This window comes from Dietzia sp. NPDC055343, from assembly GCF_053645265.1.
Genome location: NZ_JBSHMJ010000020.1, coordinates 1 through 56,018 on the forward strand (window position 1 = coordinate 1; position 56,018 = coordinate 56,018).

Consider the following 56,018-nt stretch of genomic DNA (forward strand, 5'->3'; position numbering starts at 1 on the left):
CCGCTCCCCTATCTCGGGAGCGGGCCGGGGCCGTGCATAGTGCTACGAGACGGCTAGCGCCTCAGGGCAGCGAGGATCACTCGCCGCCGGCCAGCTTCGCGCGCAGGGCGGCGAGCTGCTCGTCCGACGCCAGCGAACCGCTGGTCGACTCGGCCTGGCTGGCCTCGGCGGCCGGACGCGAGGCCGGAGCGGACTCCGACGAGTAGTTGGTCGGCGCGGCCTCGGCGGCCTCCGCGGCGGCGGCGCGTCCCTTCTCGATCTGGGCGGTGTGCATCTTGTGACGACGCTCGGCCTCGGCGTAGCGGGCCTCCCACTCCTCACGCTGCTTCTCGAAGCCCTCGAGCCACTCGTTGGTCTCGGGATCGAAGCCCTCGGGGAAGATGTAGTTGCCGGCCTCGTCGTAGCTGTCGGCCATGCCGTACTTCGACGGGTCGAACTCCTCGGTGTAGTCCTCGTCCGCCTGCTTCAGCGAGAGCGAGATACGACGACGATCGAGGTCGATGTCGATGACCTTGACCATGGCGTCGTCGCCCACGGTCACAACCTGGTCCGGGACCTCCACGTGGCGCTCGGCCAGCTCGGAGATGTGCACCAGGCCCTCGATGCCCTCCTCGACGCGCACGAACGCGCCGAAGGGAACGAGCTTGGTGACCTTGCCCGGGACGATCTGGCCGATCGCGTGGGTCCGAGCGAAGTGCCGCCACGGATCCTCCTGCGTCGCCTTGAGCGACAGGGAGACGCGCTCGCGATCCAGGTCGACGTCGAGAACCTCGACGGTGACCTCCTGACCGACCTCGACGACCTCGGACGGGTGATCGATGTGCTTCCAGGACAGCTCGGAGACGTGGACGAGGCCGTCGACGCCGCCGAGGTCCACGAACGCACCGAAGTTGACGATCGAGGACACGACGCCCTTGCGGACCTGGCCCTTCTGCAGCTGGTGCAGGAACTCGGAGCGGACCTCGGACTGGGTCTGCTCGAGCCATGCCCGGCGCGAGAGCACGACGTTGTTGCGGTTCTTGTCCAGCTCGATGATCTTCGCCTCGAGCTCCTTGCCCACATACGGCAGGAGGTCGCGGACGCGGCGCATCTCCACCAGCGAGGCGGGGAGGAAGCCACGGAGGCCGATATCGAGGATGAGGCCGCCCTTGACGACCTCGATGACGGTGCCCTTGACGGCCTCGTCCTTCTCCTTGAGCTCCTCGATGGTGCCCCAGGCACGCTCGTACTGGGCGCGCTTCTTGGACAGGATCAGACGTCCGTCCTTGTCCTCCTTGGTGAGGACCAGAGCCTCGACCTCATCGCCCACCTCGACGACCTCACCCGGGTCGACATCGTGCTTGATGGACAGCTCACGCGAGGGGATGACGCCCTCGGTCTTGTAGCCGATGTCGAGCAGAACCTCGTCGCGGTCAACCTTGACGATCGTGCCCTCGACGATGTCACCATCGTTGAAGTACTTGATCGTGGCGTCGATGGCGGCGAGGAAGTCCTCGGCGGAGCCGATGTCGTTGACGGCTACCTGCGGGGACGTGGTGTTGGTGGTCATATGGTGGGGTGCTCCGAGGTGGATAGGAATCGTAGGTGGGCGGGAAAAACGCGAGCGTGTACGCACGCGACCGTCAACTGTACGCTTCCAGCGTGACGTCCACAAACCCCCCTGGACATGGAGAGTCTGTCCGCGCCTCCCGCACGTGGTGGGATTCCGAGGCCACCGAATATCACGCCACCCACGGGGACTTTCTCGGCGCCCACTCCCCCGACGGCGAGTTCGTCTGGTGCCCGGAAGGCCTGCACGAGGGCGACTGGCGGTTGCTGGGCGAGGTCGAGGGCCGCGATGTCCTCGAGATCGGTAGCGGCTCGGCGCCCTGCGCTCGCTGGATCGCCGGCCGCGGCGCCCGGGCCGTGGCGGTCGACCTCTCCGCGGGCATGCTCCGCGTGGGCGCGGAGGCCGCGAGCAGGTCCACCGGCCCGGCTGCATCGGTTCCTCTGATCCAGGCCGACGCCGGGCGGCTGCCCTTCGCCGACGACAGCTTCGATGTGGCGTTCTCCGCCTTCGGCGCGATCCCGTTCGTCGCGGATTCGGCGGGTGTGATGGCCGAGGCCGCCAGGGTGCTCCGTCCGGGAGGGCGCTTCGTGTTCTCCGTCAACCATCCGATGCGGTGGATCTTCCGCGACGACCCGGGGGTCGACGGGCTCGTCGCCGTCTTCCCGTACTTCGACCGGTCGCCCTACACGGAGTACGACGACGGTGAGCTCACCTACGTCGAACACCATCGGACCGTGGGCGACCGGATCCGGGAGCTGGTCGCGGCCGGCTTCGTCGTCCGGGATCTCATCGAGCCGGAGTGGCCCGAGTGGCTGGACCGGGAGTGGGGCCAGTGGAGTCCTCTGCGCGGGGGGATCTTCCCCGGCACCGCGATCTTCGTGGCCACGCTGCCCTGACATCGCGAGGCCGCCCGTTCGGTGGCCACCCGCGGTCCTGATACACGCGTCCCCTCGCGGGTGACAGCACACGAGGGGACGCGATCCGGCGGCATCGGCGGTCACAGGATCTTCGACAGGAAGTCCTTCGTCCGCTGCTGTGTGGGCGCTCCGAGCACGTCCGCGGGCTTGCCGGACTCGACCACGACCCCGTTGTCCATGAACGCGACGGTGTCGGCGACCTCCCTGGCGAAGCCCATCTCGTGGGTCACCACGACCATGGTCATCCCGGCCTCGGCGAGATCCCGCATCACGGCGAGCACCTCGCCGACCAACTCCGGGTCGAGTGCCGAGGTGGGCTCGTCGAACAGCATGAGCTTCGGCTCCATCGCCAGCGCTCGGGCGATGGCCACCCGCTGCTGTTGCCCGCCCGAGAGCTGAGCGGGGTAGGCGTCGGCCTTGGCCGCGAGGCCGACCGTCTCCAGAAGTCTCCCGGCCCGCTCGGTGGCCGTCGCGCGGGATTCGCCCTTCACCAGCATCGGCGCCTCGATGATGTTCTCGAGTGCGGTGCGATGCGGGAAGAGGTTGAAGTGCTGGAACACCATCCCGATCTCGCGGCGCTGCCTGGCGGCTTCCTTGGGTGAGATCTCGTAGAGCTTGTCGCCCTTCTGCCGGTATCCCACCAGCGCGCCGTCGACGTACAGGCGTCCCGCATCGACCTTCTCCAGGTGGTTGATGCACCGCAGGAACGTCGACTTGCCCGATCCGGACGGACCGACGAGACACAGCACCTCACCGGCGCCCACCTCGAGGTCGATGCCCTTGAGGACCTCCAGCGACCCGAAGTTCTTCACTACCTGGTCGGCCTTGACCATCGGCGTCATCGGTTCCCCCCGGGCTGGTCGGTGACGGTCGGACCCGCGGCCCCGCTGGCGGCCAGTGACGACGGGGTCAGCCCCTCGGCATCGGCCAACGCCCGCAGCTGCTTGCCGGTCAGCTTCCGGGTCGCGCCGCGGGAGAACCGCTTCTCGAGGTAGTGCTGGCCCACCATGAGGACGCTGGTGATCACCAGGTACCAGGTGGCCGCCACGAGCAGCAACGGGATGGGCTGGAAGTTGACCCCGGAGATGTCGCGGGCCTGCCCGTACAACTCCCCGGAGAACGGGATCGCCACCACCAGCGAGGTCGTCTTGAGCATCGAGATGAACTCGTTGCCCGTCGGCGGGATGATCACCCGCATCGCCTGCGGGAGGATCGTCCGACGCATCGTCTGACCCCAGGACATACCCAGCGCCGTGGACGCCTCGGCCTGCCCTTCCGGAACCGACGAGATGCCGGCGCGGACGATCTCCGCCATGTAGGCGGCCTCGTTCATCGCCAGACCGATCACGGCGAGCCAGAAGGCCGAGTAGAGGACCATCGTGTCGTCGAACCGGATGAACTGGATCTCGGTGAACGGGATCCCGAACTGGACCTGCCGGTAGATCGTGAAGACCAGACCCCAGAACAGCAGCTGGACGTAGACCGGTGTCCCACGGAAGATCCACAGGTAGACCCAGGCGACCGACTTGAGCACCGGATTGCTGCTCATCCGCATCACCGACAGGATGATGCCGAGGACCACCGCGAGGATCATCGACAGCAGCGTCAGCGCGATCGTGTAGAACGCCGCGGTACCGAACCGGGTGTCGAACAGGTACCGGCCGTAGGTGTCCCACCCGTAGGCGGGATTGGTGGCGGCGCCCCAGATGAACAGGAACACCAGGACCAGGACGACGACCGCGGAGACCCATCGCCAGGGATGCCGCAGCGGCACCGCCTTGATCGGTGTGGGCGCCGACCCCGAGGGTGTCCCGGTACCCATTTCCGTGCTGCTCACGGAGCGGTCACTCCCGGATCTCGGACTGGGAGATCAGCCCGTTCTCGACGCCCCAGTTGGTGGCGATGGTCTCGAAGTCACCGGATTCGATGAGCTCGTTCGCGGCCGCCTGAAGGGCCACGGCCAGCTCGTTGCCCTTACGCACGGGCCAGCCGTACGGCGCGGAGTCGAACACCTCGCCGACGAGCTGCATTTTTCCGCCGGACTGCTTGACCGCGTACGCCGAGATCGGGGAGTCCGCCGACATGGCGTCGACCTTGCCCAGCGCGACGGCGGTGGAGGCCTCGTCCTGGGTATCGAACTGGACCTTCGTGATCGCGGGCTTGCCCGCGGCGACACAGGCTTCGCTGCGTGCGGGCACATCCTCCTGATCGGAGACGGTGGTGCGCTGGACGGCGACCCGCAGCCCGCACGCGTCATCCGGATTCACGTCGCTGCCCGCGGCGGCGGCCCACTGGATCCCGGCCTCGAAGTAGGTCACGAAGTCGACGGTCTCGAGCCGCTCGGCGTTGACCGTGAACGAGGAGGCGCCCATGTCCATGGTGCCGCCCTCGATGGCGGGGATGATCTTCTCGAAATCCGACTCGCGGAAATCCGCCTCCAGGCCCATGACCGCGGCGACGGCATCCATCACGTCGATGTCGAACCCGACGATCTCGCCGTTCTCGTCCTTGAACTCGTTGGGCGCGTACGGGGTGTTGGTGCCGATCACGATGACCCCCCGCTCGCGTAGTTCCGCCGGGACGAGCGCGGCGATCTCGTCGTTCACCTCGACGGCCACCTCCTCACGCGGTTCACCGGAGTCTTCCGGCCCCTCGGTGTTGGTGGTGCAACCGGTGAGCACGAGGGCCGCGGTGGCGGACATGGCCAGGGCGGCACGCAGTCCGCGCCGTGAAGTGAAGGTCATGACAGGCCTTTCAGGCGTTGTTTAGCCGAATCTGCAATGAACCTAGGGCATCCGGGGACCGGCACAAAATGAATCGGCCGTATCGGATCAGGGTCAGTACGGGATCTGAACGTGGACGGATCGGGGACCCGTCCGGGGTTCAGTGCGCGGCCTCGTCCCAGTCGGGCCCTGTGCCGGTGGACACGTCGAGCGGCACGTCCAGCTCGATGGCCGAGTACATACGATCCACCACCAGGTCTCGCACCTCGTCGAGCTCCCCCTCGGCGACCTCCACCACGAGCTCGTCGTGTACCTGCAGCAGGAGCCGGCTCTTCAGCCCGCGCTCGGAGAGGTCGGCATCGACCCGGAGCATGGCAGCCTTGATGATGTCGGCGGCGGTGCCCTGGATCGGCGCATTGAGTGCGGCCCGCTCGGCGTTCTCCCGCTTGAGCCTGTTGTCCGAGTTGAGCTCGGGCAGGTACCGGCGGCGACCGAACAGGGTCTCGGTGTAGCCGTCCCGCCGCGCCTGTTCGACAACGGCCTTCAGGTAGTCGCGGACCCCGCCGAACCGTGCGAAGTAGGCGTCCATCTGCTCGCGCGCGTCCCCCTGGCTGATCCCGAGCTGCGCGGCCAGACCGAACGCGCTGAGGCCGTAGGCCAGTCCGTAGCTCATGGCCTTGACCCGGCGCCGGAGCTCCGGCGTCACCTCGTCGATCGGCACGCCGAACGCGCGCGATCCGACGAACGAGTGGAGGTCCTCGCCGGTCCGGAACGCCTCGATCAACCCCTCGTCACCGGACAGGTGTGCCATCACGCGCATCTCGATCTGGCTGTAATCCGCGGTGAGCAGGCAGTCGTATCCCTCTCCCACGACGAACGACTGTCGGATGCGGCGCCCGTCCTCGGTACGGACGGGGATGTTCTGCAGGTTGGGGTCCGTCGAGGACAGCCGCCCGGTGGCGGCGACGGTCTGGTTGAAGGTGGTGTGGATGCGCCGGTCGTCGCCGATGGTCTTGATGAGCCCCTCGACGGTGGTGCGCATCTTGGTGGTCTCGCGGTAGAGCAGCAGCGCCTCGAGGAACGCCCGGCCGGGGGTCTCGCCGGTCTCCTTCGCCAGCAACTCCTCAAGCGCCTTGGCGTCGGTGGTGTAGCCGGTCTTGGTCTTCTTGGTCTTGGGCATGCCGAGTGTCTCGAACAGCACGACCTGCAGCTGCTTGGGCGAGCCGAGGTTGATCTGCTCACCGCCGATGGCCGCGTACGCCGCCTCCTGCGCCTGCCGGCCACGGTCGGCGAACCCGTCGCGGAGCTCGTCCAGTGCGGCACCGTCCACCGCGATCCCGAGCGACTCCATCCGCGCCAGCACCGGTACCAGCGGAAGTTCCATCTCGGCGAGCAGCCGGGCGCCGTGCACCTGCTCGAGTTCCACGTCGAGACGGTCCGCCAGATCGACCACCGCGCGGGCGCGGGTCGCGGCCGCGTCGGCGTTCTTCTGCTCGACCTCGGCGTCGTCCTCCTCGTCGAGCAGCGACAGTTGCTTCTCCCCCGCCTCGACCTCGGGGAGCTCCCGCTGAAGGTGGCGCTGGTACAACTCGGCCAGCCCGTAGCTCCGTTGGCCGGGGCGCACCAGGTAGGCGGCGAGTGCCACGTCCATCGTGACCCCGCCCAGGGCGAGACCGCGCCCGACGAGGGCGTGGGTGGCGGCCTTGGCGTCGTGGAGGGCCTTGGCCACCGCCTCGTCCGAGAGCCACGCCTGTAGAGCCTGCTCGTCGGCGGGGCCGATCGCCGCGAGGTCGAGGTGGCCGGAGGCGCCTCCCGCGGCGGCGATGGTGATGGTCTGCGCGTCGCCCGCGCCGGGCTTGGACGGTCCGACGACGACGACGCCATGCCGCTGCCCGGCCGGCGCGTGCGCGGCCAGCCAGTCGGAGACCTCACCGGCGTGCAGGACCGAGGCCTGCTCGAGTGCGACCTCGGCGACCGGCTCGGGTGCCCCCTCCGGCAGGAACGCCTTGAGGAAGCGGTCGCGGGCCTGCGGCCCGAACTCCAGGCGGTCGAACAGCGCGTTGACGTCCGCTCGCTCCGGGGCGTGGCGGACCAGATCCGGGAGCCCGACGCCGAGGTCCAGGTCGCGGGTCAGTTCGGTGATCCGGCGATTGAGCTGCACCTGCGGCAGATGCTCGCGGAAGCTCTCGCCGACCTTGCCCTTGACCTCGTCGGCGTGGGCGATGAGCTCGGACAGTGATCCGTACTGGGTGATCCACTTTGCCGCCGTCTTGTCCCCGACCTTGGGCACGCCCGGCAGGTTGTCGGAGGTGTCGCCACGCAGCGCGGCGACGTCCGGGTACTGGGCGGGGGTCACGCCGTACTTCGCCTCGACGGACTCCGGTGTGTACCGGGCGAGCTCCGAGACCCCCTTGACCGGATACAGGACCGTCACCGCGTCCGTGACGAGCTGGAGAGCGTCCCGATCGCCGGTGCAGATGAACGTGCTCGAGCCCGGGGCCGCCGCGACGGTCTGGGTGGCGAGGGTGGCGATGATGTCGTCCGCCTCGTGGCCCTCGAGCGACAGAGTCCGCACCCCGAGCGCGGCGAGCGCCTCCTGGATGAGCTCGACCTGCCCCTTGAACTCCTCGGGGGCGGCGGACCGGGTCGACTTGTACTCCGGGTACTCGGCCGTGCGGTGCAGCGTCGCGCGGGAGACGTCGAACGCCACCGCGAGGTGCGTCGGCTCCTCCTCCGTCACGAGATTCGCCACCATGGACAAGAAGCCGTAGACGGCGTTGGTGTGCTGCCCCGATGCGGTGGAGAAATTCTCCGCCGGCAGCGCGTAGAACGCCCGGAACGCCAGTGAGTGCCCGTCCAGGAGGAGCAGACGCGCGGGCCCGTCCTCGACGACGGCGGTGGACGGGGTACTGGCTTCGACGGTCTGACTCGTGGTGCTCACACCGCCACTCTAGGGCGGGCGTCGGACAGACGCTCGACGGTCGTCGGTTAGACTTTCCGACCAGCGGCTCGCCGCGCCCGCCCCCGTAGCCCAATTGGCAGAGGCAACGGATTCAAAACCCGTCCAGTGTCGGTTCGAGTCCGACCGGGGGCACGAGGAAGACGCAGGTCATACCGTGTTACGTAGCGGTATGACCTTCTTCTTTTCCTCCTCGGTACGCAGAGAGTACGCACGAGATTCCCCGAGGTTCGCCGCAAGGTGATCGAGATCGTCGTCAAACAGGTGGCCGTACCGGTCCAAGGTGAGGGTCGCTGTGGCGTGTCCAAGCATCCGCTGAACAGCCTTGATGTTGGCCCCGGACTGAATCGCCAGCGACGCCGCAGTGTGGCGCAAGTCGTGCGGTGTCATCCCCGCGATCGGCCGCGCAGCGTCGAACTTCACCCGGTACGTCCACGACGTCAGGAACCCGCCGATCGGTGCCTCAAACACAAGATCATCGTCATCGAGCCCCACAATCACCGGGCGCAACTCCTCGACGAGGAACGCAGGCACCGGTACCGAGCGGTGGGCGTGAGACTTCGGTGGCCCCTCCAACAACTCCTTGCCGACCCGCGTCACCGATTGAGTCACCTGGATCCGGCCCCGCTTTAAGTCGACGTTCCTGGCCCGCAGCGCCACAGCCTCGCCCCACCGCAGCCCCGTGTAGGCCAGCACGAGGGTCAGGACGCGCCACTCCCCCATTCCCGCGGCGAGATCCTCCACCTGGCGGTGAGTCAGGTATCGGCGCTCAAGCGTGACCTTCCGCGGGAGATCCACCCCGACGGCCGGATTCAGCGGGATATGTCGCCGCTTCACCGCGTAGTCGAGCACCCCTCGCAGCACTTGATATGCCTGGATCGTGCGAGATGCTGAGAGTCCCTTCTCGGTGTCTCGGACACCCTTGGACCGCATATCCGAGATCCACGCCTGGACCGCCTCGTGAGTGACGTCCCCGACCGGCACGTCCTCCCAGCGGGGCAGAACCAGCGTGTCCAGTAGTCCGCGGTAGCCCTCCAATGTCTTGGGCTTGAGCTCGCCCTTGGTGGCGTACCAGCCCTCGGCCAGCTCCTTGACGAGAACCTTCTTCTTGGCCGGCTGGACGTAGGTTCCAGTGACGAGATCCGCGGTGACCTCGTCGAGCCAATCTTCCGCGTCACGCTTCCGTTGGAACCGCTTGGTCTGCTCCCGGCCGTCGTCGTCGACGTATCTGGCACGCCAACGCATCCCCTGACCGTGGAGCCGAGTCGGTTCCTTGGTGCCCTTCTTGGTCCACAGATCCTCGACGCCAGAACGACGGTTACGAGTCGGATTCATCTAACTCTCGCCCCTGATCGAACTCGAGAGCTGACCGGTTGATCGCCTCGGCCCAATGCGCTCGATCTGTCTGGTAGTACAGCACGTTCTTCATCGCCTGTTCTGCCTGTGCTTGCGCATCCTCAAGCGACTTTTCGGCGGCCTCCATCAATTCACGCGCCCTTTTTCGATCTAGCTGTTCCTCTTCTGGCCCAGGCCCGTAGAACACCGAGAGAGGCGACATTCCCATTACTTCGGATATCGCCACCGCCTCCGCCACCCGTAGTGGGCGCGAACCGTTCTCAATCTTGGCGACGGTTGTCTGGTGCATCTCGAAGCCTCTTGATGCGAGTTCTTCAGCTATCCGCGCCTGCGACCATCCTCGGACCTTTCTCCAATCCCGAAGCTTGGCACCCAGAGCTTTCTCGTAGAGCTCAGCTCTCTCCCGCGAAAGTTTCGCGACCGCAGCTTCGCCCTCTCCAAGGTGCTTCTCAAGGGCCATTCGGAGTTCTCGGGTCGCTGCGAGATCACGCTTCCGGATCTCCATTGACTTCTTGATGGATTCGGGATCGCTGTAGTCCACGTCGTAGAGAGCGTCGTCGGATCGCTCAACTCTTGGGAGATCATCGTCAGGCATGACCGGAAGTGTATGCCCCAGTTGCTTAACTTCCAAGCATGGCGCTTGCGGGGTGCCGTAGCTGCTGCTACATTCGTGCTGGGCTTGAAAGTCAAGCCGTAGGAGGTTCAAGTGGCACCCACACTGCTCAACGTCGAGGAGGTCGCCGCGATGCTTCGCAAGACCCCCGCTTCGTTCCGATGGATGATCCAGAACGGCACCGCCCCCAAGGGCGCGAAGATCGGCGGACGCCTGTACTGGCGCGAATCCGACGTCCTGGACTGGATCAACGCACAGTTCGAGAAGGCGTCGTGACCCGCATGACCCCGGCCCAATACGTCGCCGGAACCAAGAACGCCACCGGCGGAGGAGCTGCAACTCCTACGTCCACCAGTGGCGTCCAGATGCCCACCCCTGAGAAGGAGGACATGATGTCCAATACTACCCCCGCCCGCCCGTGGCTCGATGAAGCCACCGCCCTCCACCTCACCGACGCGGACCTCGCCAAGCTCGACGACCAGTTCGCACAGTGGCCCGAGGACCACGCTGCCTCCCTCGGAATCGACCTCGTGGAGTACCTGCGCGACTGCGCCGCCTACGCCGCCAAGGTCCGGATGATCATCGGCACCGACGAGATCCCCCTGCCCAACTTCTCCACCGTCGACCGACACAGCCAGTGGGAACTCGACGAGCACGAAACCGACGTCTTCCGCACCGTCACTGCCCAGTACGTCGATGTCGACTCACTCAACGCCACCCTCGAGGCCGACCAGTACGCCGTCTCCGGCCGCCTGGACCTCCGTGTCTACATCGAGGAGGGCGGCACCAACGACCCGGAGCGGCTGAGGCAGTGGGCAACGGATCTCCTCGCCGTGGCCGATCGGTGGACCGAGATCAAGGAGGCCCAGGCATGACCAACTTCTTCTCCATTCACAACGGGGAAGTGATGCTCTCCCTCGAAGGTATGGCCGTCCTGTTCGGTCTCCCCGTCGCCGAGATCGAGGAAGCCGCCCGCCGAGCCAACACCAACGAGGGATGGCTGATCCCCGAGGACTGGATGCGCCGCGGCCGACTCCGCGCCAAGGAAGCGCAGGCCGCCACCGGGCAGGAAGACATGGAATCCGCACTGAGCTACTGGGTCGGCAAGGAGGGCATCCGATGAACGATCACCTGGAGCAGATCCACGAGGACGGCCCCGACGAGTGGAGAGAGCACGCCCGTGGCGTCATGGACTGGCTGGCGTCCGAGGGACAGCCGTTCGACTCCATGCACCTGACCGAGCTCGGAGTCCCGGACCCGCACCACCCCGGCGCATGGGGAGCCCTGTTCCGCGTCTACTCGAACCGCGGTCTGATCGAGCCGCTCGGATTCGAGTACTCCCGCCGGCCGACCCGCTCCGGTGGGATCTGCCGGACCTGGCGCGGCACCGACAAGGCGAGGAGGAACAGCGCGGCATGACCTGGACCAAGCTTGGCACCGAGTTCTTCGACGAGCTTGTCGACCGCGAGTTCAAGCCGGACCTCGATGATGCGTGCCAACTGACGCACGCCCAAGCTGTCCACTTTGTGTACTCGATCGAGGCGATGGACGGCACGTTCCCCAAGCGTGCCGTCCGTCGGTTCGCCACCAGTGACCGAGCGACCGAGGCAGCGCGAGAGCTGGTGCGCACTGGCGTATGGGAGGACACCGGAGAGCGGTACCGGATCCGACACCACCTCGAGGTAGTCCGACAGTCCCTGTTCGCGCAAACCAGCAAGCGCGAGAAGGACCGCGAGCGGCAGCAGAAGCACCGGAACACCAAGGCGGCAAAGGCCACAGGTGTCACGACCGATGTCACGCGTGACGTCGCCGCGACACAGACAGACAGACAGACAACCAAACAACCAGACAGTGACAAGAAGCACCACGAGATCCGCACTCAAGAAGTCGATGACTGGGACGAGAGGTTCGGTCCGTCGTCTGTGCCGTGGGATCCGCAGCCCGTGAGGAGATCAGCATGATCAGGTTGGAGTCCGTATCCGGGTTCTCGGTGTCTCGTCGTGTCCGATGGGTGGTCCTGACTGTCGGGTCGGACCGATACCTTATCGACCCTTCAGAGGCCGTCGAGCTATCGAACGCCTTGGTCGATGCCTCGGAGCAGGAGGTGACCGAGTGACCCTCAAGCGGCCGTGTCTCAAGTGTGGGGAACCGACCCACGGTTCGTGGTGCCCGGAGCACAAGCCGCAACCGTCGAAGTCGCGCCGGGATCGCGGGTACGAAGGCCAGTGGCGCAAAGTCTCGGCCCGCGCCCGCAGGATCCAGCCCTGGTGCTCAGACTGCGATGCGACCACCGACCTGACCGCCGACCACACACCCGAAGCCTGGCGACGCCACGAGCAAGGTCTGCCCATCCGACTCGAGGACGTCGACGTCGTCTGCCGCCCCTGCAACTCCCGGCGCGGACACATCCGGGGGGACAACCCCGGGTGGAGCGACGGAGCACCCGTCGGCAAGGCATCGGGACGAACTCAAACCCCTGGGGGTATTCGGTGAAGGGCGGTCCGAAGGGGCCGAGGGTGATGGATCCGCTTCCGTGGAGGCCGCGGATGCGGGGGTCGGATCAGTTCGTGGAGTTCTGCCGGCGGTTTCTGGTGACGCCGAAGGGTGCGGGGGCGAAGAAGCCGATCCGGGTTCGTGATTGGCAGAAGGATCTGGTGGGGACTCTTCTGGATGATGATCGGCCGCTGGTGGTGTGGTGTCTGCCTCGTGGTCAGGGGAAGTCGACGATCACCGCAGCCCTCGCCCTCCATCACGTTTTCATGTCTGGGATCGAGGGTGCCCGCGCTGTGATCGTGGCCCAGGACGAGCGGTCCGCGACTCGGATGCTGACGACCGCGGCGCGGATGGTGGCGCTGAACGAGGAGCTGGACTCGAGGGCGTGGGTCTACAAGGACCGCATCACGATTCCTGGCACGGATTCGCACATTGTGGCGCTGCCGGGTGAGGCTGCCCGGATCGAGGGTGAGGATGCGTCGTTGGCGATTGTGGACGAGGTCGGCATCGTCCGCCGGGATGCGTTCGAGTCTGCGCTTCATTCGACGGGTAAGCGGGCCGGGTCGAAGCTTCTGGCGATTGGTACGCCGTCGCCGCCGTCGTGGCGCGAAATGTCGCCGCTTCTGGATCTGGTGCTTGATGGTCGCGCTAACCCGGACGGTGCGGATCTTCGGGTGGTGGAGTATTCGGCCCCGATCGGATGCGCTGTGGATGACGAGGAGGCGTGGGCGGCCGCTAATCCTGGTCTGGATGATCTGGTCCAGCGGTCCGCGCTCCGAGCGGCTCTGCCTCCTCGCTCGCGTGAGTCGGAGTTTCGGCGTGCTCGGCTCGGTCAGTGGGTGGAGCAGGATGATGCCGCTTTTCTTCCGCCGGGGACGTGGCCGAAGTTGTCGACCGGCCGCGGTGTCCCGGACGGGGAACGGGTGGTCCTGGCTCTGGACGGTTCGTTCAACGGGGATGCGACCGCTCTGGTCGTGGCGACGGTCGACAAGCAGCCGCACATGGACGTGGCCGGCTTGTGGGAGCCGCCGGACGGGGACGAGTCGTGGCGGGTGCCGATCCTCGAGGTGGAGCAGACGATCCGGCAGGCGTGCCGCCGCTGGAACGTGCTCGAGTTGACCGCCGACCCGTTCCGGTGGGCTCGCACCTTGCAGCTCCTGGACTCCGAGGGCATCCCGGTGACCGAGTTCAACCAGACCTCCGCTCGCCTAACCCCGGCGACGACGGACGCGTATCAGGCGGCGATCAACGGCGAGATCTCGCACAGCGGGAACACCGATCTGGCCCGCCATGTCGGTAACGCGACGGTGACCGAGGACGCCCGAGGGGTGCGGCTGGCGAAAGAGAAACGCGGCTCTCATCGCCGTATCGACCTCGCGGTGTGCGTGGTCATGGCCCATTCACGAGCGACGTGGAGGGCATCAACGAAGAGACGAAAGAAAGCGAAAGGGTTTCGATCATGAACGACCTTCTCACCGGCCTGTTGCAGCAACTCGACGCGCCTGCGGCTCGCCTGGACATGCTGGACCGCTACTACCACGGGGAGCAGCCGCTCGCGTTCCTCGCCCCGGAGGCCCGAGACGCCCTCGGTAACCGGCTCACCACTCTGGCGACGAACATTCCGCGCCTACTGGTGGACTCGATCGCTGAACGTCTCCGCGTCGTGGGATTCGACCGGGACGACATCTGGCCGGCGTGGATCGGCTCTGATCTCGATCAGCTCGCCCCGCTGGCACACCGGGAGGCTCTGACCCTCGGAACGTCGTACGCGATCGTGTGGGCGCATCCTGACGGGTCTCCGAACGTGTCTATCGAGTCCCCCCGTCAGGTTGCGGTGCTCAGGGATCCGTCGACCCGCCGGATCGTCGCCGCGGTCAAACGTTGGCGCACCGCCACCACCACCGAGGCGGTTCTGTACGAGCCGCACCGCATCACCCGACACTCGGCGAACTCGGCCGGCGCCACCACGGTCGGATACCGCACCGTTGACGTGATCGACAATCCGCTCGGTGTCGTCCCGGTCGTCGAGTTCCGCAACGCCACCCGACTGTTGCAAGAGGGACGCTCGGAAATGGCGGACGTGCTGTCACTGTCCGATGCTCTGTCGAAGCTCACCGTGGACATGCTGGTCGGGTCGGAGTACACCGCCCGCCCCCGCCGGTGGGCGACCGGCCTGGAGCTCGAGGAGGACGACGACGGTAACGAGGTCTCGCCGATCTCCGAGGGCGACCGGATGATGATCAATCAGGAGCCGGACGGGAAGTTCGGTCAGCTTCCCGGTTCGGATCTGTCGGGGTACGAGACCGCGATCGGGACAATCATGCGCCAGATCTCCGCGGTGTCCGGTCTGCCGGAGCACATGCTCGGCATCGGTGGCGACAACCCCACGAGCGCCGATTCGATCCGCGCTTCCGAGGCCGCGCTCACGGCCAAAGCGGAGGCCCGTCAGCAAGCATTCGGCAGGTCGTGGGAGCAGGTGGCCCGCCTCATGGTCGGTGTGCGTGACGGTGTCGATCCGGAGCGTGTCGAGGTGCGTGTCCGGTGGGCGGACGCGGCGACCCGCTCGATCGCGCAGGAGGCCGACGCGGTGACGAAGCTGTACGCGGCCGGCCTGTTGCCCGCCACAACCGCGCTGGCACGCCTGGGGTACTCCCCGGACGAGATCGAGCAGATCCGCGCTCTGCGTCGCGCTGAGGCTCTCGACAATGCCGGGGTGGACGTCCTGCGAGGTCTGGCCTCATGAGTTTCCGCGCCGAGCTGATCGGTCTCGGGTCGACCGCCGAGAAGTCGGTGATCGAGGTGTATCGCCGGTTCCTCGACGGGACGATCACCCGCGACATGGCCGTCGAGCTGATCTCGGTCCTGGTGCAGAAGTTCAACCTCCAGGCCGCCGCGCTGGCTGACCTGTCGCTCGCCGCGACGCTCATGGTGGAGACCGCCGCGCCGGTCCCGGTCACCGCGACGTCGACCGCCGTGGAAGTGGACAGGCTGTCCAAGGCCGCGTCGACCGCGCTGACCGTAGCCGAAGCATCCGAGGTTCCGGAGGCGATCATCGCCCGCCTGGCCCGCGCTGAGACGTTCAACGCCGGCCAGGACGCCTACAGCACCGGGATCTCCTCCTCGCCCCACACAGCGGGCTGGATCCGCGGCATCTCGCCGAACTGTTGCCAACTCTGCGAGTGGTGGTGGCGAGAAGGCCGCGTCTGGCCAAAAGCTCACCCGATGCCCAGGCACAAGGGCTGTACCTGTTCACCGATCCCCGTGGTCCGTTCCGACATCAAGTCGACCGGCCACACTCGTCGCCTCGCCGCCGAGGCCGCTATCGAAGGAGTACCCGCATGACCGACCAGCCCACCGACGACGTCACCGAGGATCGCGTTTCAGACGCGACCCCCGAGGATCAGATCTCAGATCCGACCCCCGAGGGTGACAGCCCAGATGCGACCCCCGACGAGCCCGAGACGTTCCCCCGCAAGTACGTGGAGGAGCTCCGAGACGAGAACGCCCGATACCGCCAGCGAGCCGGGCAGGCTGACGAGCTGGCAAACCGGTTGCACCGCCTCATGGTCGAGCGAACCGGCCGCCTGGCAGACGCGGACGATCTACCGTTCGATCAGGCGCACCTCGACGACGAGGATGCCCTCAACACGGCGATCGAGGATCTCCTCGCCCGTAAGCCGCACCTCGCCTCACGTCGGATTGTCGGAGACGTAGGGCAGGGTGTCACCGACAACGCCCCCACTGACCTCGCCGCGATCCTGCGACGAGCAGCCAACTGAAAGGAACCGTATGGCGAACGAGAAGAAGGCAGCAGCCCAGGAAGCGATCCTGGACGCAATCATCGGATATGCCCCGCGAGCCGGCAACGCCGAAGCTATTCGCAATCTCGCCGAGGCATACAGCCTCGTAAGGACCGGAGAGCCGGGCAAGGAACGACGCGCAGCCGCGATCTAGCGTCACTGTGACATAATGGCGGGGACGGTCCTGGTGGCCGTCCCCGTCAGTGTCCTGGTGGCACGGGTAGAGACCACTCCCCGACGCCTTGAAAGGGCACCGCCATGACACAGACCACCGCCGACTACCCGATCCACATTCGGGAACACGTCGCCTCCCTCCTCGTACAGCCGCTCGAGACCACCTCTTTCGTGCTCTCCTCCGGCGTTCGGATCTTCGACTCCGCAAACCCGCTCCGCATCCCCCGCCTGGTCTCCTCCGGCGAGGTCGGCTACGTCGGTGAGGGCGAGGAGATCCCCGACGAGTACGAGGCCCAGTTCGCTGAGATCACCCTCATGCCGACTGACCGCAAGTCCATCAAGCGGATCACCCGCTACACCAACGAGCTCCTGCGCATGTCGACCGCCGGCCTGGACTCGATCCTCAAGACCCGCCTCGTCGGAGACGTCGCTTCCAAGCTCGACGACGAGCTCCTCGCCGGCACCGGAGCCTCCGGCGGCATCACCGGCATCCTCAACCAGGCCGGCACTCAGGCCGCCGAGCTGGACCTGACCACTGCGGACACGTTCCTCGACGCGCTCGCGCTGACCACCGCGGCCGAGGTCACCCCGAACCGTTGGTTCATGAACGGCTCGGACTTCATCACCGTCCGCAAGATCAAGGACACCGCCGGGAAGTACCTCCTCGAGTCGGACCTGACCCGCGACACCACCTACCGGCTGTTTGGCATCCCGGTGACCGTCACGAACAAGGTGCCGGCCGGTAAGGCGATCCTCGCGGACACTTCCCAGATCGCCGTCGTGCGCGACGTCAACCCGTCGATCACCGTCCTGACCGAGCGGTACGCCGAGTTCGACGAGGTCGGCATCCGCGTCGTCTGCCGTTACGACCTCGGCCTCCTCCACCCGGAGGGTGTCGTGGTCCTGAGCACCGCGACGCCGTGACCGACGGTCAGCGGGTAGCTGACTTCCTCGGCCGGGGCGACGACGACACACTTGTCGCCCTGGCCGGTCAGCACGTCGAGATCATCACCGCCATGGCTCAGGCGTACACCCGCGGCCGAGGCTTCGTCCAAGGTGTCCCGGCCGCCGACCTGGACGCGGTAATCACCACCGCCACGGCCCGCATGGTGGCGAACCCGGAGCAGCTCCCGAAGGACCAGACCGCCGGCCCGTTCTCGCAACGCACCTACGCCGGGTTCAAGGGCTGGTCACTGGCCGAGACGTTCGTCCTCGACAGGTACCGCAAGAAGGCCCTGTAGGGCTCATGGGGCAGGTGTTCGACCGTGAACACCTGCCCTCGGTACGCAGAGAGTACGCAGGAGATCCACTCCGCAACTTCACCCGCCAATAAGCGACACCGCGTTACCGCAGGTAGAAGCATTATCGTCAATATCGGCCACAACTCCCCCACCTGGGACAACAGGTCTAGATCGGATTCAAAACCCGTCCAGTGTCGGTTCGAGTCCGACCGGGGGCACCACGTACGGCCGACCCTCTCCCGCCCTGTCCGTCAGACGTGTCCCCCGGACCGTCATTCGACGTCGGACGGCATGGACCCCACATATATTCGCGTGGCATCCGGCTGCTCCCCGCCGTTCTCTGCGGGGCGCCGCTTCCCGGATCCCTGATCCGTAAGAGGAGACTCGTTGACGACCCCGAAATCCGTGGCACCCGACACAGGCGACGACCGCGGTGGTACCGACCAGAGTGGTTCCGACGGCAGTGAACTGAGCCGCAGACAGATACTCGTCATCCTCGCCGGCCTCATGGCCGCGATGTTCCTGTCCAGCCTCGACCAGACCGTGGTCTCGACGGCGATCCGGACCATCGCCGACGACCTGGACGGGCTCAGCGCCCAGGCATGGGTCACCACGGCGTACCTGCTGACGTCGACCATCTCGACACCCCTGTACGGGAAGTTGTCCGACATCTACGGACGCAAGCCGTTCTTCATCGTGGGCATCATCATCTTCGTGGCCGGTTCGATACTGAGCTCGTCCTCCACGTCGATGTACGAACTCGCCGCGTTCCGCGGTTTCCAGGGCCTCGGCGCGGGCGCCCTGATGTCGCTGTCGCTGGCCATTCTCGGTGACATCCTCCCGCCCCGCGAGCGCGCCAAGTACCAGGGCTACATGCTGGCGGTCTTCGCCACGTCGTCGGTGCTCGGCCCGCTCATCGGCGGGTTCTTCGCCGGTACGAGTTCCATCCTGGGCATCGCCGGGTGGCGGTGGGTCTTCCTGGTCAACGTCCCGATCGGGGCGATCGCACTGACCATGGTCATCCTCACCCTCAACGTGAAGAACGTGCGGGTGCAGCAGCGGGTGGACTGGGCGGGCGCGGCCGCCATCATCGTGGCGCTCGTCCCGCTGCTGGTCGTCGCCGAGCAGGGCAGCACGTGGGGTTGGGGCTCGCCCATCGCGCTGGTGTGCTACATCGTCGGTGTTCTGGGCATCGGCGTGTTCGTCATCGTCGAGGCCCGCGCCGGCGACCACGCCCTGATCCCCTTGAGGCTGTTCCGCGATCGCACGTTCACGATCATCACCATCGGCAGCGTCATCGTGGGCATGGCCATGTTCGGGGGGCTGATGACCCTGCCGCTGTACATGCAGATCGTGCACGGCGCCGACCCTATGAAGTCCGGTCTCATGATGCTGCCGCTCGTGGTGGGCATGATGGGCGCCTCGATCGTCTCGGGCCAGCTCATCTCCAAGACCGGCTACATCCGCGGGTACCCGATCGCCGGTACCGCCATCGCCGCGGTGGGGCTGTTCCTGCTATCGACAATCGATGCCCACACCTCGCTGTGGCTGGTGATGGCCTACATGTTCATCATGGGGATCGGCCTGGGTAACTGCATGCAGCCGCTGACCCTGATCATCCAGAGCACGGCGAGGCCCCAGGAGATCGGCGTGGCCACCGCCGCTGCCACGTTCTTCCGTCAGCTCGGCGGCACCGCCGGCGTCGCGGTCTTCCTGTCCATCCTGTTCAGCCGCGTCGGAGGGGCGATCCGCGACCAGCTCGAGATCGCGGAGAAGAACGGCAGCCTCGCACGCGGGATCCGGGAAGGTCTGGCCGACCCGTCACTGCGGCAGGACAAGGAGGCCTACTCGATCCTGGAGGCCCTCGCGGATCCCGGCGGCGGGGCGGCGGGGGGCGCTCGAGGCCGCGACCAAGGATTCCGCCGTGATCAACCGTCTCCCGGCTGCCGTCGCGTACCCGTTCGAGCAGGGCTACGCGCTGAGCATGTCCAGCATCTACCTGGTGGCCGGGATCCTGGCCGTCATCGCCACGGTGGTCCTGTTCTTCCTGCCCCGCATCGTGCTGCGGACGACCTCACCGCAGGCGGACGCCGCCCGGGCCGCTGCAGCGGCCGCGGCCTCCGGCACACATCCGGAGGCCGCGGAGGTCGCCGCCACTCCAGCCCCGGTCGTGGCGGACGGTCCGGAGACTCCGGACGTGGGCGGAGCGACCGACCCCCGCGGGGCCGGAGGGGCGACGACGACGAGCAGTTCCCCGCCCGACCCGGCCCGCTGAGGCGCGGACACCCGGCGGGCCTGCCCGGGCCCCGACCGAGCAGGCCCGCCGACCGGACGAACGCTACCGTCCGGCGGGCTCCCCGTTCTGACTGCGCACCCTACTTCTCGGCGTCGGCCTTGAGGTTGGTCAGCAGCTCGTGCTGGATCCGCTTGAGGCCGGCCGGGGCGAAGGTGCGCTCGAAGAAGCCACCGACTCCCCCGGCGCCGTCCCACGAGGTGGTCATCTCGACCAGCGAACCGCCGGTGGCCTCCCGCACGGTGTAGGTCGTGGCCATGGAGGAGTTCGCGTCCTGCTCCACGAGTGACCAGTGTCCGGCGGCGTCCTCGACCGTGACGCTCACCTTGACGTCGCGGCTGCGCTTCTTGGTGGCCTGGAGGTGCCAGGCGGCGACGGTGCCCTGGCCCTGCCCGCCCTCGATAAGCCGGTAGGCGCTGAACTGCTCGGGCTGGATGCGTGGGCGCACGCCCGCATAGTCGGCGATAGCCGTGGTCACGGCCTCGACTGGCGCCTCGATGACGATGGTGTTGGTGGCGGTGACCCTGGCCATGTGTGGTGTTCCTCCTCGCGAGGCCCGACCTGGTCGCGGACCGGTGTTCGCCGGGCCGGCACCCACGGACGGGCGCGTCGGACAGGAACCATCCTGCCCGACGCGCCCGTCACTGTGCGAGGTGCGGATCAGTGCCCGCGTCGGATCCACTCCTCCAGGTGCGGGGACTCGTCCCCGACCTTGGTGCCGTCGCCGTGGCCGGTGTGCACGAGTGTCTCGGCTGGCAGGGTGAGGATGCGCTCCCGGATCGAGGTGATGATGGTCGGGAAGTCCGAATACGAACGCCCGGTGGCGCCCGGCCCCCCGGAGAACAGGGTGTCACCGGAGAACAGGACTCCCGCCTCGGGGACATGGAAAACACATGATCCCGGCGAATGACCGGGGGTGTTCATGACGTCGACCCGCGTGCCCGCGATCTCCAGCTTCTGACCGTCCGCGAGGTCTCCGTGGGACACGTCGGGATGGGTCTCGTCCCACAGCATCTGATCGCCGGGGTGCACCAGAATCGGGGCGTCGAGTTTCTCGGACAACTCGGGGGCCACCGTGATGTGGTCGTTGTGGGCGTGCGAACACAGGATGCCCTTGACCTTGCGTCCGGCCACCGCGTCGATGATCGGCTGAGCGGTGTGGGCGGCGTCGATCACGAACACCTCGGAATCGTCACCGAGGATCCAGATGTTGTTGTCCACCTCCCATTCGCCGCCGTCGAGCGCGAAGATCCCGCTCGTGACGACCTTCTCGATACGCAGCCCGCCGGTGTGGCTGGCACTGGTGTAGGTCTCGCTCACAACGTCACCACCGATCGCAGGACAGAGCCCGCCTTCATCGCATCGAACGCCGCCTCGACCGCGTCGATACCGATCCGCTCCGAGACGAACTTGTCCAACGGCAGACGACCCTGCAGGTGCAGATCGACGAGCATCGGGAAGTCGCGCTCCGGCAGGCAGTCCCCGTACCACGAGGACTTGAGGGAGCCGCCACGACCGAAGAAGTCGAGCAACGGCATCTCGAGTCGCATCTCCGGGGTCGGGACGCCGACCAGGACCACGGTCCCGGCGAGGTCTCGCGCGTAGAAGGCCTGCTCGTAGGTCTCCGGACGACCGACCGCATCGATCACCACGTCCGCGCCGAACCCTCCGGTGAGCTCCTGGATCGCCGTCACCGGGTCCGTCCCTCGCGAGTTGACCGTGTGGGTGGCGCCGAAGTCCTTGGCCCATTCGAGCTTGGTGTCATCGATATCGACCGCCACGATCGTCGAGGCGCCGGCGAGCCGGGCGCCGACGATGGCCGCGACGCCCACTCCGCCACACCCGATGACCGCGACCGACTGGCCACGGCTCACGCCGCCGGTGTTGACGGCGGCGCCGATGCCGGCCATCACGCCGCATCCGAGCAGGCCCGCTACGGCCGGATCGGCCGACGGATCCACCTTGGTGCACTGGCCCTCGTGCACGATCGTCTTGTCGATGAACGCGCCGATACCGAGCGCGGGCGTGAGCTCGGTGCCGTCGGTCAGCGTCATCTTCCCGGAGGCGTTGTGGGTCGCGAAGCAGTACTGCTGCTGGCCGCGCTTACAGGCCCGGCACTCGCCGCACACCGCGCGCCAGTTGAGAACCACGAAATCGCCCTCGGCCACGTGCGTGACGCGCTCGCCCACGGTCTCCACGATGCCCGCGGCCTCGTGGCCGAGCAGGAACGGGTACTCGTCGTTGATCCCGCCGTCGCGGTACGCGAGGTCCGTATGGCAGACCCCACACGCCTGCACGCGGACGATGACGTCGTTCGGTCCGGGGTCGGGGACCACGATGTCGACCAGCTCGACCTCGGCCCCCTTGCTGCGGGCGATGACGCCCTTGACGGTCTGCGACATTGATCGCCTCTCCGCTAGATCTGAATACTCCCGCACCACTGTGTCAGAAAGCCCGACCGGTGGCGCGACAACAGCTCGCGCCCCGCCTCCCGGGTGGGAGACGGGGCGCGAGATCAGGTGTCGAGCCGGGCCGAAGTATCAGACGACGACGCCGTTGCCGCGCAGCCACGGCACCGGATCGATCCACTGGCCGGCGGCGTTGCGGACGCCGAAGTGCAGGTGCGGGCCGGTCGAGTATCCGCGGTTGCCGACGGTGCCGATGACCTGGCCGGCGTTGACGCGCTGGCCGACGGAGACGTAGTTCGTGTCGTTGTGGCCGTACTCCAGCAGCTCGCCGTCATCGGTCTGGATCCGGATCCACAGGCCGTAACCGGACGCGGGCCCTGCGGCGACGACCTGGCCGGACTTGGCGGCGTACATCGGGGTGCCGATGGGCGCCCCGAAGTCGGTGCCGTTGTGGAACGTGCCCCACCGCGGGCCGAAGCCCGAGGTGATGGGGCCGTGGGTGGGTGCGTGTGCGCCCCCGACGCCCGGGACGCCCAGCGAGCCGAGCATGGACGGATCGATCGCGAAGTCGTTCGCGTAGTCGCGCAGCTGCTGCTCGTTCAGCCCGATGCCCTGGATCACACCCTGTGCCATCTCGGCGAGCTGGTCGGGATTGACCTCCGCCGACTGGGCGGAGGCGGCGGGAGCGGCGGCCATGGCGACGCCACCGGAGAGAGCTGCACCGGCGACGGCGCCGGCGACGAGGCGACCCATCCGGGCCGACGAACGAACTGCACGGTGACGGCCGGTGGCCGCAACGGAGCCATCGACACCGAGCCGGTCGGCGAGCTCGGCGAAGGGGATGCGAGTGGCGTCGGTCATCAGGGAAACCTCAAAGTCTGTTGCGGGGTAGAGCAGAGGGCCGACCGGCTTCCCCGGTGGCCTCCAAAAAGGTAACAGAACTGTATCGGTGCTGTCACGCCAAAAAAACAAATAGGCGCAAAGATGCCGGTCAGCGAACTGCTGACCGGCACCTACGCGACGTTATCCGACAGTGATCAGTGGTCGGCCTCGCCCATCCGGTGGACCAGGATGAAGTTCGTCGACCCCTCGACGCCCGGCACGTTCCCGGCCACGAGCACGATGAGATCGTCCTCGTTGTAGCCCTCGAGCGGGAGCAACATCTCATCGGTGACCTTGACGACCTCCGCGGTGTCGTTGATCCGGTCGGTGAGGAACGTCTCGGTGCCCCACGTCAACGCCAGCTGGCTGCGGATCCTCGGGTCGCCGGTGATCGCGATGAGCGGCAGGTGACTGTGCAGACGCGCCAACCGCCGCACGGTGTCACCGGTGGAGGTGACCGCGACCAGAGCCTTCGCCCCCAGCCGCTCGCCGATCTCCTTGGCCGAGTACGAGATCACGCCGCGCTTCGTGCGCGGGATGTGGACGAGGTCCGGCGCCGCGGTGGAGTCCGACTCGACGGCGAGGGCGATCGACGACATCGTCCGCACCGCGTCGATCGGGTACTTGCCCACGGAGGTCTCCCCGGACAGCATCACCGCGTCCGCGCCGTCGAGCACTGCGTTGGCCACGTCAGACGCCTCCGCCCGAGTCGGCCGGGAGTTCCCGATCATCGACTCCAGCATCTGGGTCGCGACGATCACGGGCTTGGCGTTCTCACGGGCGATCTGGATGGCCCGCTTCTGGACGAGCGGCACCTCCTGGAGCGGCAACTCCACGCCGAGATCACCACGGGCGACCATGATCGCGTCGAACGCCAGCACGATGGCTTCGAGGTTCTTGATGGCCTCGGGCTTCTCCAGCTTGGCGATGACCGGCGCATGGATGCCGACCTCATCCATGATCTCGTGCACCAGGTCGACGTCGGCCGGGGAACGGACGAACGACAACGCGATGAAGTCCACGCCCAACTCGAGCGCGAAACGCAGGTCCGCGATGTCCTTCTCACTCAGCGCGGGGACCGAGACGTTCATTCCGGGCAGGGAGACGCCCTTGTTGTTGGAGACCGTGCCGCCCTCCGTGACCAGGCAGTGCACATCCTCTCCCTCGACCCGCTCGACGGTGAGGCCGATGTTGCCGTCATCCACGAGCAGCCGGTCGCCGGGGCGCGCGTCATCCGCGAGCCCCTTGTAGGTGGTGGAGACGCGCTCCTTGGTGCCCTCGACCTCCGCGACGGTGATGACCACGCGGTCGCCCTCCGCCCAGACGTGGCTGCCCTCGATGAAGCGGCCGAGCCGGATCTTGGGCCCCTGGAGGTCGGCGAGCACGCCCACCGCGCGGCCGGACTCGTCCGAGGCCTTACGGACCCAGCGGTAGTTCGTCTCGTGATCGGAATGCTCGCCGTGACTGAAATTCAGTCGCGCGACGTCCATTCCGGCGTCGACGAGTTCACGGATGCCGGCTTCGGAGGCGACGGCGGGACCCAGGGTGCAGACGATCTTCGTACGACGGTTCACCCGGACCAATCTAGTCCCCTCGGTCGGACTGCCGGTGAACCGGACGTCAACGACCGGCCAACGGGGGTGCTTCCCCCGACTATCCGGTGTTGTCGCCTCCCGCCGGGCGGTGCGAGTCGGCGCCGGCACGGCCGGGTGCCGGGTCGTCGGCGTTGTCCGAGGGGACGGTGTTGTCCGAGGCGACAGTGTTGTCCGAGGCGACGGTGTCGGCCTCGTCCGCAGCTCGCAGCTCCGCGGGTTCCTCGCGGCCCCGACGGGCCCGCCAGACGTAGATCAGCGCCACCACCATCACGACCACCGAGACGATGGTGTTGATGCGGAGACCGAACACCAGTGTCGCTTCGTCGGCGCGCATGAGCTCCACCCAGAACCGACCGAAGCAGTACAGCGCCACGTACAGGGCGAAGACGCGGCCGTGGCCGAGCCGGAACCGGCGGTCGACCAATACCAGGACGACCGCCACGAGAACGTTCCACACCAGCTCGTAGAGGAACGTGGGATGGACGGTCGCGAGCACCTGGCCGGTGGATCGCCCGATGGTCTCGGAGTAGCCGTAGGTCTCGTCGTAACGTTGGTAGATCTCCAACGCCCACGGCACATCGGTCTCGCGACCGTAGAGCTCCTGGTTGAAGTAGTTGCCCAGTCGGCCGATGCCCTGCGCCAACACGATGCCGGGCGCCACGGAGTCGCCGAACGCGCCGATGGCACGGATGCCCTGTTGCCGCAGGCCGATGTAGGCACCGAGCGCGCCGAACAGGACGGCGCCCCAGATCCCGAGGCCGCCGTCCCAGATCTTCAGCGCGTCGACGGGGTTCTTCCCCTCACCGAAGTAGCGGTACCAGTCGGTCGCGACGTGATAGACGCGGCCGCCGATCAGTCCGAAGGGAATGGCCCACAACGCGGTGTCGATGACCACGCCGGCCCGACCGCCGCGGGAAACCCAGCGCTTCTCGCCCCACCAGATCGCCACGACGATCCCGAGGATGATCCACAGCGCATAGGCGCGCAGCGGCAGCGGCCCGATCTCCCACACCCCCTGCGGCGGACTGGAGATCATGACGGACGCCCCGGCCGGCGCACGCCCTCGGCGAGCTCGGCGGTGAGTCGGCCCAGTTCCCCGAGTCCCTCCAACGCGGCGGTGATCAACGCGGAACCGACGATCACGCCGTCGGCGTACGAGGCGATCTCCGCGGCCTGGTCGCCGTTGCGGACCCCGAGTCCGACGCCACAGGCCAGACCCGAGAGCTCGCGCACACGGGCCGTGAGCACCTCGGGGGCGTCCGTGACGACGTCACGGGCGCCGGTCACACCCATGACCGCCTGGACATAGACGAACCCGCCGGTCTGCGCCAGCGTCATGGCGAGGCGCTCCGGCGTGGACGACGGCGCGACCAGGAATACCCTGTCCACGCCATGCGCATCGGTGGCCGCGATCCACTCGTCCGCCTCGTCCGGGATGAGGTCCGGGGTGATCACTCCGGCTCCACCGGCCTCGGCGAAGTCGGCGGCGAACCGCTCCACGCCGTACTGCAGGATCGGATTCCAGTAGCTCATCACCGCCGGCACGGCGCCGGCCTCGGCGACGGCGCGGACCACCTCGAAGGTGTCGCGAACCCGGAAGCCGGCCTCGAGCGCGGTGTTGGCGGCCGCCTGGATGGTCGGGCCGTCCATCATCGGGTCGGAGTACGGGATACCCACCTCGACGACATCGCACCCATTGGCCACCATCGTGCGCACGGCCTCGATCGATCCCTCGAGTGTCGGATACCCGGCCGGGTAGTACCCGATGAGCGCGGCCCGGTCCTCGGCCCGGCACCGCTCGAACACGTCACTGAGAACGCTCATCCCTCGACTCCCCCGTCCGCGTACGCACCCTCGCCGTCGTCGTCGGTCTGGCGTGAATCAACCCCGGCCTCGGGCGGGGCGCCCCCGTCCAACAAGCCGAACCACCGGGCGGCGGTGTCGACGTCCTTGTCTCCTCGACCCGACACGTTGACCAGGATCAGCCCGACGCCCTCGGCGGCGAGCTGGGCCGCGCCCGCGACCGCGTGCGCGGACTCGATCGCCGGGATGATGCCCTCGGTGCGGCACAGCTGGGCGAAGGCATCCATGGCCTGCGAGTCCGTGACCGGGCGGTACTCGGCCCGGCCGACCTCGGACAGGTGTGAGTGCTCCGGCCCGACACCGGGGTAGTCCAAACCCGCGGAGATGGAATGCGACTCGATGGTCTGGCCGTCCGCGTCCTGCATCAGGTGCGCGTACGAGCCCTGGAAGACGCCCGGGCGGCCGGCGTTGACGGTGGCCGCGGTCCGCCCGGTGTCCACACCGTCCCCGCCGGCCTCGCAGCCCACGAGTCGTACCGAGGCGTCGTCGATGAACGGATGGAACAGGCCGATCGCGTTGGAGCCGCCGCCGACGCACGCGACCGCCGCGTCAGGGAGCCTGCCGGCCTGGTCGAGCATCTGCGCTCGCGCTTCCGTTCCCACGATCCGCTGGAAATCACGGACCATCGCCGGGAACGGATGGGGCCCGGCTGCCGTGCCGAAGGCGTAGTAGGTGTCATCCGCCCGGGACACCCAGTCCCGCATGGCCTCGTTGATGGCGTCCTTGAGCGTGGCCGAGCCGATCTCCACCGCCTCGACCTCCGCGCCCAGCAGCCGCATCCGGGCCACGTTCAGCGCCTGGCGCCGCACGTCGACCGCGCCCATGTAGACCTTGCACTCGAGCCCCAGCAGCGCGCACGCGGTGGCCGTGGCGACACCGTGCTGACCGGCGCCCGTCTCGGCGATCACCCGCGACTTGCCCATCCGCTGGGCCAGCAGCGCCTGCCCGAGAACGTTGTTGATCTTGTGCGAGCCCGTGTGGTTGAGATCCTCACGCTTGAGGAACACGCGGGCGCCCACCTCGGCACCGAACCGCTCCGCCTCGTACAGCGGTGACGGGCGTCCGGAGTAGTGACGCTGCAACCGGTCCAGCTCCCCGAGGTATCCCTCGTCTGCGCGCGCCTTGCCGTAGGCGTCGGTCACCTCGTCGATCACCGCCATGAGCGCCTCGGGGACATAGCGTCCGCCGAACAGCCCCCAGTGGCCCTTTTGATCGGGCTCGTGGTCGGTGGGGGTACGCAGAACGTCCCCCATCGTGGGAAGTGGTGGCAGATCGTAGGAATTCACGGTCCCAGTCTGCCGGAAGCCTGCGCAGAAGGCCTACCGGGGTCCCTGCGGGCAGGAGGGGTGGGCACCCGCCGTGGCCAGCGAGTTGCACGCCGCCCGCGGATCGCCCTGGGTCACCAGGCCCTCGCCCACGAGGACCGCGTCCGCGCCCACACTCGCGTACGCCAGCAGATCCGAGGCGTCGCGAACGCCGGACTCCGCGATCTTCACGACACCCGACGGCAGGCCAGGTGCGATGCGGGAGAACACGTCACGGTCGACCTCGAGGGTCTTGAGGTTGCGGGCGTTGACCCCGATGATCGTGGCACCGGCCTCGAGAGCGCGGTCCGCCTCCTCCTCGGTGTGCACCTCCACCAGTGCGGTCATGCCCAGGGACTCCGTACGGTCGAGCAGCGAGACCAGCGCCTCCTGCTCGAGCGCCGCGACGATGAGCAGGACCAGGTCCGCTCCGTGCGCCCGGGCCTCGTGGATCTGGTACGGACCCACGACGAAGTCCTTACGCAGCACGGGAATGTCCACGGCACGGCGCACGGCGTCGAGATCCGCCAGGCTGCCGTTGAACCGGCGCTCCTCGGTCAGGCAGGAGATGATCCGCGCGCCACCGTCCTCGTACATCCGGGCCAGCACGGCGGGATCCGGGATGTCGGCGAGCTGCCCCTTGGACGGGCTCGCCCGCTTCACTTCGGCGATGACCCCGACACCAGGGTCACGCAGCACCTTGAGCGCGTCGCGCGGTGCGGGGGCGGATTTGGCCGCCTTCTTCACCGACTCCAGGTCGATAACCGCCTCGCGGGCCGCGACGTCCTCGCGGACCCCGTCGAGAATCGAGTCGAGCACGGTGCCCACCGTGACCTCCCTCAGTAGAAATGGGGGAAAAGTGTGATCGAGATCAACAATAGAGGTCCGCGGCGAGGTTCCCGAATCGGGTCCGCCCCGCGGGTCCGTCACACTGTCGGATCGCGCCCGTCATCCAGGTCCTGCCACAGGTCACGGCCGGAGTCGGGATCCGACTCAACAGTCGTAGCGGCGTCCTGTCGACGGGCGGCGGGCGTGACGTACCGATCGTCGCGGCTCACCGCCCGCGCCGGCCGGAGGATGACGACGACGCCGGCGGCCAGGAGCGCGAACGCGCCAGCGCCGGTCGCCGCGGGGCCTGCCGCCCGCGCGGAGATCTCGGTGATCTGCGACCACTCCGGGACCGCTGCCGACCCCTCGGCACCCGGTCCCGCGTCCGTACGGGCCTGCCCCTCGCTGCTCGTGACGACCGAGTGGGCTCGATCAGTGTCGATGTCGCCCACGCCGGAGAGCACCAGCAACACCGCTGCGAGGCCCAGCAGTGCGATGACCGCGCCGATAACCCGTGCACCGATTCCCCGCACCAGGGCGACGGCGGCGATCGCCGCTACCGCACCGAGCGCCAAGGGCACCAGGGCGGGCTGCCAATCGCTCCCGGTCAGGCTCCGGACGACCTCGCCCGACTGGTCGTTGAAGGCCACCACCTCGAGCCAGGTGGCCCGGGAGGCCAGCCACAACAGAACCGCGGCCACGAGAAGCAGGACGACGGGGACCAGAAGGCGCGCACGCTGCGTCACCGCGACTCCCCCTCGTCGATCCGGTCCGCGAGGCCCGGGTCCGCGGCGTCCCGCAGCGTCTCCGCGGACGCCACGGCGCGCAGGACCGCCATCGCCTTGTTGCGGCACTCCTCGTCCTCGGCGGCCGCCACGGAGTCCGCGACGATCCCCGCGCCCGCCTGGACGTAGGCGGTGCCGTCCTTGATCACCGCCGACCGGATAGCGATCGCCTGATCGGTGTTGCCCGCGAAATCGACGTATCCGACCACTCCCCCGTACACCCCACGGCGGGTGTCCTCGAGATCCTCGATGATCTGCAGTGCACGCGGCTTGGGCGAGCCGGAGAGGGTGCCGGCCGGGAAGCAGGCGGTCACCGCGTCGATGCCCGAACGTCCGTCGGCCAGCCTCCCGGTCACCGTGGACACGAGGTGCATGACGTGGCTGTACCGCTCCACCTCACGGAACTCGGTCACGGTCACCGTGCCCGGCTCGCAGACCCGGCCCAGGTCGTTCCGGCCGAGGTCGACGAGCATGAGGTGCTCGGCATTCTCCTTGGCGTCGTCCACCAGATCCTTGGCGAGCAGGGCGTCGTGCTCGTCGTCGTCGCCCCGGGGCCTCGTTCCCGCGATCGGGTGCGTCGTCGCCATCCGGTCGGTGACCGTCACCAACGCCTCGGGACTCGAGCCGACGATCGTGAACGCCGTGCCACCGAACCCGTCCTCGCCGGAGCCGTCCGGGATGGTCATCAGGAACATGTACGGGCTGGGGTTGGTGGTACGCAGGATCCGGTAGACGTCCCGCGGCGAGGCCGAGGTGTCCACCTCGAACCGCTGGCTGATCACCACCTGGAACGACTCGCCGGCGTGGATCTGCTCGATGATGTTCGCGACGCGGGAGTGGTAGGTCTGCTCATCGATGCGGCGTCGGACCTCGGGCGTCGCGGCGTCGAACACGCTGACCCCGCCGCTCCCGGGAGCGGCGAGTCGGGCCGTCATCGACTCCACTCTGGCCACCGCGTCCTCGTAGGCCTGCTCGATCCGCTCATCGCTACCGTCCCAGTTGACGGCGTTGGCGATGAGATGGATGCGCCCCTCGTGGTGATCGAACGCGGCCAGGTCCGTGGCCAGCAACTGCACCAGTTCGGGCACCTGCAGGTCGTCTGTCGTGTCCGGCTCGATCCGTTCGAGCCTGCGCACGATGTCGTAACCGAGATAGCCCACCATGCCGGAGGTCAGCGGCGGCAGGCCCTCGATCTGGTCCGTGCGCAGCAGTTCGAGAGTGCGGCGCAGCGCCGTCAACGGGTCGCCGCCCGTCGGCGCCCCGGCGGGCACGCTCCCCCACCAGGTCGCCTCACCCGCCTCATCGACCGTCAGCGCAGCGGCCGCACCGCAGCCGATGAACGACCACCGCGACCACGACCTGCCGTGCTCGGCCGACTCGAGCAGGAACGTGCCCGGCCTGTCGTCGGCGAGCTTGGCGTAGGCCGACAGCGGGGTCTCGGAATCGGCGAGGACCGTACGGACGACCGGCACCACACGGTGTCCGGCCGCCAGGGCCCGGAACTGCTCGAGAGTCGTGGTCCGGGTGCTCATCCGAGAACCCTGCCCCCCACGCCGAAGGAGTCGTGAGGCATGTCGGCGACATGGACCCACACCTTGGCAGCGTCCTTGCCCGCTGCCTCGGCGTAGGCCGCGGTCACCGCGTCGATGACACGGGCTTTGTCCGCGGCGGGCATGCCGGCGAGCTGGTTGATCTGGATGAAGGGCACTGGGCTCAGTCCTCCCGGAGAAGTGTGGCGGTGTCGAAGCAGCTGGTGGTGCCGTTGTGGCAGGCCGCACCCGTCTGGTCCACGCGCAGCAGCACGGTGTCGCCGTCGCAGTCGATCTCGACGCTGCGCACGGCCTGGACGTGCCCGGAGGTCTCGCCCTTCACCCACCGCTGCCCGCGGGAGCGCGAGAAGTACACCCCGCGACGGGTCGCGAGGGTCTCGGCGAGGGCGGCGTCGTCCATCCAGGCCATCATGAGCACGCGATTCGACGTCGCGTCCTGGACGACCGCCGCGACAAGGCCGTCTTCCGTGCGGGAGAGTCGCCCGGCGATCGCCGGGTCGAGGACGTGGTCGCTCATCGGACCGTGATCCCCTCGGCCGCCATCGCCTTCTTGACGTCCCCGACGGTCATGTCCCCGAAGTGGAACACGCTGGCCGCGAGCACCGCATCGGCGCCCGCGTGGACGGCGGGCGCGAAGTGCTCCACCGCCCCGGCCCCGCCCGAGGCGATGACGGGGATGCTGACCGCCTCGCGGACCGCGCGCAGCATCGCCAGATCGAAGCCCGCCTTGGTGCCGTCCGCGTCCATCGAGTTGAGCAGGATCTCGCCCACTCCGAGCTCCTGGCCACGCTTCGCCCACTCGACCGCGTCGATGCCGGTCCCCCGGCGCCCGCCGTGGGTGGTGACCTCCCAACCGGACGGGGTGGGCTGCTCACCCTCCGGCACGGTGCGTGCGTCGACCGACAGGACGATGCACTGCGAGCCGAAGCGGCGGCTGAGCTCACCGAGCAGCTCGGGGCGGGCGATGGCGGCGGTGTTGACGCTGACCTTGTCGGCGCCGGCGCGCAGCAGCTGGTTCACGTCGTCCCCGGTCCGGACGCCGCCCCCGACAGTGAGCGGGATGAAGATCTGCTCGGCGGTCCGCCTGACCACGTCGATCATGGTGCCGCGCCCGGACGACGACGCGGTCACGTCGAGAAACGTCAGCTCGTCGGCTCCCTGCTCGCCGTAGGCGGCCGCCAACTCGACCGGGTCGCCGGCGTCTCGCAGGTCCAGGAAGTTGACCCCCTTGACCACACGGCCCGCGTCGACGTCCAGACAGGGGATCACTCGGGTTGCAAGAGTCATGATCGGTTCACCGTCCTCCCTCGAGCCACGGACGAGGGCTCTCGGGTTCCGGGGCCGCCCGTCGACGACCCGCTTCGAAGAAATTGCCCGGCTCGCCGAGCTGCGTGACTGTATCCAGGACCTCGGCATGGGCCCGCGGGGACGCCGCCAGGATCGACTGCGACCGGGTGGACCACTGCTCGCCCGCCAGGTCCGTGACCACACCCCCGGCGGCCCGGATATGCGACGCGCCCGCCGCGTTGTCCCAGGCGTAGTTCCCGAAGCTCACCGCGGCCGACAGCCTGCCCGAGCCCACGAACGCGAGGTCCACCCCGGTGGAACCGAACTTCCGTGTCCGGGCGGCGGCCAGTGTGAGCTGCTCGAAGACCTCGCGGCGGTAGGCCGGAGGGTAGGTGGCCCGGGCCCCGGTGTTGAGGGAGCCCAGACCGAGCGCGACGTCGCGGATCGACACGTCGGGCAGGGCGGGCACGATCTCGTCGTTCTCCCGGAGCGGGCCGCCGGCCACGGACGTGAAACGCAACCCCAGCAGTGGCAGCCACGTCAGGCCCAGAACCGGCTGGCTCTCGTGGACCAGCGAGACCAGGATTCCCGTCGTGGGGATGCCGAGTGAATAGTTGGCGGTGCCGTCGATCGGGTCGACGACCCACAGCGTGCCCGTGTTGATGGGAGGGCCGCCGTACTCCTCCCCGTGGACCTCGAGCCCGGTGCCTTCACGCAGTTCATCGGAGATGCGGCGCTCGAGCTCCAGATCGAACTCGGTGGCGAAGTCGGTTCGACTGCTCTTGGTCTGGACCCCCGGCGCTCCGAGGCCCTCGATGAACCGGGGCGTGGCCTCGTCGAGGACCCGGGTGGCGAGCGCGAGCGCCTCGACCGGGTCGACGGGGAGATCCGTCGGCAGGGTGTTTCCGGGCTGATCTTCCATCTCGGGCCTCCTGCTCGAGGTCATGCTGCGGGTGCCTACCAGGTGGTCGGGGCGCTCAGCGGGTGCTCACCGCGGCGAGTGCCTCGGGCAGCGTGAAGCGGCCGGCGTACAACGCCTTCCCGACGATCGCCCCTTCGACGCCCTGCGGGACGAGCGAGGCGATCGCCTCGAGGTCCGCGACCGAGGACACGCCACCGGAGGCGACGACCGGCGCGTCGGTGGCGGCGCACACCTGCGAGAGCATCTCGAGGTTGGGGCCGCCCAGCATGCCGTCCTTGGAGACGTCCGTCACGACGTAGCGTGCGCACCCGTCACGGTCCAGGCGCTCGAGCACCTCCCAGAGGTTGCCGCCGTCGGAGACCCACCCGCGGCCACGCAGCCGGGGGTCCCCGTCCACGACTCGGACATCCAGCCCCACGGCGATCCGGTCACCGTGGCGGGCGATCGCCGAACGGCACCAGTCGGGGTTCTCCAGGGCGGCCGTGCCCAGGTTCACGCGCGCGCAGCCGGTCGCCAGAGCGGCCTCCAACGACTCGTCGTCGCGGATACCGCCGGACATCTCGACCTTGACGTCGAGCGTGCCCACCACCTCGGCGAGGATTTCCCGGTTGCTCCCGCGGCCGAACGCCGCATCGAGGTCGACGAGGTGCACCCACTCGGCTCCATCGCGCTGCCACTGCATCGCGGCATCCAGCGGCGATCCGTAGGAGGTCTCTGTCCCCGCCTCGCCCTGGACGAGGCGGACGGCCTGCCCGTCAGCGACATCGACAGCGGGCAGGAGTTCGAGGTAAGAAGCGTTGCTCACGGGGGTCAGCCTAGTCCGTGCGGGCCGGGGTCACCGTCATCGGCCACCTCGCCCGTGGAGTCGTCCCCGTACTCCGCGCGGATCGCGCGGTCGGTGACTCTGCTCGACGCCACACCCATCGCCACGATGGTCAGGACGATCCCGGCGAGCGCCGCCACCGCACGGCCGACCGGGCCTACCGGGAGCACCGCCACCACGACCGCGGTGAGTGCGAGCCCGAGCACGCCCGCGCCCGCCACCCACAGCGCGAGCGCGGCGAAAGACACCGGCGCCGGGGACCTTCCTCCCCTAGCCAATGGCGCGGATCCAGTTCTCGAGAAGCTGCAGTCCGGCATCCCCGGATTTCTCCGGGTGGAACTGGGTGGCGGTCAGTGGTCCGTTCTCCACCGCGGCCACGAACCGGGTCCCGTGCGCCGCCCAGGTGACGTCGGGCGCGCGGAGGTGATCGGACGGCTCCATCACCCAGTCCCTGACCCCGTAGGAGTGGACGAAATAGAAGCGCTCGTCGGCAGGCATGCCGGCGAACAGGGCGGAGTGCTCCGCCGCCTCGACCGTGTTCCAGCCCATGTGCGGCAGGACGGGCGCCTCGAGCCTCTCGACGACCCCCGGCCATTCCCCGCAGCCCGCGGCCCCGGCGGACTCCGCGTGCTCACCGTCGGCGAACTCCAGCCCGCGGTCGAACATCACCTGCATACCCACACAGATCCCCAGGACCGGGCGGGAGCCGGCGAGACGCTCGCCGATGATCCGAGGGCCTCTGACGGCCTCCAGACCCTGCATGCACGCGGCGAACGCACCGACACCCGGGACAACCAGCGCCTCTGCCTCGGTGGCCACCCGCGGATCGGAGGTGACGTCGACGGTCGCTCCGACACGCTCGAGGGCGCGCCGGGCCGACAGCAGGTTGCCGGATCCGTAGTCCAGAATCGCCACCCGCGTGGCCGTTGAGCTCATCCGTTCACCTTATCGCCGGAATCGGGCAGGGGCAGTTCGCGAGGGGGTCTGGTGCGCCTGGCGTTCACGGCGGCGGGGCCGCCCACGACCAGGACGATCCCGGCGGCCACGGTGAACAGGACCACGTAGCCGAAGCCCGCGAGCCCGCCCATGACGATCGAACCGAGACCGGTCCCCGTGTCGAACGAGATGTTCCACGAGGCCGACGCCGTCCCCAGCCGGGACCGCGGCATCCGTTCGAACGAGCCGACCAGGGCGTCGTTCTGTACCGCGCCGAACCCGAGTCCGAAGACCACGGTGGGCACGAGGAACCACCACGGATTCACCCCGATCGACAGCAGCACGGCGATGCCGGCCATGCCGAGAGCCGCGAAGCCCAGCCCCGGCCAGACCAGGGCGCCCGGGCCCTGCCGGTCCGAGATCAGCCCCGCGAAGGTGCGACCGATGATCACACCGACCCCGAGGAGACCGAGTCCCACACCGGCGACGACCGCCCCGCTGCCATGGACGATCTCGTCGAGCGCGGGAGACAGAAACGAGGCCGCGGCCCCGTAGGGAAGAGAGACCGCGAGCATCACCAGGAACGGCCCGGCCAGAAGCACGAGGACCTGTCTCGAACTCATGGCGGCGAGGTCCGACGGCTCCGGTGGGGTCGGGTAGACCCGCGGCAGGCGGGCCGCGGCAACCAGCCCGACGACCCCGAACGCCGTCGCGCTCCAGGCGACCGCAGGGAGACCGAACCCATCGAGAAGCCACAGTCCCGCCGGGAGGAACAGCGCCTCGGAGATCCCGATCGCCAGGCCGATCAGCGAGGTGGCTCGGCCGAGCATGCCCGGCGGTGCGAGTTCGGCCACCAGGGCCGAGCCGGCGACGGTCATCATGCCGAAACCGGCCCCGCGGACCCCGCTGATCGCGAGAACCGCGAACGGACCGTCGAACACCGCCAACAGCCCGGAGGGCAGACCGAGGAGCGAACTACCGATCGCGAGAACCCAGCGATAGCCGATCGCCGCGGTGATCCTCGGGGTGATCAGCTGGAACAGGACGGTGACCGTCATGAACACGCCGGTCGTCGCGCCGGCGACGACCTCACTGCCGCCACCGCGGACCACCGCGAGCGGCACGACGGGCAGCAGCAGCGAGAACCCACCGAAGGCCAGCAGGACCAGGGCGAAGGCCGCGAGGACCCCGGGGGTCCGGGTCAGTTGCGACAACGCACCCGGTTTGGCGGCACGCGGGGTCACGCCGGCATCACAGTGCACCCTTGGTGGACGGGATGCCGGTGATGCGCGGATCGGGCTCGACGGCCGCGCGCAGCGCGCGGGCCACCGCCTTGTACTCGGCCTCGGTGATGTGGTGCGGATCGCGGCCGTAGTGGACGCGGACGTGCAGTGCGATCCGGGCGTTGTAGGCCAGTGTCTCGAAGACGTGCTTGTTGAGCACGGTGCCGTACGGCGCGCTGTCGTGGCCGATCACGACGTAGCCGATCATCATGTCGGGCTCGCCGGTGTGGACGCAGTAGGGACGCCCCGAGACGTCGACGACGGCCTCGGCGAGCGTCTCGTCCATCGGCAGGGAGCACTGTCCGAACCGACGGATCCCGCGCTTGTCGCCCAGCGCCCGGCCGAGGGCCTGGCCCAGCACGATGGCGGTGTCCTCCACGGTGTGGTGGGCCTCGATGTCGACGTCACCGGTCGCCCGGACGGTCAGATCGAACGCGCCGTGCTGGCCGAAGGCGGTGAGCATGTGGTCGAAGAACGGGACCCCCGTGGAGATGTCCGTCTGTCCGGTCCCGTCGAGGTCGATCTCCACGACGATCGACGACTCCCTGGTCGTCCTCTCGACCCGGCCCCGCCGCGTGGTCTGCTCACTCATCGCTTCTCCTCTGTCAGTGGCCCGAGTTCCTCGGCCGCCAGGTCGGCGCTCACCTGCAGCAGCCGGTCGTTCTCTTTCTCGAGCCCGATGGTCGCACGAAGTCGTCCGGGGATGCCCACGTCGCGGATGAGCACGCCGGCGTCGAGATACCGCTGCCACGCGCGCGCGGCGTCGGTGAAGGGGCCGTAGAGCACGAAGTTGGCCTCGCTCGGCAGCACCTCGTACCCCTGTTCCTCGAGGCCTGCGGTCACCCGCTTGCGTTCGTCGGCCAGCAGCGCGACGGAGGCGAGCGTCTCCTCCGCGTGACGTAGCGCGGCACGTGCGGCCGCCTGCGTGACCATCGACAGGTGGTACGGCAGCCGCACCAACAGGACGGCCTCCACGAAGGAGGGGTCCGCGGCGAAGTAGCCGAGCCGCCCGCCGGCGAACGCGAACGCCTTGCTCATCGTCCGCGAGACCACCAGCTTGGCCGGGTATTCGGCCAGCAGAGTGCACGCGCTCGGCGACGGCGAGAACTCGGCGTACGCCTCGTCCACCACCACGATCCCCGGCGCCGCGTCGAGCAGGCGCCGCAGGTCGTCGAGGTCCACGACGTGCCCGGTCGGATTGTTGGGGGTCGTCACGAACAGCACGTCGGGGCGGCACTCCACGAGGGCGGCCTCCGCGGCGTCGATGTCGATCGACAGATCCGCGGCGCGCTCGACCGGGATCCACCGGGTGTCGGTGCCGGCCGCCAGGATCGGGTGCATCGAGTAACTTGGGACGAATCCCATGGCGCTGCGGCCCGGCCCGCCGAACGCCTGGAGCAACTGCTGCAGGATCTCGTTGGAGCCGTTGGCCGCCCACACCATGTCCGCATCGAGCGGCACCCCGGTCTGGCGGGCAAGGTACCCGGCCAGATCGGTGCGCAGCCCCACCGCGTCCCGGTCCGGGTAGCGGTTGAGATCGGCGGCCGCCTCGGAGACGGCGGCGGCGATGTCCGCGACCAGCTCCGCACTCGGCGGGTGCGGGTTCTCGTTGGTGTTGAGCTGTACCGGGACCTCGAGCTGCGGGGCGCCGTAGGCACTGCCACCCCGGAGGTTGTCCCGCAGCGGGAGGGCGTCCAACCCGACGCCCGGGCGGGGCGCGGCGGTCACTGCTCCTCCCCTGCGGTGAGGTCCTCGAACCGCGCGCGGACGGCTTCGCCGTGCGCGGGCAACCGCTCGGCGTCGGCGAGCGCGATCACGGTGGGCGCGATCTCCTTGAGCGCCGCCTGGTCGTAGTCCACGACGTGGATCCCTCGGAGGAAGGTCTGCACGCTCAGTCCCGAAGAGTGACGGGCGGTGCCGGAGGTGGGCAGGACGTGGTTCGAGCCGGCGGCGTAGTCCCCGAGCGGCACCGGCGAGTAGGCGCCGACGAAGATCGCGCCGGCGTTGCGCACCCGGGCGGCGTCGGCCGCGGAGTTGCGCGTCTGGACCTCGAGGTGCTCGGCGGCGTACGCGTCGACCACCTTCACTCCGCTATCGATGCCGTCGACCAGCACGATGGCCGACTGGGGCCCCTCGAGGGCCTCGCGGACGCGGTCGGCGTTGAGGGTGACCTCGTAGCGGGCCTCGATCTCACGCTCGACCGCGTCGGCGAAGGCCTGGGAATCGGTCACCAGGACGCTGGCCGCGTTCGGGTCGTGCTCGGCCTGGCTGATGAGGTCGTACGCCACGTGCACCGGGTCCGCCGACTCGTCGGCGAGCACCGCGATCTCGGTCGGGCCCGCCTCGGAGTCGATCCCCACCACGCTGCGGCACAGCCGCTTGGCCGCGGTCACGTAGACGTTGCCGGGCCCGGTGACGATGTCGACCGGCTCCAACTGCGCCCCCTCGGGGTCCTGCCCGCCGTAGGCCATCAGCGCGACCGCCTGCGCACCGCCGACGGCCCACACCTCGTCGACCCCCAGCAGCGAGCACGCCGCGAGAATCGTGGGGTGCGGCCATCCGTCGAAGTCCGCCTGCGGCGGCGAGGACACGACGAGCGACCCGACGCCTGCGACCTGGGCGGGGACGACGTTCATGATGACGCTGGACGGGTAGACAGCCTTGCCGCCCGGCACGTAGAGCCCCACGCGCTCGACCGGCACCCAGCGCTCGGTCACGAAGCCACCGGGGGCGACCTCGGTGACGGTGTCGGTGCGCTTCTGGGCCGAGTGGACGATGCGCGCGCGACGGATGGCCTCGACGAGCGCGTCACGGATATCCCTGTCCAGTTCCCCGGCCGCGCGGGCGATGACGTCCGCGGGCACCCGCACCGACCGCGGGCGGACGCCGTCGAACTTCTCGCCGTAGTCGAGCGCGACCGTGGGGCCGTGCTCCCTGACCGCCTCGACCACCGGGCGCACCGTGTCGATCACCGAGTCGACATCGGCGGCGCCGCGCGGGAGTGTGCGACGCAACTCGGCGGTGCCGAGCGTGCGACCGCGCAGGTCGATGCGGGAGAGCATGGGCATGGCCTTTCCTCGGGTTCACCAGGTCACGGGCGGCCCCGGGTCGGTCGAGATCCGGGAGGCCGGCGCGAAGCGCCCACGAGGCACGCGACCACCGCGAAACAGTCTAGTTGCGCTGTCGGCCATCGCGATCCGGCACACCTGAGAGGGTGCCCGGGGACGGTGGTCCCGTCAGACCACGGCTCCGTCGACGAGCCCCACCTGCGCATCGCACCGTGCGGCGTTGCGCGCGTCGTGGGTGACCAGCATCAGGGCCACGTCGAACTCGCGCGCGGTCCCCAGCAGGAGGTCCATGACCGCCTCACCGGATTCTGAATCCAGGGCGCTCGTCGGCTCGTCGGCCAGGAGCAGGGACGGCCGCCCCATCAGCGCGCGGGCGACCGCGACCCGCTGCCGCTGCCCGCCGGACAGCGCTCCGACGGATCGCCCGGCGGCGCCGCCGAGACCCACCACGTCGAGCAGTTCGTCGGCCCGACGCCGTGCGGCACGACGTGTCCGACCCGTCGGCCGGGCACCCAACCAGACCATGGCCTCGAGCTGTTCGCGCGGGGTGAGCGAGTCGATGAGGTTGGCCTGCTGGAACACGATCCCGATCTCGGTGCGTCGCAGCTCGGCGGCGCGGGCGCGGTCGACCATCGCCAGGTCGATGAGCGAGTCGGAGGTCCGGAGCCACACCTGCCCGGAGTCGGGGCGGGTCAGCGTGGCGGCCACCGCGAGCATGCTGGACTTGCCCGATCCCGAGGGGCCGGTCACCGCCAGGCTGCGGCCGCGATCGATCTCCAGGCTCACGTGGTCGACGGCGGTGACGCGTCCCTGTCCGTCCGGGTAGGTCAGGACGACGTCCTCCATCCGGAGGGTGGGGCCGGTGTCACCGGCCCGGTCTGTGGGGGCGGCGGTCGCGGCGTAGGCGGTGGTCATGGCGGTTCTCCTGATGGTGTCGATGGACGAGGAGTGGGTCGGGGAAGGTGAGGTGGGGCGCGACGGGGTGGCATGCGACGACGACAACGACGACGTCTGCAGCCGGCCTGCAGGGACCGGACTCATCGCGCGGCGCCCAGGGCGGAGTTGGGGTCGGCGGTCACGACGGGCCGCAGCGACACGGCGGCTCCGGCCAGGCCGAGGGCCACGAGGATCGCGGCCGGGAGCAGGGTCGTTCGGGCGGACACCACGAACGGCACGGCTCCGCCCACCGCGAGTCCGAAGAGCGCGGCGATCGCGACCCCGCCGCCCACTCCCACGACCAGCACGATCGCGGCCTGTCCGACCGAGTCCCTGACCACCGCGACGGTGGACGCGCCGAGGGCCTTGAGCACGGCCACGTCCCGGCGCCGCTGCATCCCCCACACGGCGAAGAACGCACCGACGACCAGTGCGGTCACGGCCAGCAGCATGTAGGTCATCGTGGTGAGCGAGGTGTTCTCGGCCCGGTGCGAGGGCAGTGCGCCCACGAGCCCGTCGCCGTCGACGAGCGCCAGCCCCGAACTATCGACCACCAGGTCCGGGTCGACCGCGTCCGCGTTCACCGCCACCGCCGTGGCGGGCCCGCCCCTGGGGGCCAGGCCGCGCCAGGTCTCGAGATCGGTCACCACGACCGGGGTGTGTGAATGCCAGAGGTCACCGGCCTGACCGGCCACTGCGAGGTCCGTTCCGTCGGCTCCGATCGAGCGGACGTCCGCGCCCAGCTCGTCGTCGATCCCGTCGGAGACCAGGGCCTGGCCACCTGCGGGCGGAGACACCGATCCCACCGGTGCGGACAGACCCACGGCGACGGCCGAGACGCCCGTCTCCGTCCCGTCGTCCAGGTTGATCCGCGCGATCCCCACGGGCACCACGGTGGGGTCCGACGCGGTGACGGCGTCGATCTGCTCGTCGGTGAGGGCGGCGCGGTCGAGATCGACGGGCCCGGACTCGTCGGCCGGGAGCACGAACGACGCGCCGCCCGATCCGAGAGACCGGAGCGCGGACACACTCTGGTTGGCCAGGCCGGCGGTGAGGCCGAGAAGGCCGGCGACGAGGACGGACAGCAGCAGGACGACGCCCGTGATGAGGGCGAAGCGCCACCGGGCGGTGCGCAGGTCACGCAGTGCGAAGAACATCGGGTTTCCTCTCGTGAAGGTCTGTCTCCACCCTCGTCGCGTCCGCGCGGATCCGAATCGGCCGTGGGGTTGGTTCCGCGGGCACGAACGGAGGACGCCCCGCTCCACCTTTCGATGGATGCGCGGGCCTCGCCGAAGCGACTAGCGTCGTCGGCGTGACCTCTGTGCCCGCGCCCGACATGGAGCTCCCGCCCGAGTCCGCGGGGGTGCGCGCGGTGTTGGCGCAGCTGCAGGTGGCGTTGCACACGTTGGTGGCCGCGTTGCTGGTCCTCACGCTGGTCAGCGCGCATCGTGACGCAGCCGGCGAGCCCAATCTCCCGGCCGTGGCCGCGGCGATCGGGTTTGCGGCCGCGTACGTGGCCGGGACGGTGTGGGAGCGGCGGCGGCACACCGGCCGTGCCGCCCGGCTCGGATGGTTGGCCGCCGTCCTCGCCTTGTGGGCGGCATTGGTGGTGCAGGTCCCGGAGGCCGCCTACCTGGTTTTCCCGCTGTTCTTCCTCGCGCTGTTCCTGCTCGGTTCCTGGGCCGGGGCGGCGGCGGTCGCGGGCCTGGCCGCGGTCGCGGTGGTCGCACTGGGCGTGCATAACGGCTTCACACCCGCCGGCGTGGTGGGGCCCGTCGTCGGCGCACTCGTCGCCCTGGGGCTGGCCGCCGGGGTCCGGGCGCTGTACCGCGAGTCCCAGGCACGTCGCGAGGTGATCGCCGAACTGGTGGCCGCCCGATCCGAGCTCGCCTCGAGGGAGCGGGAGGTGGGCCGTGAGACCGAGCGGGCCCGTCTGGCGGGCGAGATCCATGACACCGTGGCGCAGGGCCTGGCCAGCATCGGGATGCTGCTGCACGCCGCCGAGCGCGCCGACCCGGGGCATCCCGCGATCGAGCAGATCCGCCTGGCCCGCGAGGTGGCCGGTGAGAACCTCACCGAGACCCGGCGGCTGATCGAGGCACTGCGACCGGCACCGCTGGAGGGGGTCTCGCTCGACGGCGCACTGCACCGGGTGGCCGGGCGGGTCCGTGCGGAACACCCGCGGGTGGAGGTGTCGGTGACGGGCGAACTGCCCGCGGAGCCGCCGGCCGAACTCGCTGCGGTGTCAGTGCGTGTGGCGCAGGAGGCCCTGGCCAACGCGGTCAAGCACGGCACGCCTTCGCGGATCGGGATGACGATCGCCGAATCCGCCGACCACATCGCGCTGACGGTCACGGACGACGGCCGCGGATTCGACCCGGAGGCCCCGCGGGCGGCCGCCTCCTTCGGCCTCGACGGTATGGCGCGTCGCGTGGCCGACCTGGGCGGGACGCTCACCGTCGACTCCGAGGTGGGCCGGGGCACGACGGTGCGAGCGGTGTTGCCGTTGCCGGTGGAGAGGACGAGATGACGACGACGATCCGGATTCTGATCGCCGACGATCACGCGGTGGTACGCACCGGCCTGCGGGCGCTCCTGGCCTCCGACCCGGCGATCGAGGTGCTGGCCGACGTCTCCGAGGCTTCAGCCGCGGTGGAACGTTCGCGGGTCGGGGACGTGGACGTGGTTCTCATGGACCTGCGATTCGCCGGCGATGCCACCGCCGGCGTCCGCGCCACGGCCAGTCTCCGCGAACTCCCCGACCCGCCGCAGGTATTGGTGTTGACCAGCCACGACACCGATGCAGACATCGTGGGCGCGATCGAGGCAGGGGCGTGCGGATACCTGCTCAAGGACGCCGGGCCCGACGAGCTCCTCGGCGCGGTTTACGCCGCGGCGGCCGGGGAGAGTGCGCTCTCCCCCACCGTCGCGGCGACTCTCATGGGCCGGTTACGCAACCCCCGGCCGGCCCTGACCGAGCGCGAGGCGGAGGTCCTGCACGCGGTGGCCGAGGGGTCGACCAACCGGCAGGTGGCGGCCTCTCTACATGTGTCCGAGGCGACCGTGAAGACCCATCTGGTGCATGTTTTCGACAAGCTCGGGGTGACGTCTCGGACGGCCGCGGTGGCCCGGGCCCGCGAACTCGGCCTGCTGTAGGCGGCTCCTAGGCGATCGTAAGCGACAATGCCGACCCCGATCGTCAGCATGCCCCGCCCGTCAGGCCGGGCATCATCGGTGCGAGCCTGTCGGCCATCGTGGTCAGCGCCGCGACCCCGGCCTCGAATGTGGGGGCCTCGACGGCCATTGCCACCGCCAGATCGCCGCCTGCACCGGGCACCACGCCGAACTGCCGGACGAGATACCCGCCATCGTCGCCCGGCCCCCATCCACCCTTGAAACGGGCCCCTGGGATCCCGCCAAGCCCCCAGCGCTGATCAGATGAGATCTGCGCCATCAGATCCACGACGCGGGCGGAGCCCTCGAGGCATGGCAGTCCCGCCGCGAATCGGGCCTGGTCGACCAGCGACCACCGGGTCTGACCGAAAATCGAGTAGCCGGCGCGGATAGGGACCGACGGCACCTGTGAGACCGTGTCCCCACCTTCGGCCAGAACGGCCATGAGGGTCGAGGCCGCAGATTGCCCCCCGCCGAGAGCGGACCACAGCGATTCAGCGGCCTGGTTGTCCGACGTCGTGATCGCCGACGCCGACCATTCCAACAACTGTGGGTCGGAGCGAGCGACCGCGACGGCGAGCGGCACCTTGATGGTCGACCAGGCGACCCCTGTCTTCCATGCCCCCGCAGCAGTGACCCCTCCGTGGTCACCAACCGGAGCAACAGCCACTCCGGCCGGGAGAGAGATCGGAGCCACCACCGTCGCGAGCTCGGCATCGACCACATCGGCCGACGGAGCGGGTGTGGGCCCGCCGGTCGCAGAGGGCACCACCGGCGGGGTCTCCGCGAATTCCGCCGGAGCGCCCACTCCACCCTGGACCGGGGCTCCCGTCACGGTGGCCACGGTCTCGGTGACCACCACGGGCTCCCCCGAGCCGCCGGGGCCGGCACAGCCCGCGGAAGCGAGAACTGCGGCCAGGGCGAGCGCCACTGCGCGATTATGGGGCATCAGTAGATGTAGACGACCGCGTTGTTCCCGCCGGTGCACGTGACGACGGCACCGCCGGAGCAGGACATCGTGTATCCGGATCCGGTCACCGGACTGTATGCCCGAACGGTCATGGACCCGCCGTTGCCGCCAGACCCGATGTACTCTCCCCAGACCGATTCGGCGAACTCGCACGAGGTCACTGACGAGCCCACGGCCACGGAGTTATATCCGGCCGACCCGCTGGTCCAGCACTCGTATGCACCCGCCGGCCGACCCGCCGGCGCCGGCCGGGCGGGCTGGACGGGCTGTGCGGGCTGGACGGTCGGTGCCGATTCCCCGCCGGGCTCACCCGCCGACTCAGCGGGCGCGGTCGCCGTCACGGAAACCGTCGAGGTGGCCGCCCCCTCCGAGCTGCCCATGAGACGTGGGGTGACGAAGAACGCCGCGGCGACCAGCAGACCGACCAACAGCGCGACGAGCAGAGTGATCACCACGACCACCGGGGTCGACATCCCCGGCCTGGGCGGCAGTGGCCCGTACCCCTGCGGATTCTGCTGCACGGGACCGAACTCGGACGTGGGCGGGTTGTTGTTCGGCCCACCGGACTGGCCGTTCCACCCCTCCGACGAGTATTGGTTCATGTCGTTGCTCCCTGTCTACGGTCGTGCACCGACCCGGGGACCGGGAGCAGCGCCGTCGATGACCGACCTCTTACGAAGAATGAGCTTATGTCAGCAGGGTATATAGGACATTGCAACTGCCATTTCGGCGGCGGAACTGCGGTCTATCCAGCCGGGCGTCGCGGCCCGGACCAGGACCGATTGTTAGGCTCGGTGCACGCGTTTCCGTTCTGACCAGTCATCCCGGGAGCCATCTGATGCCGATGTTGACGACCCCGTCTCGTGTCGCAGCATGGCGCATCACCGCGTTCGCCATCGCGGTGACGGCCGCCGCGGGGGTGGGACGGGTGGGCTTCTATCAGGAATCCGGTCTCGCGCTCTACTGGCCCGCCGCGGGAGTGATCGTCCTCTGGGCTCTCACCATCAGGTCCAGGATCGAATACGTCGCCTTCGTGGCTCTCACGATGGTGATCCTGTCGATACTCAATCTCCGGACCGGGTTCGAGCTCTCGGAGGCGCTGCTGCTGTCGCTGTCGAACGTGGCGCTGGGCCTGATCACCCGATGGACCTCGCTGGCATTAGTGCCGCTCGGTCGACGTTTCGGGCTGCGGGCCGCGGTGCCCAGCTCGGATCGCTCGCACACGATCATCGCCCGGATGGCGGTCACCTACGACGTGTTCCGACTCTTCGGCGCCGCCTTCGTGGGGGCGTCGCTCGCCTGGGGCGTCACGGCGCTCGGCCTCATCGCCGACGGCAGAAGCCCGACGTTCGTCGACGGCGCGGTCTGGGTGGTCCGGAGCCTGGCCTCCGTCATGCTCATCACCAGTACCGGGCTCGCCCTGATGCATCGTCCCGGATACCGGCGCGAAACCAAGGCCGTCGATACGATTTTCGCGTTCGCCCTCACGATCGTGTTCGCCGCCATCGCACAGGTGATGAGCCCGTATCTCCCGTTGGCGATGATGATCCTGATCCCCCTCTTCTGGAGTGGGGTCCGCTCCACCACGTCGGTGGCCGCGCTGCACGCCGTTTTCACCACGGTGACCCTCCTCGCGATGGTCGCAGGCACCCGTGGCGCCGTGTTCGGACTCGAGTACAGCACGCTGGCGTTGTCGGCCCGCCTGCATCTGATGGTGATCCTGACATTCCTCATCTCCCTGGTGGTGGCCACGGCGGTCAACGAGTTCGTCCGGCTCAACGCCGATCTGACCGCTCTCGCGGACACGGCCGGTCGCCGCGAGACCGCACTGCGGACCGTCACCGAGACGATCCCGGACGCACTGCTGACGGTTGACCAGCACGGCAGGGCCACCCCGCTCAACACGAGCGGCACGACGTTCGTCCGCGCTGACGGTGAAGGGCACCTGCAGCTCGTATCCTGGCCAGGGCACCGTCCCGCAGAACAGCCGGACCTCACTCCCTCAGCGCGCGCGCTCCGCGGTGAGACCGTGGTAGCCGAGCCGTTCATCTTCACCGACAGGTCCGGGACACAGCGGACCTTCGAGCTGACCGCCGCGCCGCTGTTGCCGGAGGAGAGTGAAGATTCCGAGCGGGCGCTGCTCCTCATCCGGGACGTCTCGGAGAACCATCGGTTCCTGAGCGAGCTCGAACGACTTGCCAACAGTGACCCGTTGACGGGGCTGCCCAACCGCCGACGCTTCGACAAGGCCCTCGCGGAGCACATCGCCGACCGGGGCCCCACCGGCGGAGTGCTCGTCTTCGACCTGGACGGCTTCAAGAACATCAATGACACCTTCGGTCACGCCTTCGGCGACGGAGTGTTGATCGATATCGCCGGAATCCTCACAGACACGACCGACGACGCCGACGTCCTCACCCGTCTCGGAGGCGATGAGTTCGCCATCCTGGTCCCCGACGGCGACAGAGAACGCCTCGAGTCGCTCGCCACCGCGCTGGTCGACCGGACCCGGGAGTACTCGCGCACCCTGGACGGGGCGGGCCGGGAACTGTCCGTCTCCGTTGGCGGGGTGACGATCGCCTCCGCCATGGCGAGAGGGGTCGCGCCGTTGGTGGCGGCCGACCGGCTCATGTACGACGTCAAATACTCGGGTCGAGACAACATCGTGATCCTCGGCGACCACGATGCGCCGGAGGACCGGATAACCTCGCCGTACGAGTGGAAGGTGCGGCTGGAGAAGGCACTACTCGGCGACGATCTGCAGCTGCACCTCCAGCCGATACTCGACGTCGAATCGGGCCGGATCGTGGGTGCGGAAGCCCTCGTCCGCCTGCTCGACGACGGCCGGGTGGTCCCACCGTCCCAGTTCGTTCCGATCGCGGAACGATCCGGAATCATCACGCAGATGGACATCTGGGTGGTCAGAGAGGCCATCCGCATGATCGCGCGGCTCCGGGAGCTCGACGAGGACCTGTCCATCTGGATCAACTTCTCTGCCCACTCGATCGGCAGCACCGACCTCGAGCGGGTGTTGTTCGAGGAGTCCGACGCGCGCGGTGTTCCGCCGTCCGCGGTGGTGCTCGAGCTCACGGAGACGGCGAAGCTCTACGAAGTAGCGGCAGCTCGGACCTATGCGAAACGCGTGCGCGACCGCGGGTTCCGGCTCGCGATCGATGACTTCGGTACCGGCTTCGGCTCGCTGCTCTACATGAAGATCATGCTCTTCGACTACGTGAAGATCGACGGAGAGTTCATCGCCAACCTTGATTCGTCCACGACGGACAGGGCGATCGTGCGTTCACTTGTCGATCTGGCCGGCAAGCTCGGCATGGACGTGGTGGCCGAGCACGTGGGCTCGGACGCCGTCCTCGACGTGGTCCGAGACGAGGGGATCCACCTCGCCCAGGGCTTCGGGATCGGCCGCCCCTACCCCGAAGCCGAATTCGTGCGCAGATTCCTACAGGGCCGCTGATACCCACACCTCATTCATGTCCCGGGCAGTCCGATACCGCCGGTGGACACCACGACGAGAACGTCCGTCGCCCGGGACAGCCCGACGTAGACGCGCTCGCGCAGCCTGTCCATGCCCGCGTGGTGGTTGCACACCAGGACCACGGCGGGGCGCTCGAGACCCTTGAAGCCCAGGACGTGACCGTAGAAGATGTCCTCGCCGTCCCAGAAGGTCTCCCAGTAGGCGTCGTTTCCCTCCTGCTGGAGTTCCACCTGCATCGGGTGGCGGGATCCCGTGGTCAGCAATGCCACATCACGTGGCTGCCAGCCCCCGTCGAGCAGTCGTATCGCCTCGTCATCCGCCGCGGCGATGAGGTCCCGGCCCTCGGGCACGTCGACGTGCCTCACCGCCGGCCCCGTTCCTCCGCGTAGCTCCATCCGCTGTCCGACAAGCGGCAGGAATTCCGAGGCGATCTGGCGGGTGTTCCGCAGGTTGTGGTCGAGCACCAACGGCACCAGGTCGACGGGCGGGCGACCGGGGCGCTCGAACACGCTCTGACCGGCGTCACCGACGATCATCAGCCGACCGTTCTCCCGGTCCCGGAGTGCGCTGATGACGGGCCGCCACCACTCATCGGCGAAGTCCTGGGCCTCGTCGACGATCACCGCGTCGAACTTCTTGCCCTCGGGCAGCCGGTCGGCGAGCTCCGCCATCAGTCGCGGAAGTTCCACCTCCCACCAGTGCACGGTCTCCTCTGAGCGGACGCGCTCGTCGGGACCGGCGGGCGCGCCCCACTCCACGCCGAGCGCATGGAATTCGCCCACGTAGGCGGGCTGCTCACGCCGACGCCACCCGGAGGTGACGCGCTTGAGGTAACCGGCCAGGCCGTGCGAGTAGCAGATCAGGGCGACCCGCTGCCCCGACCGCGACAGCCGTCGAGCCTGTTCCAGCGCGAGAAAGGTCTTGCCGCTCCCGGCCCCGCCGCGTATCTCCACGCGCGGCAACGCATCGACGGCCCGGAGCAGCACCGACTGTTCGCGGGTGAGGGCATCCGCGATGTCGGCGTTCTCCGAAGCCCTGGCCACCACGTCACGCTGCGGCAGCCCTCGTCCGCCGAGCACCTCCGCGAGACGGTCGACCGTGGCCGGCTCCAGGAACGGTCTGTCCTGGGGACCCGAGTCCCGGGCGAGGCGGTAGGCGATGGTCGCGACGTGATCCAGCTGGCCGCGGTCGGCGATCCGGTTGCGTTGGATCTCGGGAAGAGCGAAATCGTCGGGGATCGAGGCGTTGGGGAACACGAGCATGTGGGTCCAACGCTGATACTGATCCGGCCACCGGGGGTCGGCGCTGACGAAGCCCCGGAGCGCATACAGCGCGTCCCTGCACTGCGTGACCGGATCGATCAGGTGCTGCTTGGTGCCGCTCCCCTGCACCCACCGTCCGTCCTCCACCGTGATCTGGCCGGCCTTGACCTCCATCGCGACGATCCCCGCGCCGGGCATCGCGACAAGGATGTCGACTTCGTGTTCCTTCTCGTCCGTGGAGATGCGCTGGCCCACGATGACGAGACTGTCCTCGGACAACTGATTTCTCAGGAGCTCGACGACCGTCTCCTCGGACGGATGACCGTAGACGGGGTGAGCGGGAAGGACTCGAGCCATACAACAGGGATACCCCAGCCCTGCCCGGTGGCGCCGTGGCGCCGTGAACTCCTCAGCTACGTCGGGTGGCCCTGACGACGACGTCGTGCACCGTCACCGCACGCCCTCCGGGACCTCGCATCTCGCGCGGTCCCTCCTCCGCGGTGGCGATCACCCAGCGGTCGGCTGTCAGCCGCTCGGCGATCGCGGCCCCGGACGCCGAGGCCTCGGCGGGCGGGGTCGACTCGCCTTCGTGGCCAAGCCCGCCGCTTCGGCTGTGGTTGTGGCCGTCGCCATGGCCGTGCCCGTGCCCGTGCCCATGGCCGTGGCCGTGGCCGTGCCCATGGCCGTGGCCGTGGCCGTGGCCGTGATCTCCCCGGTGCAGATGCCCCACGATGAACAGTGTCCCGCCGGGCTTGACCCAGTCCGCGATCCGCTCGTAGAAGTCGAGCTGCGGCATCGCCGGATGCGCATAGTGGGTGGTGACCAGATCGAAACGAGTCCCAGGCTCCCACGTCGACAGGTCCGCCTGCACCCAGGAGATGCGGTCCCCGGCATCGGTGCCCGCGGCGCGAACGGCTGCCCGCTCGAGCGCTTCGGCGGCGATGTCGGCCGCAGTGACCTGCCATCCCTGCGAAGCCAGCCAGATGGCTTCCGCGCCGGCCCCGCATCCGGCTTCGAGCGCCGACCCCGGGCGCAGCCCCGAGACCTCGCGGATCAGATGCGGATTGGGCGCGCTGCCGGTCATCGCCGACGCTCGACCATCATCCTCGCCGCCCGACCAGACGTCGTCCCAGTACTGACGATCGAAGTCGTGTGTCATCGGTGTGCCCCACTTCCCTGTGCCTCGACGGCGCGCTCGAGATCAGCCATGATCAGCATGGCGTTGATGTGCTGCGCCGCCCGGGTGCCCTGCGCGGCCGACAGTCCGACCTGCGCCATGACGTCCGCACAGTTTCCGGCGGCCCAGACTCCGGGGACCGAGGTGGCGCCGAAGTCGTCGACCTTGATGAACGAACCCACCGGGTGATCGTCCACCTCCAGCCCCAGAGCGCCGAAGGAATCGGTCCGGACGTCCAGCCGGGTGCTGACCACCACCGCGTCGAGGTCTGTCACCCCGCCCTCGGCGGTGTCGTCGTCGACCCTGACGCCGACCACGCGCCCACCGTCGGACTCCACCCGCGAGATCTCCCCCTCGACGATCGGGATCCCCAGCGCCTCCATGTTGCGGCGGTCCCCGTCGTCGACCGGTCGGCCGCCGGCGAAGTAGGTGACGCGGGGACTCCACTGGTGGAACATCACGGCCTGGTGACCGGACATCGGGCCGGTCGCCAGGACACCGATCCGCCGGTCGCGGACCTCCCAGCCGTGGCAGTAGGGGCAGTGCAGGACCCCGTTGCCCCACTGCTCGCGCAACCCCGGGATCGCGGGCAGCTCGTCCGCGACGCCGGTCGCGATGAGCAGGGTCCGGGCCGGCAGGACGGTGCCGTCACGCAGGGACACCTCGAAACCGTCACCGACGGCGCGGGCGTCGACAACCTCACCGGCGCGGATCTCGCCGCCGTACCCCTCGACCTCCTCACGGCCGCGCGCGACGAACTCGGACGGGTTCATCCCCTCCCGCGCGAGCAGCCCGTGCACGCCTTCGGCCGGAGCGTTGCGCGGCTCGCCCGCGTCCACCACCGTCACACTGCGGCGAGCGCGCGCCAGTGTGACCGCTCCGCTCAACCCCGCAGCGCCTCCGCCGATCACCACCACATCCCTGGTTTCGTCTCCCCTGCCAGACATAGACACTCCCGTCACCCTGGGCCGCCTGACGCGCGCCGCTCCACTGACAATGGCCCGCGTAGCCAGAATGTGCAAGATCCCTTGCCGGAGTGGCAAACTGTCAGCATGAGCGCCATTGACGACAGGTCAGGCCCCGCCACGGGCGACCCGGACATCCGGACCCTCGACGCGGTGGGACCGCGCCTCAAGCAGTTGAGACAGCGCCGGAACCTCACCCTCTCCGACCTCACCGAACGGACCGGAATCTCCAGCAGCACGCTGTCCCGGCTCGAATCCGGCGGACGCAGGCCCACCCTCGAACTCCTCCTCCCGCTGGCCCGCGCGCACGGCGTCACCCTGGACGAGCTCGTCGACGCCCCGCCCACCGGCGACCCACGCGTGAACATGCGCCCCATCGCGACCGACTACGGCGCGACCGTGATCCCCCTCAGCCGGCGGCCCGGCGGGATCCAGGCCTACAAGTTCGTACTACCGCGGGGAAGGGACGACGACGAGCCGCATATGCATGTGCATGACGGATACGACTGGGTGTTCGTCCTCGACGGGCGCCTCCGGCTGGTCCTGGGTGAGCACGATCTGATCCTCAAGCCCGGCGAAGCCGCCGAGTTCGACACCCGCACCCCGCACTGGTTCGGCGCCACCAGCGCGGGCCCCGTGGAGTTTCTCAGCCTCATCGGCAAGCAGGGCGAACGGGCCCACGTGCGCGCTTCCCCGGCACACTGATCGCGGCCGGGGCGCGGCGATGCGTCAGCCCGACGGATCCACCCCGGATGTGCGCTGCACCACCGCATCCTGACACAATGAACACTGTTCAGGTCGCGCCGCGGCCGCCACGCGTCCAAGGAGTGTCATGAGCATGTCGATCGACAGGGCTCCCGCCCGCAGCGCCACCCGCGATCTCGCGCAGATCGCGGTGTTCGCCGCCCTCATCGTCGTCCTCGGCCTCCCCGGCCAGATCAGCATCGGCTCGGCAGGCGTACCCATCACCCTCCAGACGCTCGGCGTGATGCTGGCCGGCTCATTGCTCGGCTGGCGGAAGGGAGTGCTCTCGGTTCTCGCCGTGATGGTGATCGGCCTGGCACTGCCGGTGCTCGCCGGCGGCCGCACGACGCTGACGTCCCTTGCCAGCCCGACCGCTGGCTTCCTCATCGGCTGGATCCCCGCGGTCATCGTGATCGGTCTGCTGACCGCCTGGCTCATGCCGCGCTACCGCCTCATCCCGGGCCTGCTCATCAACATCCTCGGCGGCATCGTCGTGATCTACGCCTTCGGTGTGGCCGGCATGCTGCTGCGCACCGACCTCACGATGGGCGCCGCCATCGCCGCGAACGGCGTGTTCCTGCCCGGCGACCTGGCCAAGGCGATCGTCACCGCGGTGGTGGCCCAGCAGGTCCACAAGGCGCGCCCGGGTCTCATCGCGCCACTGCGGCGACGCCGCCCGGCGGCGGCGTAACGTACCCGGCGTGACCGATCCCAGCTCGCCGCGGCCCGCGTCGTCGAATCAGGCGGAACCGACGGACACCGGGGTCGAGATCCGGTTCAGCGACGTCGGCCACGACTACGGCGACCGCACGGTCCTGTCCGGCGTCGACCTGAGCCTGACCGAGCGCCGAATCGGGATCGTCGGCGTCAACGGCGGCGGCAAGTCCACCCTGGCGCGGATGATCAACGGACTCGTCGTCCCCACCTCCGGCACCGTCACCGTCGATGGACTCGACACCCGCCGCAAAGGCGCGAAGGTCCGTCGCAAGGTGGGCTTCTGCTTCACGGATCCGGACACCCAGATCGTCATGCCCACGGTGGCGGAGGACGTGGATTTCTCCCTCCGCCGTTCGGGATTGTCGAAGGAGGAGCGACGACGACGCGTCGACCGGGTACTCGACACCTACGGCCTGGCCGGGCACGCCGACCATCCCTGCCATCTGCTCTCCGGCGGCCAGAAACAGCTGCTCGCCCTGGCCGCGGTCCTGGTCATGGAGCCCGCGCTGGTCGTTGCGGACGAGCCCACCACGCTGCTCGACCTACGCAACCGGGCGCTGGTCGCGGAAACGTTCGCCGCCCTGCCCCAGCAGCTGGTCGTGGTCACGCACGACCTGGACCTGGTCGCCGACTTCGACCGCGTTCTTGTGGTCGACGGCGGGCGCGTGGTGATCGACGATTTCCCCGGCCCGGCGCTGGCCGGGTATCGCCGCATCGCGCTGGAGCGCTAGATGTTCGCCACCTACCAGCCGGGGAACTCGCTTCTGCACCGGCTTCCGGCGGGATGGAAGATCCTGCTGGTGTGCCTCCTGATCGTGGCGGTCTCGGTCATGGTCCGCGAGCCCTGGCATGTCCTCCCCGCCCTGGCCATGACGGTGGCGTTGTACGCGATCGGTCGGATCCCGCCGCGCGCCGCATGGGACCAGGTTCGCCCCGTGCTGCCGATGCTCATCGCGATCCTCGCTCTGCAGTGGATCGTCGCCGATCTCGATACCGCCCTTCGCGTGACCGGGGCACTGCTGGTCGCGGTCGCGGTTGCGGGGCTCGTGGCGCTGACGACCCGCGTCTCGGACATGCTCGATGCCGTCACCCGCGCAGCCGGGCCGCTTCGCCACGTCGGCGCCTCCCCGGACCGGGTCGCCCTCGTACTCGTCCTGACGATCCGCGCGATCCCGCTACTGGCTCGGCAGCTACGCCAGGTCACCGAGGCCCGGAAGGCCCGCGGCCTGGGGATGTCGATCCGTGCGCTCGTCGTTCCCACCGTTCTCGGCGCGCTCACCACCGCGGATCAGCTGGGCGATGCGCTGGCCGCGCGCGGCGTCGACGACTGAACCTCCTCGGCCGCCGAGCCTGACCGGTGTCCTTTCACACGAGGCAGGCCTACCGTGGGATGTGACTGAACTCACTAGAAAGGCGACCGGCGGCTCGGAGACCCCGGCCGCCCCGGCTGTCGCCGGACGCATGGAAGGTGGACGTGCGATGTCACTGAACAAGGCGGAAGCAGGGCCCGACAGCTTCGGGGCCCGAGGCGAACTCTCGGTCGGTGGGACCTCCTACGAGATCCACCGGCTCGACCGGATCGAGGGTTCCGGGCGACTCCCGTATTCACTGAAGGTCATGCTCGAGAACCTCGTGCGCAACGAAGACGGACGCCTGGTGACCGCCGCGCAGATCGAGGCGCTCCGCGACTGGCAGCCGGAATCCGAGCGCAATCCCGAGGTCCAGTTCACACCGGCACGTGTGCTCATGCAGGACTTCACCGGCGTGCCCTGCGTGGTCGACCTGGTCGCCATGCGCGACGCGATGACCGAACTCGGCGGGGAGCCGTCCACGATCAATCCGCAGATCCCGGCCGAGCTGGTCATCGACCACTCCGTGATCGCCGATTCGTTCGCCAGGCCCGACTCTTTCGGCATCAACGCCCAACTCGAATTCGAGCGCAACCAGGAGCGGTACCAGCTACTGCGCTGGGGGCAGCAGTCCTTCGACGACTTCCTCGTGGTTCCGCCCGACACCGGCATCTGTCACCAGGTCAACCTCGAGTACCTGTCCCGCGTCGTCTTCACCCGAGAGGGAGCCGGGAAGCGGCAAGCGTATCCGGACACCCTCGTGGGCACCGACTCACACACCCCGATGGTCAACGGCTTGGGAGTGCTGGGCTGGGGTGTCGGCGGCATCGAGGCCGAGGCGGCCATGCTCGGACAGCCCATGAGCATGCTGATCCCCCAGGTCGTCGGTATCCGGCTCAGCGGCGAGCTGCAGGAGGGCACCACCGCGACCGATCTCGTACTCACGGTCGCCGAGCTTCTGCGCGGTCTCGGTGTGGTCGGCAAGTTCGTCGAGTTCTTCGGGCCCGGTGTCGCCAATGTCCCGCTCGCCACGCGAGCCACCATCGGCAACATGAGTCCGGAGTACGGCTCCACGGCCACGATGTTCCCCGTCGACGCCGAGACGCTCGACTACCTGCGCCTGACCGGCCGTGAGGACCACCAGATCGAGCTGGTCGAAGCCTACGCACGCGAGCAGGGCCTGTGGCACGACCCCGACCACGTACCCGATTTCACGCGCGTGGTGGACCTGGACCTGGCGACCGTCGAGCCGTCCATCTCCGGTCCTCGACGCCCCGAGGACCGCATCCCCCTCGGCGACGCCCCCCGGACTGTCCTCGGACTGCTCGCGGGCGAGTACGAGAAGTCCGACTACGACGAAGGCGGCGTCGACGACACGTCGGCCGACTCCTTCCCTGCCTCCGATCCGGTCTCCCCGGGCGCCAAGCCCGGAAGAGACGCGCCTCCCCGGCACCTGTCCGAGGAGCAGCTCACCGCGAACGAGAAGCTCGGTTGGCCGAGCGACCCGACCGAGGTGGTCATCGACGGCACCGAGGCGATCGTCGACCACGGAGACGTGGTGATCGCCGCGATCACCTCG

The 56,018-nt window shown here is 68.8% G+C and carries 57 protein-coding genes, 1 tRNA gene and 1 pseudogene (1 of these 59 running past the window's edge); 23 read left to right on the top strand and 36 right to left on the bottom strand.

Annotation, left to right across the window (positions count from 1 at the left end):
• Positions 1–76 precede the first annotated feature (76 nt).
• A complete protein-coding gene (rpsA, locus tag ACWIE7_RS10910) occupies positions 77–1,549 on the bottom strand; it encodes a 30S ribosomal protein S1 (RefSeq protein WP_452100154.1) in 1,473 nt (490 codons plus the stop codon).
• A gap of 92 nt (positions 1,550–1,641) precedes the next feature.
• Here rpsA and ACWIE7_RS10915 point away from each other — a divergent pair, with 92 nt between their 5' ends.
• Positions 1,642–2,445, top strand: a complete 804-nt coding sequence (locus ACWIE7_RS10915; RefSeq protein ID WP_454058674.1) for a class I SAM-dependent methyltransferase — start codon at positions 1,642–1,644, stop codon at positions 2,443–2,445.
• Positions 2,446–2,546: 101 nt separating this feature from the next.
• On the opposite strand, the gene ACWIE7_RS10920 is transcribed toward ACWIE7_RS10915, so the two are convergent.
• From ACWIE7_RS10920 to polA, 4 genes are all read right to left on the bottom strand, one after another.
• Positions 2,547–3,308: an amino acid ABC transporter ATP-binding protein gene (locus tag ACWIE7_RS10920; protein WP_454058673.1), complete on the bottom strand. Its 762-nt coding sequence runs from the start codon at positions 3,306–3,308 to the stop codon at positions 2,547–2,549.
• Positions 3,305–4,288: an amino acid ABC transporter permease gene (locus ACWIE7_RS10925; RefSeq protein WP_454058700.1), complete on the bottom strand. Its 984-nt coding sequence runs from the start codon at positions 4,286–4,288 to the stop codon at positions 3,305–3,307. The genes ACWIE7_RS10920 and ACWIE7_RS10925 overlap by 4 nt, the downstream gene beginning before the upstream one ends.
• 22 nt (positions 4,289–4,310) lie before the next feature.
• Positions 4,311–5,210: an ABC transporter substrate-binding protein gene (locus ACWIE7_RS10930; RefSeq protein WP_454058672.1), complete on the bottom strand. Its 900-nt coding sequence runs from the start codon at positions 5,208–5,210 to the stop codon at positions 4,311–4,313.
• Between the two features lie 139 nt (positions 5,211–5,349).
• The gene (gene polA, locus ACWIE7_RS10935; protein ID WP_454069251.1) at positions 5,350–8,130 is read right to left on the bottom strand and encodes a DNA polymerase I; all 2,781 of its coding nucleotides are present in this window, start codon (positions 8,128–8,130) and stop codon (positions 5,350–5,352) included.
• A gap of 79 nt (positions 8,131–8,209) precedes the next feature.
• Here polA and ACWIE7_RS10940 point away from each other — a divergent pair.
• Positions 8,210–8,283 (top strand) — tRNA-Leu (locus ACWIE7_RS10940).
• A gap of 15 nt (positions 8,284–8,298) precedes the next feature.
• On the opposite strand, the gene ACWIE7_RS10945 is transcribed toward ACWIE7_RS10940, so the two are convergent.
• Positions 8,299–9,393 (bottom strand): tyrosine-type recombinase/integrase, encoded by a 1,095-nt coding sequence (locus tag ACWIE7_RS10945; RefSeq protein WP_454069252.1) that lies wholly within the window; start codon positions 9,391–9,393, stop codon positions 8,299–8,301.
• Between the two features lie 73 nt (positions 9,394–9,466).
• Positions 9,467–10,099, bottom strand: coding sequence for a helix-turn-helix domain-containing protein (locus ACWIE7_RS10950; protein WP_454069253.1), 633 nt, complete (start codon positions 10,097–10,099; stop codon positions 9,467–9,469).
• Positions 10,100–10,210: 111 nt separating this feature from the next.
• Between ACWIE7_RS10950 and ACWIE7_RS10955 the strand changes: the two genes are divergently transcribed.
• The 13 genes and pseudogenes from ACWIE7_RS10955 (at position 10,211) to ACWIE7_RS11015 (ending at position 20,100) form a co-directional block, all read left to right on the top strand.
• Positions 10,211–10,393, top strand: a complete 183-nt coding sequence (locus ACWIE7_RS10955) for a helix-turn-helix transcriptional regulator (protein ID WP_454069254.1) — start codon at positions 10,211–10,213, stop codon at positions 10,391–10,393.
• A complete protein-coding gene (locus ACWIE7_RS10960) occupies positions 10,390–10,992 on the top strand; it encodes a hypothetical protein (RefSeq protein ID WP_454069255.1) in 603 nt (200 codons plus the stop codon). The genes ACWIE7_RS10955 and ACWIE7_RS10960 overlap by 4 nt, the downstream gene beginning before the upstream one ends.
• Entirely contained in the window at positions 10,989–11,240 is a 252-nt protein-coding gene (locus ACWIE7_RS10965) for a hypothetical protein (RefSeq protein ID WP_454069256.1), read from the top strand. Before ACWIE7_RS10960 ends, ACWIE7_RS10965 begins: the two co-directional genes overlap by 4 nt.
• Complete coding sequence (locus tag ACWIE7_RS10970) at positions 11,237–11,536, top strand: hypothetical protein (RefSeq protein ID WP_454069257.1); 300 nt, start codon at positions 11,237–11,239, stop codon at positions 11,534–11,536. Before ACWIE7_RS10965 ends, ACWIE7_RS10970 begins: the two co-directional genes overlap by 4 nt.
• Entirely contained in the window at positions 11,533–12,078 is a 546-nt protein-coding gene (locus ACWIE7_RS10975) for a hypothetical protein (RefSeq protein WP_454069258.1), read from the top strand. Before ACWIE7_RS10970 ends, ACWIE7_RS10975 begins: the two co-directional genes overlap by 4 nt.
• 585 nt (positions 12,079–12,663) lie before the next feature.
• Complete coding sequence (locus ACWIE7_RS10980; protein ID WP_454069259.1) at positions 12,664–14,073, top strand: terminase TerL endonuclease subunit; 1,410 nt, start codon at positions 12,664–12,666, stop codon at positions 14,071–14,073.
• Positions 14,070–15,353: a phage portal protein gene (locus ACWIE7_RS10985; protein WP_454069260.1), complete on the top strand. Its 1,284-nt coding sequence runs from the start codon at positions 14,070–14,072 to the stop codon at positions 15,351–15,353. The genes ACWIE7_RS10980 and ACWIE7_RS10985 overlap by 4 nt, the downstream gene beginning before the upstream one ends.
• The gene (locus ACWIE7_RS10990) at positions 15,350–15,952 is read left to right on the top strand and encodes a VG15 protein (RefSeq protein ID WP_454069261.1); all 603 of its coding nucleotides are present in this window, start codon (positions 15,350–15,352) and stop codon (positions 15,950–15,952) included. The genes ACWIE7_RS10985 and ACWIE7_RS10990 overlap by 4 nt, the downstream gene beginning before the upstream one ends.
• On the top strand, positions 15,949–16,389 hold the full coding sequence (locus tag ACWIE7_RS10995; RefSeq protein ID WP_454069262.1) for a hypothetical protein: 441 nt from the start codon (positions 15,949–15,951) through the stop codon (positions 16,387–16,389). Before ACWIE7_RS10990 ends, ACWIE7_RS10995 begins: the two co-directional genes overlap by 4 nt.
• A gap of 10 nt (positions 16,390–16,399) precedes the next feature.
• On the top strand, positions 16,400–16,564 hold the full coding sequence (locus ACWIE7_RS11000; protein WP_454069263.1) for a hypothetical protein: 165 nt from the start codon (positions 16,400–16,402) through the stop codon (positions 16,562–16,564).
• Positions 16,565–16,668: 104 nt separating this feature from the next.
• Positions 16,669–17,508 (top strand): phage major capsid protein, encoded by an 840-nt coding sequence (locus tag ACWIE7_RS11005; RefSeq protein ID WP_454069264.1) that lies wholly within the window; start codon positions 16,669–16,671, stop codon positions 17,506–17,508.
• Positions 17,505–17,825, top strand: coding sequence for a hypothetical protein (locus ACWIE7_RS11010; RefSeq protein ID WP_454069265.1), 321 nt, complete (start codon positions 17,505–17,507; stop codon positions 17,823–17,825). The genes ACWIE7_RS11005 and ACWIE7_RS11010 overlap by 4 nt, the downstream gene beginning before the upstream one ends.
• Positions 17,826–18,332: 507 nt before the next feature.
• Positions 18,333–20,100: pseudogene (locus ACWIE7_RS11015) on the top strand (MDR family MFS transporter).
• A gap of 100 nt (positions 20,101–20,200) precedes the next feature.
• Here the strand turns inward: ACWIE7_RS11015 and ACWIE7_RS11020 are convergent.
• The 24 genes from ACWIE7_RS11020 to ACWIE7_RS11135 form a co-directional block, all read right to left on the bottom strand.
• Positions 20,201–20,650 carry an SRPBCC family protein gene (locus ACWIE7_RS11020; protein ID WP_230931270.1) on the bottom strand — a complete coding sequence of 150 codons (450 nt, stop codon included), beginning with the start codon at positions 20,648–20,650 and terminating at the stop codon, positions 20,201–20,203.
• A gap of 128 nt (positions 20,651–20,778) precedes the next feature.
• Positions 20,779–21,438, bottom strand: a complete 660-nt coding sequence (locus tag ACWIE7_RS11025) for an MBL fold metallo-hydrolase (protein WP_454058669.1) — start codon at positions 21,436–21,438, stop codon at positions 20,779–20,781.
• Positions 21,435–22,520, bottom strand: a complete 1,086-nt coding sequence (locus tag ACWIE7_RS11030) for an S-(hydroxymethyl)mycothiol dehydrogenase (RefSeq protein WP_454058668.1) — start codon at positions 22,518–22,520, stop codon at positions 21,435–21,437. The genes ACWIE7_RS11025 and ACWIE7_RS11030 overlap by 4 nt, the downstream gene beginning before the upstream one ends.
• Positions 22,521–22,658: 138 nt before the next feature.
• Positions 22,659–23,387 carry a M23 family metallopeptidase gene (locus ACWIE7_RS11035; protein WP_452100160.1) on the bottom strand — a complete coding sequence of 243 codons (729 nt, stop codon included), beginning with the start codon at positions 23,385–23,387 and terminating at the stop codon, positions 22,659–22,661.
• A gap of 176 nt (positions 23,388–23,563) precedes the next feature.
• Entirely contained in the window at positions 23,564–24,982 is a 1,419-nt protein-coding gene (pyk, locus tag ACWIE7_RS11040; RefSeq protein WP_452100161.1) for a pyruvate kinase, read from the bottom strand.
• 79 nt (positions 24,983–25,061) lie between these two features.
• Positions 25,062–26,039: a prolipoprotein diacylglyceryl transferase gene (gene lgt, locus ACWIE7_RS11045; protein ID WP_454069266.1), complete on the bottom strand. Its 978-nt coding sequence runs from the start codon at positions 26,037–26,039 to the stop codon at positions 25,062–25,064.
• A complete protein-coding gene (gene trpA / locus ACWIE7_RS11050) occupies positions 26,036–26,827 on the bottom strand; it encodes a tryptophan synthase subunit alpha (RefSeq protein WP_454069267.1) in 792 nt (263 codons plus the stop codon). Before trpA ends, lgt begins: the two co-directional genes overlap by 4 nt.
• Positions 26,824–28,119 carry a tryptophan synthase subunit beta gene (gene trpB / locus ACWIE7_RS11055; RefSeq protein ID WP_452100204.1) on the bottom strand — a complete coding sequence of 432 codons (1,296 nt, stop codon included), beginning with the start codon at positions 28,117–28,119 and terminating at the stop codon, positions 26,824–26,826. Before trpB ends, trpA begins: the two co-directional genes overlap by 4 nt.
• 66 nt (positions 28,120–28,185) lie before the next feature.
• Positions 28,186–28,998: an indole-3-glycerol phosphate synthase TrpC gene (gene trpC / locus ACWIE7_RS11060; RefSeq protein WP_454069268.1), complete on the bottom strand. Its 813-nt coding sequence runs from the start codon at positions 28,996–28,998 to the stop codon at positions 28,186–28,188.
• Between the two features lie 98 nt (positions 28,999–29,096).
• Positions 29,097–29,744 carry a TIGR02234 family membrane protein gene (locus ACWIE7_RS11065; protein WP_454058667.1) on the bottom strand — a complete coding sequence of 216 codons (648 nt, stop codon included), beginning with the start codon at positions 29,742–29,744 and terminating at the stop codon, positions 29,097–29,099.
• Positions 29,741–31,315, bottom strand: coding sequence for an anthranilate synthase component I (locus tag ACWIE7_RS11070; RefSeq protein ID WP_454069269.1), 1,575 nt, complete (start codon positions 31,313–31,315; stop codon positions 29,741–29,743). Before ACWIE7_RS11070 ends, ACWIE7_RS11065 begins: the two co-directional genes overlap by 4 nt.
• On the bottom strand, positions 31,312–31,491 hold the full coding sequence (locus ACWIE7_RS11075) for a tautomerase family protein (RefSeq protein WP_230931280.1): 180 nt from the start codon (positions 31,489–31,491) through the stop codon (positions 31,312–31,314). Before ACWIE7_RS11075 ends, ACWIE7_RS11070 begins: the two co-directional genes overlap by 4 nt.
• Before the next feature lie 5 nt (positions 31,492–31,496).
• A complete protein-coding gene (hisI, locus tag ACWIE7_RS11080; protein WP_452100167.1) occupies positions 31,497–31,850 on the bottom strand; it encodes a phosphoribosyl-AMP cyclohydrolase in 354 nt (117 codons plus the stop codon).
• On the bottom strand, positions 31,847–32,620 hold the full coding sequence (gene hisF, locus ACWIE7_RS11085; RefSeq protein WP_452100168.1) for an imidazole glycerol phosphate synthase subunit HisF: 774 nt from the start codon (positions 32,618–32,620) through the stop codon (positions 31,847–31,849). The genes hisI and hisF overlap by 4 nt, the downstream gene beginning before the upstream one ends.
• Before the next feature lie 7 nt (positions 32,621–32,627).
• Entirely contained in the window at positions 32,628–33,542 is a 915-nt protein-coding gene (locus ACWIE7_RS11090; protein ID WP_454058665.1) for an inositol monophosphatase family protein, read from the bottom strand.
• Positions 33,543–33,597: 55 nt separating this feature from the next.
• A complete protein-coding gene (priA, locus tag ACWIE7_RS11095; protein ID WP_452100170.1) occupies positions 33,598–34,347 on the bottom strand; it encodes a bifunctional 1-(5-phosphoribosyl)-5-((5-phosphoribosylamino)methylideneamino)imidazole-4-carboxamide isomerase/phosphoribosylanthranilate isomerase PriA in 750 nt (249 codons plus the stop codon).
• Between the two features lie 5 nt (positions 34,348–34,352).
• Entirely contained in the window at positions 34,353–34,613 is a 261-nt protein-coding gene (locus ACWIE7_RS11100; RefSeq protein WP_454058664.1) for a hypothetical protein, read from the bottom strand.
• A gap of 22 nt (positions 34,614–34,635) precedes the next feature.
• Complete coding sequence (gene hisH, locus ACWIE7_RS11105) at positions 34,636–35,301, bottom strand: imidazole glycerol phosphate synthase subunit HisH (protein ID WP_454069270.1); 666 nt, start codon at positions 35,299–35,301, stop codon at positions 34,636–34,638.
• Complete coding sequence (locus tag ACWIE7_RS11110) at positions 35,298–36,545, bottom strand: MFS transporter (protein ID WP_452100173.1); 1,248 nt, start codon at positions 36,543–36,545, stop codon at positions 35,298–35,300. The genes hisH and ACWIE7_RS11110 overlap by 4 nt, the downstream gene beginning before the upstream one ends.
• Before the next feature lie 7 nt (positions 36,546–36,552).
• The gene (gene hisB, locus ACWIE7_RS11115) at positions 36,553–37,176 is read right to left on the bottom strand and encodes an imidazoleglycerol-phosphate dehydratase HisB (protein WP_344996245.1); all 624 of its coding nucleotides are present in this window, start codon (positions 37,174–37,176) and stop codon (positions 36,553–36,555) included.
• Positions 37,173–38,312 (bottom strand): histidinol-phosphate transaminase, encoded by a 1,140-nt coding sequence (locus ACWIE7_RS11120; protein ID WP_454058663.1) that lies wholly within the window; start codon positions 38,310–38,312, stop codon positions 37,173–37,175. Before ACWIE7_RS11120 ends, hisB begins: the two co-directional genes overlap by 4 nt.
• Positions 38,309–39,646: a histidinol dehydrogenase gene (gene hisD, locus ACWIE7_RS11125; RefSeq protein WP_454069287.1), complete on the bottom strand. Its 1,338-nt coding sequence runs from the start codon at positions 39,644–39,646 to the stop codon at positions 38,309–38,311. Before hisD ends, ACWIE7_RS11120 begins: the two co-directional genes overlap by 4 nt.
• Positions 39,647–39,820: 174 nt before the next feature.
• Positions 39,821–40,567 carry an ABC transporter ATP-binding protein gene (locus ACWIE7_RS11130; RefSeq protein WP_454069271.1) on the bottom strand — a complete coding sequence of 249 codons (747 nt, stop codon included), beginning with the start codon at positions 40,565–40,567 and terminating at the stop codon, positions 39,821–39,823.
• 122 nt (positions 40,568–40,689) lie between these two features.
• Positions 40,690–41,745, bottom strand: a complete 1,056-nt coding sequence (locus tag ACWIE7_RS11135; RefSeq protein WP_454069272.1) for an FtsX-like permease family protein — start codon at positions 41,743–41,745, stop codon at positions 40,690–40,692.
• A 155-nt stretch (positions 41,746–41,900) separates the two neighbouring features.
• Between ACWIE7_RS11135 and ACWIE7_RS11140 the strand changes: the two genes are divergently transcribed.
• Entirely contained in the window at positions 41,901–43,118 is a 1,218-nt protein-coding gene (locus ACWIE7_RS11140; RefSeq protein ID WP_454069273.1) for a sensor histidine kinase, read from the top strand.
• A complete protein-coding gene (locus ACWIE7_RS11145) occupies positions 43,115–43,744 on the top strand; it encodes a response regulator (protein ID WP_454069274.1) in 630 nt (209 codons plus the stop codon). Before ACWIE7_RS11140 ends, ACWIE7_RS11145 begins: the two co-directional genes overlap by 4 nt.
• A 43-nt stretch (positions 43,745–43,787) precedes the next feature.
• Here the strand turns inward: ACWIE7_RS11145 and ACWIE7_RS11150 are convergent, their stop codons facing one another.
• Together ACWIE7_RS11150 and ACWIE7_RS11155 are read right to left on the bottom strand one after the other, a co-directional pair.
• The gene (locus ACWIE7_RS11150; RefSeq protein WP_454069275.1) at positions 43,788–44,693 is read right to left on the bottom strand and encodes a hypothetical protein; all 906 of its coding nucleotides are present in this window, start codon (positions 44,691–44,693) and stop codon (positions 43,788–43,790) included.
• Positions 44,694–44,710: 17 nt separating this feature from the next.
• Positions 44,711–45,334, bottom strand: a complete 624-nt coding sequence (locus tag ACWIE7_RS11155; RefSeq protein ID WP_454069276.1) for a hypothetical protein — start codon at positions 45,332–45,334, stop codon at positions 44,711–44,713.
• A gap of 236 nt (positions 45,335–45,570) precedes the next feature.
• Between ACWIE7_RS11155 and ACWIE7_RS11160 the strand changes: the two genes are divergently transcribed.
• Complete coding sequence (locus ACWIE7_RS11160; RefSeq protein ID WP_454069277.1) at positions 45,571–48,204, top strand: putative bifunctional diguanylate cyclase/phosphodiesterase; 2,634 nt, start codon at positions 45,571–45,573, stop codon at positions 48,202–48,204.
• Between the two features lie 14 nt (positions 48,205–48,218).
• Here ACWIE7_RS11160 and ACWIE7_RS11165 read toward each other — a convergent pair whose 3' ends face one another.
• Genes ACWIE7_RS11165 through ACWIE7_RS11175 form a run of 3 tightly spaced genes read right to left on the bottom strand, consistent with a single transcriptional unit; the run spans position 48,219 to position 51,611 of the window.
• Positions 48,219–49,844: an NERD domain-containing protein gene (locus tag ACWIE7_RS11165; RefSeq protein ID WP_454069278.1), complete on the bottom strand. Its 1,626-nt coding sequence runs from the start codon at positions 49,842–49,844 to the stop codon at positions 48,219–48,221.
• Between the two features lie 52 nt (positions 49,845–49,896).
• Positions 49,897–50,646 carry a class I SAM-dependent methyltransferase gene (locus ACWIE7_RS11170; protein WP_454069279.1) on the bottom strand — a complete coding sequence of 250 codons (750 nt, stop codon included), beginning with the start codon at positions 50,644–50,646 and terminating at the stop codon, positions 49,897–49,899.
• Positions 50,643–51,611 (bottom strand): NAD(P)/FAD-dependent oxidoreductase, encoded by a 969-nt coding sequence (locus tag ACWIE7_RS11175; RefSeq protein WP_454057046.1) that lies wholly within the window; start codon positions 51,609–51,611, stop codon positions 50,643–50,645. The genes ACWIE7_RS11170 and ACWIE7_RS11175 overlap by 4 nt, the downstream gene beginning before the upstream one ends.
• Positions 51,612–51,716: 105 nt before the next feature.
• On the opposite strand from ACWIE7_RS11175, the gene ACWIE7_RS11180 reads away from it, so the two are divergent.
• The 5 genes from ACWIE7_RS11180 to acnA all read left to right on the top strand — a co-directional run.
• Positions 51,717–52,334 (top strand): helix-turn-helix domain-containing protein, encoded by a 618-nt coding sequence (locus tag ACWIE7_RS11180; RefSeq protein WP_452100187.1) that lies wholly within the window; start codon positions 51,717–51,719, stop codon positions 52,332–52,334.
• A 127-nt stretch (positions 52,335–52,461) separates the two neighbouring features.
• A complete protein-coding gene (locus ACWIE7_RS11185) occupies positions 52,462–53,064 on the top strand; it encodes a biotin transporter BioY (RefSeq protein ID WP_452100188.1) in 603 nt (200 codons plus the stop codon).
• A gap of 79 nt (positions 53,065–53,143) precedes the next feature.
• Positions 53,144–53,821 (top strand): energy-coupling factor ABC transporter ATP-binding protein, encoded by a 678-nt coding sequence (locus ACWIE7_RS11190; protein ID WP_454069288.1) that lies wholly within the window; start codon positions 53,144–53,146, stop codon positions 53,819–53,821.
• Positions 53,822–54,421 (top strand): energy-coupling factor transporter transmembrane component T family protein, encoded by a 600-nt coding sequence (locus ACWIE7_RS11195; RefSeq protein ID WP_452100189.1) that lies wholly within the window; start codon positions 53,822–53,824, stop codon positions 54,419–54,421.
• A 148-nt stretch (positions 54,422–54,569) separates the two neighbouring features.
• Positions 54,570–56,018: the 5' portion of an aconitate hydratase AcnA gene (gene acnA / locus ACWIE7_RS11200; protein ID WP_454069280.1), read on the top strand. 1,380 nt of this gene lie beyond the right edge of the window; only the first 1,449 of its 2,829 coding nucleotides appear in the window; its start codon is at positions 54,570–54,572; the stop codon falls past the right edge of the window.

Excerpts from the sequence above, each read along its gene's own strand:
- rpsA (WP_452100154.1), bottom strand. The coding sequence starts at position 1,549 with ATGACCACCAACACCACGTCCCCGCAGGTAGCCGTCAACGACATCGGC.
- ACWIE7_RS10920 (WP_454058673.1), bottom strand. The coding sequence starts at position 3,308 with ATGACGCCGATGGTCAAGGCCGACCAGGTAGTGAAGAACTTCGGGTCG.
- ACWIE7_RS10925 (WP_454058700.1), bottom strand. The coding sequence starts at position 4,288 with ATGGGTACCGGGACACCCTCGGGGTCGGCGCCCACACCGATCAAGGCG.
- ACWIE7_RS10930 (WP_454058672.1), bottom strand. The coding sequence starts at position 5,210 with ATGACCTTCACTTCACGGCGCGGACTGCGTGCCGCCCTGGCCATGTCC.
- ACWIE7_RS10945 (WP_454069252.1), bottom strand. The coding sequence starts at position 9,393 with ATGCGTTGGCGTGCCAGATACGTCGACGACGACGGCCGGGAGCAGACC.
- ACWIE7_RS10950 (WP_454069253.1), bottom strand. The coding sequence starts at position 10,099 with ATGCCTGACGATGATCTCCCAAGAGTTGAGCGATCCGACGACGCTCTC.
- ACWIE7_RS10965 (WP_454069256.1), top strand. The coding sequence starts at position 10,989 with ATGACCAACTTCTTCTCCATTCACAACGGGGAAGTGATGCTCTCCCTC.
- ACWIE7_RS10970 (WP_454069257.1), top strand. The coding sequence starts at position 11,237 with ATGAACGATCACCTGGAGCAGATCCACGAGGACGGCCCCGACGAGTGG.
- ACWIE7_RS10975 (WP_454069258.1), top strand. The coding sequence starts at position 11,533 with ATGACCTGGACCAAGCTTGGCACCGAGTTCTTCGACGAGCTTGTCGAC.
- ACWIE7_RS10980 (WP_454069259.1), top strand. The coding sequence starts at position 12,664 with ATGCGGGGGTCGGATCAGTTCGTGGAGTTCTGCCGGCGGTTTCTGGTG.
- ACWIE7_RS10985 (WP_454069260.1), top strand. The coding sequence starts at position 14,070 with ATGAACGACCTTCTCACCGGCCTGTTGCAGCAACTCGACGCGCCTGCG.
- ACWIE7_RS10990 (WP_454069261.1), top strand. The coding sequence starts at position 15,350 with ATGAGTTTCCGCGCCGAGCTGATCGGTCTCGGGTCGACCGCCGAGAAG.
- ACWIE7_RS10995 (WP_454069262.1), top strand. The coding sequence starts at position 15,949 with ATGACCGACCAGCCCACCGACGACGTCACCGAGGATCGCGTTTCAGAC.
- ACWIE7_RS11000 (WP_454069263.1), top strand. The coding sequence starts at position 16,400 with ATGGCGAACGAGAAGAAGGCAGCAGCCCAGGAAGCGATCCTGGACGCA.
- ACWIE7_RS11005 (WP_454069264.1), top strand. The coding sequence starts at position 16,669 with ATGACACAGACCACCGCCGACTACCCGATCCACATTCGGGAACACGTC.
- ACWIE7_RS11020 (WP_230931270.1), bottom strand. The coding sequence starts at position 20,650 with ATGGCCAGGGTCACCGCCACCAACACCATCGTCATCGAGGCGCCAGTC.
- ACWIE7_RS11030 (WP_454058668.1), bottom strand. The coding sequence starts at position 22,520 with ATGTCGCAGACCGTCAAGGGCGTCATCGCCCGCAGCAAGGGGGCCGAG.
- ACWIE7_RS11035 (WP_452100160.1), bottom strand. The coding sequence starts at position 23,387 with ATGACCGACGCCACTCGCATCCCCTTCGCCGAGCTCGCCGACCGGCTC.
- lgt (WP_454069266.1), bottom strand. The coding sequence starts at position 26,039 with ATGATCTCCAGTCCGCCGCAGGGGGTGTGGGAGATCGGGCCGCTGCCG.
- trpA (WP_454069267.1), bottom strand. The coding sequence starts at position 26,827 with ATGAGCGTTCTCAGTGACGTGTTCGAGCGGTGCCGGGCCGAGGACCGG.
- trpB (WP_452100204.1), bottom strand. The coding sequence starts at position 28,119 with ATGGGGGACGTTCTGCGTACCCCCACCGACCACGAGCCCGATCAAAAG.
- ACWIE7_RS11070 (WP_454069269.1), bottom strand. The coding sequence starts at position 31,315 with ATGAGCACCCGGACCACGACTCTCGAGCAGTTCCGGGCCCTGGCGGCC.
- hisI (WP_452100167.1), bottom strand. The coding sequence starts at position 31,850 with ATGAGCGACCACGTCCTCGACCCGGCGATCGCCGGGCGACTCTCCCGC.
- hisF (WP_452100168.1), bottom strand. The coding sequence starts at position 32,620 with ATGACTCTTGCAACCCGAGTGATCCCCTGTCTGGACGTCGACGCGGGC.
- ACWIE7_RS11090 (WP_454058665.1), bottom strand. The coding sequence starts at position 33,542 with ATGGAAGATCAGCCCGGAAACACCCTGCCGACGGATCTCCCCGTCGAC.
- hisH (WP_454069270.1), bottom strand. The coding sequence starts at position 35,301 with ATGAGCTCAACGGCCACGCGGGTGGCGATTCTGGACTACGGATCCGGC.
- hisB (WP_344996245.1), bottom strand. The coding sequence starts at position 37,176 with ATGAGTGAGCAGACCACGCGGCGGGGCCGGGTCGAGAGGACGACCAGG.
- hisD (WP_454069287.1), bottom strand. The coding sequence starts at position 39,646 with ATGCTCTCCCGCATCGACCTGCGCGGTCGCACGCTCGGCACCGCCGAG.
- ACWIE7_RS11130 (WP_454069271.1), bottom strand. The coding sequence starts at position 40,567 with ATGACCACCGCCTACGCCGCGACCGCCGCCCCCACAGACCGGGCCGGT.
- ACWIE7_RS11135 (WP_454069272.1), bottom strand. The coding sequence starts at position 41,745 with ATGTTCTTCGCACTGCGTGACCTGCGCACCGCCCGGTGGCGCTTCGCC.
- ACWIE7_RS11145 (WP_454069274.1), top strand. The coding sequence starts at position 43,115 with ATGACGACGACGATCCGGATTCTGATCGCCGACGATCACGCGGTGGTA.
- ACWIE7_RS11155 (WP_454069276.1), bottom strand. The coding sequence starts at position 45,334 with ATGAACCAATACTCGTCGGAGGGGTGGAACGGCCAGTCCGGTGGGCCG.
- ACWIE7_RS11160 (WP_454069277.1), top strand. The coding sequence starts at position 45,571 with ATGCCGATGTTGACGACCCCGTCTCGTGTCGCAGCATGGCGCATCACC.
- ACWIE7_RS11165 (WP_454069278.1), bottom strand. The coding sequence starts at position 49,844 with ATGGCTCGAGTCCTTCCCGCTCACCCCGTCTACGGTCATCCGTCCGAG.
- ACWIE7_RS11170 (WP_454069279.1), bottom strand. The coding sequence starts at position 50,646 with ATGACACACGACTTCGATCGTCAGTACTGGGACGACGTCTGGTCGGGC.
- ACWIE7_RS11175 (WP_454057046.1), bottom strand. The coding sequence starts at position 51,611 with ATGTCTGGCAGGGGAGACGAAACCAGGGATGTGGTGGTGATCGGCGGA.
- ACWIE7_RS11180 (WP_452100187.1), top strand. The coding sequence starts at position 51,717 with ATGAGCGCCATTGACGACAGGTCAGGCCCCGCCACGGGCGACCCGGAC.
- ACWIE7_RS11185 (WP_452100188.1), top strand. The coding sequence starts at position 52,462 with ATGAGCATGTCGATCGACAGGGCTCCCGCCCGCAGCGCCACCCGCGAT.
- ACWIE7_RS11195 (WP_452100189.1), top strand. The coding sequence starts at position 53,822 with ATGTTCGCCACCTACCAGCCGGGGAACTCGCTTCTGCACCGGCTTCCG.